This is a genomic window from Shimia sp. SK013 (assembly GCF_001292625.1).
In the GTDB taxonomy this organism is placed as follows: Bacteria; Pseudomonadota; Alphaproteobacteria; order Rhodobacterales; family Rhodobacteraceae; genus Shimia.
The window spans coordinates 1-57,671 of the sequence record NZ_LAJH01000017.1 but is presented as its reverse complement, the minus strand read 5'-3'; the positions used below and the strand labels follow the sequence as shown (position 1 = coordinate 57,671).

Below are 57,671 nucleotides of genomic sequence, written 5' to 3'. Positions count from 1 at the left end.
TCCCGAAGTTGGCAGCGGACTGCGCAATACGATGCGGGACTACTGGCAGGTGATCAAAGGTGTGGTTGATGCAACGGCGATGACCAACGCGATGATCTTTGGCATTTTTGTAGGCGCCACGCTTTTCAGTTATGTTTTCAGACGCTTGGGTGGTGATGATCTGGTTATAGAGTTTGTGAACCACATGGGGTTCGGCCCCTGGGGTTTGCTATTTCTCATTCTTGGCATCGTTTTCATTCTGGGCTTCTTTTTTGACTGGATCGAGATCACGTTGATCGTGTTGCCTGTCTTTGCTCCGATTATTTCGCAGCTCGATTTTGGCGACCATGTTAGCAAAGTCGAGGTCACCTATTGGTTCGCGATTTTGCTGGCAGTGCATCTGCAGACGTCGTTCCTGACTCCGCCATTTGGGTTTGCGTTATTCTATATGAAAGCAGTGGCGCCTAAGGAGGTCAAAATTCAGGAGATCTACCGCGGCATCATCCCGTTCGTATTGCTCCAACTTATCGGTCTGGCCTTGGTCATCACCTTTCCAGACATCGCGTTGTGGCTGCCAAGGGTGTTGTTGAACTGACCGGGTTTCATAACCGCCGCCTTTGTTACGAGGGCGGCGGTTGGTGCGGAAAGTCAGAGACCGAGATGATCCAGTCCCGCACTTGTTTTGCGTGCGGTGTCAGGGGCGTGTTTGCGGACCACACGACGTAGAATGCGTTTCCTGTACGCCAACTCCATTCCGGCTTTCCGGCCAATAGCTTGCGATCAATCAGATCCCGCACCACATGGTCCCAGCCGAAGGCAAACCCCTCGCCGGACATTGCCGCTTGCAAGACCAGCGCATAGTCATTCAAACGCAATCCGGAAACGATGTCGCGATCGCGAATGTTGTGGTGAGCGAACCAATCCGCCCAAGTGGGTCTTTCCCGAACAGGTTCTTCAAGATGAATAAGCCTCTCGTTCATTAGATTCGGGATGGAACGAAGATTGCGGGCGGCGGCCATTACCCTTGGTGATGCAACGGGGAAAATGATTTCTTCAGCGATTTTCGCGACGTGACAGCTGGGCCAATTGCCATTGCCCAAGCGTATGCCAAGGCTGATATTTTCCATGTCCAAATTTGGTTCACGGTCGCCGATTTGCAGGCGCAGGTCGATGGTTGGGTGTCGGTCATGTAGTTTTTGCAGACGTGGAACCATCCAATAATGAGAGAACGCCGAGGAACTGTTGAGGGTCACGTGATCTTCGCGCCCCATCTGGCGAACCGATTGAACAGATTTTTCAATATTGTCCAGAGATCTGGAAGTGTCGGAAAATAAACGATTTCCGGCGGTTGTCAGCGTGACTTTTCGGTGACCGCGTACAAAGAGGGTGACACCTAGAGCCTCTTCCAGCTGCTTGATAGCGGCACTTACCGATGGCTGCTGCATGTTTAGTTCCGCAGCCGCGCGGGTGAAGCTGCCGTGGCGGGCGGCGGCGGTGAAAATCACCAGATTGCGGGGTGAGTTTATCTGATTCCATATACTTGGCATAGCTTCTGTCTACTCAAATCATAGAGATAATCAAGGATCACGGATGCATCCGATCTGACTATGAAGGATCAGGTCCAAACATAAGGTGATCCCATGGCCCGTCGTTCGCGCCGTACATCTGAGAGCCGTATAGTCGCGCCGTATATCAAGCGTGTGCTGCCGTTCTTTGATCCGCTGGATGAGGAACAAATTGTCAAGCTTGAAGCGCAAGTGGACTGGATACTGGAGAACGTTGGCATTGCGTTTCGCGATGATCCCGAAGCGCTAAAAATCTGGAGGACTGCAGGCATCACGCCTGAAGGCGAATTTGGTGATCTGATCAAAGCCGATGCGCAATGGGTGCGGGCCCAATGCGCCAAAGCGCCAAGCGAGTTTGTGCAGCATGCCCGCAATCCGGCGCGATCGGTTACGATCGGTGGCAACAATCAGGTCTTTGCGCCGATCTATGGCGCGCCGTTTGTGCGGGATCTGGAAGGTGGGCGACGCTATGCCAAATTCGAGGATTTCGAGAAGCTTCTAAGGCTCTCTTATATGCATCCCAACTTGCACCACACAGGGTTGGTGATCGCGGAACCAACGGACATTCCGGTCAGCAAACGGCGTCTGGATATGGTGCTGGCGCATATGACGCAATCGGACAAACCTCACCTTGGGGCCATCACCGAAATGGAGCGGGCACAGGACAGCGTTGACATGGCTGAAATCCTGCATGGTTCTGATTTCATGGAAAACAATTGCGTCATCATGGCCAACGTCAACACCAACTCGCCTTTGCTGGTTGATAAGGTGGTGACACAGGCTGTGCGGGTCTATTGCGGGCGTGGGCAGGCCATCGTGGTGGTGCCGTTCATCCTGTCCGGCGCGATGGGGCCTGTGAGCACGGCAGCCAGCATCGCGCAAGCGATGGCGGAGGCCATGATGGTGTGTGCCTTTGCGCAATTGGTACGTCCTGGCGCGCCGTTTGTGTTGGGCAATTTCCTATCGTCCATGTCGCTGAAATCAGGCGCGCCGACCTTTGGCATGCCCGAGCCTGTGGTGTCGAACTATGTGGTTGGCCAGATGGCGCGGCGGCTTGGGTTGCCGCTGCGGTGCGGTGGATCCCTGTCAGCCAGCAAGATCGAGGATGCGCAGGCGGCTTATGAGAGCGCGGATAGCATGCATTCAACCATGCTGGCTGGCGCAAATTTCGTATTGCATTCAGCTGGTTGGCTCGAAGGCGGGCTGTGCACCGGATTTGAGAAGCTGATCATGGATGCGGATCGTTTGGGTGGCTATCAGAAGGTGCTGAGCCAAGGGTTGGATCTGTCGGATGAGGCGATGGCGCGGGACGCTTATGACGAGGTGGGCGCAGGGGGGCATTTCCTAGGGTGCGGACACACTATGCGCAACTATCAGAACGCGTTTTACGAGCCCGCCTTGAGCGACAGCGAGAACGTCGAAAGCTGGGAAGAAGGTGGCTCGCTCGACATGCGGGCACGGGCCTATGCCAAGTGGAATACGATGTTGGCGCAGTATGAGCCCCCTGAAATGGATATCGCCAAAAAGGATGCCCTTGAGGCCTTTGTGGCACGCCGCAAGGAGGAGCTTCCGGATGCCTGGTATTGAGGCGTGTGGCATTGGCAGAATCTATGCGTGTGCGCCACGGTTTAGGGATTTTGGCACTTCGGTATTGCGACTGCATCACGTCGGTATTGCGACGGTGCGAGAGTATGAACAAAGCGTAAAAACGAGAGGGGCGGAGATGCCTGAAGTCATCAAAGAGGGCGTGCAGGGAAAACCACTGCCGAGCCATGCCAAAGTGGTCATCATCGGCGGCGGCGTCGTTGGATGTTCTATACTGTTTCATCTGGCCAAGTTTGGCTGGAAAGATGCGGTTCTGCTGGAGCGGGACGAGTTGACCAGCGGGTCCAGCTGGCATGCGGCGGGGCAGATCCACACCATCAGCAGCGATCCCAACATCAGCCGCCTGCAGAGCTATACCATCGACCTGTATAAAGAGATCGAAGAGTTGTCGGGCCATTCCGTGGGTCTGCATATGACGGGCGGTTTTTATCTGGCGTCCAACAAGACGTGGCACGATTATCTGAAACGCGAGCGATCCAAGGCGCGCTATATGGGGCTGCATCAGGAATGGATCAGCCCCAAGGAATTGGCTGAGCGGCATCCGTTGATTGATCCCAAGCATTACTATGCGGCGTTGTGGGATGATCAGGACGGCGATCTGGATCCTTCCGGCACGACCTATGCCTTTGCAAAAGCGGCGCGCACGTTTGGGGCGCAGTATTTCACCCACACGCCTGCGACCAAGACGGAACAGCGGGCCGATGGGACGTGGGATGTGACCACGCCCAAAGGGGTGATCAATGCCGAGCATGTGGTGAATTGCGGTGGTCTGTGGGCGCGCGAGGTTGGGAAAATGGGCGGGATGAACATTCCTGTGCAGCCGATGGAGCATCATTATTTGATCACCGAGAAGATCGACGAGATCGCCAATTTTGGATCGCGCCTGCCGTGCGGGATTGATTACGAGGCCAATATCTATTTCCGACAGGAACGCGAGGGGATGTTGTTGGGCACCTATGAACCAGTCGGGGTGCCGTGGAAAGTTGACGGTACGCCGTGGACGTTCGGCCATGAGCTGTTGCCGCCAAATCTTGAGCATATTGCGGATCGGTTGGAGCTTGGGTTTGAACGCATTCCGGCGTTGGCCAATGCGGGGATCAAAGACGCGATCAACGGGCCGTTCACCTTTGGGCCTGATGGCAATCCGATGATCGGGCCGGTGCCAGGGATGACGAATTATTGGTGTGCTGTGGGCGTTATGGCGGGGTTCTGTCAGGGCGGGGGCGTGGGCCTTACGATGGCGGAGTGGATGATTGACGGGGAGCCGTCGATTGACGTCTGGGCGATGGATGTGGCGCGGTTTGGCAATTGGGCGAGCCCTGATTGGGGTACGGTGAAATCAACCGAGAACTATGAGCGCCGCTTTGTGATGACCTTCCCGAATGAGACGCTTCCAAAGGGGCGCAAACAGCAAACGACCGCGCTTTATGATCGGTTGCTCGCCAAAGGGGGCCGCATGGGGCAATCGTTCGGGTTGGAGCATGTGTTGTGGTTCGCGGATGGGCCAGAGGATGCCCATGAAGACCCGACGTTTGAGCGCAACCGCAGCCATGACTATGTTGCTGCCGAATGTGCTGCGGTGCGGTCAGGTGTGGGCGGCATCGAGGTCGCGAATTTTGCCAAACATGTGATCCGTGGGACGGGTGCGCGGGCGTGGCTTAACAAGACCATGGCGGGATTTATTCCCAAGCCCGGGCGTATGACGCTGACCCCGATGCTGACGGAAAAGGGGCGGCTTTATGGGGATCTGACGGTGGTGTGTTTGAGTGAGGAGCATTTCATGTTGTTCGGGTCGGGCGCCATGCAGGACGCGCATACGCGGTTCTTTGCGAGGACTTTGCCCGACGATGTGCGCCACACCAACGAGACCGAAAGCTGGCATGGGATTGCTGTGTCGGGGCCGAAATCGCGGGAGCTTCTGAGTCGGATCACGCGGGAGGATGTGTCGGCTGAAGGCATGGCGTTCCGCGATTGTCGCGAGACCTATGTGGGCGGCGTGCCTGTGGTGCTGAACCGGATCAGTTTCTCGGGCGAGTTGGGCTATGAGATTTATTGCCGTCCGCAGTATTTGATCCGCCTGTCAGAGGCGATTGAGGAGGCGGGTGCCGATCTTGGCTATCGTTGGTATGGCAACCGCGCGTTGATGAGTTTGCGGCTTGAGAAAGGTTGGGGCGCGTGGGGTCTGGAGTTCCGGCCGGATTTCAATGCGGTTGAGGCGGGGATGGACGTTTTTATCAACTGGAAAAAGGATTTCGTCGGTAAGGCTGCCACGGAGGCCGCGCGCGACGATGGAGTGGCGCGTAAACTGGTGACTTTGGTGATCGACACAGAGATCGACGTGACGCTGGATGAGGCGGTGATGCTTGGCGACGCGGCGGTGGGATACATCACCTCGGGCGGCTATGCGCATCACGTGGGCAAGTCGATGGCGATGGCCTATGTCGCCAGTGACCACGCCGCGGCGGGATCCGTACTGGAGGTGGAAATCCTTGGCGAGATGAAGCGTGCCGAGGTGCAGGGCGCGCCGGTTTATGATGCAAATGGCGCGAATATGCGGGCGTGACACATCGGCGAGGGGCAAACTTGATCGCGCAATTTGCCTCTCTCTGTTTCGTCGGGGGCTTTGCGTCGCGCGATTTTTTGATGCCTCAAAGTCCCACGGGCGAAAAGGCCACGATCAAGGCATCTGTCAAAGCCTCCTCGATCAGCGCGTCCTCAACGATTGTGGCAGCGACGCTGATTGCGGTATCTTCTGATGATCCGCCCACGACCTCCGCAGCGGTGCTGACGGCAACAGGAGAACTGGCAATTTCAGGCACAAGCTGAGCGGTGGGGGCGGCGGCCTCGGATGCGCCGAGCACCGCGGACTCCGCCGGAACCAGACTTGAGCTGGCTACGTTTCCGCTTCCACTTGCACTGGCGGCGTCTAGACCGCCCGCCTCTTCTGCGGCACCCAAAGCCTGACTGGACGCGGCTTGAGAGAGAACCGGAACCGAGTCGGCTGCGGAACCGGCAACGGCGTCCGCACCACCCATTGCGCCATAATCGGCCGCGGCCTGTGCTGGCAAAAGAGGGTCAGCCGCTTGTGCGCCAGCAACTGCTGCGCCTGCCTCGGGGGCACCGGCACCGGCGGCGGCACCGGCACCAGCTGCTTCTGGCGCTACCTGAGCGGCCGGATAGGCCGCGTCATAGGCCAGTTTGCAGGCAATTCCGGTTCCGATTGCGCCGCCCAAAAGGGAAACGCCTTGCGAGGTGTAGGTCCCCACTGACGGCGGGTCCTTTGCCTCGGTGTCGCTGACCACTCCAGCTGAGGTGGCGCCGATCAGGGAGATGGCAGAGCCCACACAACCGGCCAGTTTAAGTCCGGCATGTCCATCCGGATCGCGGCCCGAGGATGGGTTGTTGAAAACGAAGGCGTAGGAATTGGCAGAGTCGGCTTGGACCGGCGAGCCGCCAAATCGGCTGTCGGCGCGCATAAATCGTGTTGTTGCAGGATCATAATAGCGCGCGTCAAAATAGTAGAGACCTGTTTCGGCGTCCAATTCCTTGCCCGTATATTTGAAAACCGCGGTGTCGGGACCCGCTGCCGTGACCTGCCCAAAGGGTTGGTAGTCGTAGGTCGTGACCTTCGCGCTGTCCTCGTTCGTGGTTAAGACCACGCTATATTGATAATCATTGTGCAAAAACAACGGTGACTCCGCCGTCGAAGGAATTCCGGTGCCGCCGGAAATATCCTGACCTGTCGCCGATTGCGCCAGCGGACCATTTGGCCCGACAAGCAGACGGTTTTTAAGAGTGTTGCCGCCGTTTTGGAACTCTTGGTATGTGCTGGAGGGGTAGAGCGACACGGTTCCGTCCGCCTGATATTTGGCAAGGCGTCGACCACGATAGTCGTAGATGTATTTGCTGTTCGCGGTGGCGCCCTTTTTCTGGGCGGAGATCATTCGGTTGCGGCCGTTATAGGTGAACGTCCAACTTTCATCTGCGCGGTCCACGCCAGTCAGATTGCCCATAGAGTCATAGACGGCTGAATACACCTGACTGCCGTTCTCGGTGCCTGCGGTCACTTTGTTTCCGTCATAGGTGAAGGTCACGCCTGAGCCTTGGGTCAGGTTTCCGGCAGTGTCATAACCGAAGGTGAAATCGGTGCCCGTGGCGCTGTCTGTAACGCCGGTCAAACGCTGGTTGGCATAGGACAACGTGCGTTGTGGGGCGCCAGAGACACTGGCCAGATTGCTGAGATTGTCCCAAGAGTAGGTCTGGGAAAACAGCGTTGCCGGTTTTGGGTCGGTTATGGCGATGCTGTTGATGTCCCCAACCGGAGAATACGCGCGGGTATCGGTGACGTTATTGCCAAAAACGGTCCGCTGTGGTGGCCCGAGCGCCGTAAATTCGCTGAAGGTCGCATAAGTTTCCCCATCAAGCCCCACTGTGACATGGCGGTCCATGTCAAACCCGTTGCTGATGGTGCTTTGATCCGGATTGGTCTGCGAGATCAGTCTGCCTTGGGGGGTGTATGTCTTTTGGGTCACGAAGGGATTTGGTTGGCCGTTCACCGTCAGGGATATCTGTTGTTTGCGCTGGTAGGCGTCGTAGCCAAACCCATAAGTGGACTCCGCTGTTGTGCCAGAAGATACCTGCGCGGTGGTCAGATTGCCCTGACCAAATGTTCCCGCGTCATAGGTGTAGCTGATTTGCGTGCCATCGGGGTAGGCGCGGGACAGAACACGGCCAAGTTGGTCGTGGGTCAATGTCACCGTGCCGTTGGCCTGTGAAATCGTATCCAAATAGCCCGTCAATTTGTCGTGTTGGTAGGAAAAGGCACCGCGATCAGGGTGCGTCTTTTTCGATATTCTACCAAGTGAATCGCGCGCAAAGGTGTAAACCTGTGCCGTGCCGGCAGCCGGCTGGGTGAGGGTGGTCAGCCGTCCGAGGAGATCACTTTCGTAGGTGGTGGTTGCGTTGTTGTCCTCAGGGATCACCAACTGGCTGAGGAATCTTTTGTTGGCGGCGTATCTGTAAGTCTCGGCCTTGGTGTATTTGTAAGACTGGTTTGCCGCCTGAACCTTGGTGACAACCTGACCCGTCGCCGTTTCGCTGTAGTCGTATGTGGTCAAAGTTGTTGCGGTGCCATCCTGACCTGTCGGCGCGGTTGCGCTAAGTATCCGGCTTTGGGAGTCGTAAACGTTGGTGGCGAAAACCGGTGCGTCGGCAGGGTAAAACGGGGCAGCAGAAGTCAGAACTTTGTGTTTGGAGTCAAAGGTCAGGAGCCGGAGGGTCTTCTCCGCTTTTTCTGGGTCCTGGCGTATTGTTTTATAATGTCGACCAAGCCCGTCTGAATAATGCTTGTCCCAAAAAGACGTCGGCGCGGCACCGGTTGGCCAACCGGTGACATGGGTTATCTGCTGCACCGGAACATTGTTTTCCAACTGAAAGCTGGTGGTCGTGAGGTTAACCACGTCTTTTGGCGCCACATCTGGGCCAATTGTGTCGAGCGCGGAGAAGCAGGGCTGATCAAAGACAACGGGTGTCTGAGCGTTCGGCGCAGGGCCCTGTGTCGCCATTTTGCGGCCAAAACCGTCATAGCAGGTGATTTTGGGCTGCTGGTTGGGTTGGATAGTGACCGAGTTCAGGCCAAATCGGGGGTCATATCCGTAATTCCAAGTCAGCGATGTGCCCGCCTCGTTCGGAGGGCTGGTCCGCGTGTCAGGATACGTATGATAAACGGAGTCATAGGTGGTCGAAAAAGTGGCCTTGGAGGGCAGGGATTTGGTGATTTGATTGCCAAATGGATCGTAGGTGTAGGCGTATGACAAGGTGCCTGCGTTGGAGTCATCCCAGTGCGCCTTTGACGTCAGGTTCATGGCTGCGTCATATCCGCGGATTATCAGGCTGATGTCACCTGTTTGAAACGTTGCAATCTGGGTCAGATCGTTGGTGGCGCTGACTTTGTGATGCACCGGATAGCCAAGCCGCCAGGTTGCGGCATCGTTTGCGTACTCATGCAGCTCATATACGGTGTCGGCGCTGGGCGTTGTGGGGGCCGCTTTTGTTACCAAACCAAGCTTGGCGGACACAGCCACATTGCCAAAATCGTCATAGGTGAACGTGTGGCCAAGAGACGAGACATATGCGCCGTTGTCGTATTGATCGGTTCGGGTCGCCACTTTTTGTGGATCGTAAATCACCTGATTTGGATCGACGCCTGCGGATGTTTTGACGGGGTCGTACGTCGTGTAATGCGCCGACACCGTACCGCCCGCAGGAAATGACGGATCCGTATTGGCCGGCGCGGCAAGAGTCACCGATGCCAGTTTTCCGGTTAAGGGCCATGTTTGGTTGTAAGTCATCGTGGTTTCGCGGCCCGCGTTTTTATCCGCGGTGTCGACGGTCTGAAATCCCATCCAGCCGCGACCTTGCAGGTTCATAACGGCGTCCGAATACGTTTTTTCATAGGGATAGCTGAATGTGCTGTCAGTCGCATTTGGATCGTTGGCCACAGAGTAGGATTTCGTCACATAGTAAGACCCGCCCAGATTTGCCCTTGAACGGTAATTTGGCAGGCTTCCCGATTGAATGAGAGGCGGGTAGTTCTGAAAATGGGCCAGCGCAGACTTGGAATTTTGTGAATAAACCGTCGCATCGGACAAAGGCGCATATGCCACGGTTCCAACGGCACCTGTGGATTTGGTGAAACCGGTGATGCGGTCCGGGTTCACCCCTGCGGTCAGACCCACTTTGGTCCACGCATTCCCAAAGGCGATCAGGTCGGCCATGCCGTCGGAATTCATGTCGGCCATAAAACGGGTTGTTTCACTTGGCGTGCCGCCGGCATCCAAAGCCAGTTCAGGCAACGTGGTCTGGTCCCACGTTGCCATTGTGAAACTCCGACCAGTGGAGGTCGCGATGTTGATGCTTGGACCGGTGATCGCGACAACGTCGGCCATACCATCGCCGTTCACGTCCGCCATCATCACAGGAGTGTTGGTCCAGTTTATGGCCGTGCTTGGCGTCCAGCTTGCAAAAGTCTCAAATCCGGCGCCGTTTGACAGGGCGACTTCGATCTGTTGCGCCGCGGCTGTGAGGGTGACGATGTCAGCCAAACCATCGCCGTTCACGTCCGAAATCATCCGAGGTGTGGTGTTGTCCCAAGGTTGAGGAACTGCGAGCGTCTGGTCAAATCCGGTTTTGTCAAAGGAGGTGGATGTCGATAAGGCCGCAGTCATCGAAGCCCCATCAAAGCCGAGAACATCGGAGCGTCCGTCGCCGTCAAGGTCGGCCAGAACCAGCGGGTCTGCGTTGGTGAAGTCTGTACTCCAACTTGCGGCGGTGGCAGGGAATCCAGACCATGCCGCGCCACTGTTGGCGCCGCTTAGTGCCACCCAGACAACGTCGTCCTTATAGCCCACGATGTCGGTGTGGTGATCGCCGTTGACGTCACCAAGATAAATGTCGGTTTGGGCGTTCCAGCCTGTGGAAATCGCAAAGATGTTGTCAAAGGTCTGTGGTGCGGCAAAACCTGATCCGGTGGACAGCGCGACGACGGTTCCAAGCTCGTTGAACCCGACGATATCGCTTAGGCCGTCGCCGTTCACATCCGCCAGCCGACGGCGCATGTCCGGTTGCCAGGATGGCGTGCTTTCGAGGCTGAATTGGTCACTCCAGGCAGCAAGCGCGCCAAACCCCGATGTCGTCCCCTTTGCGACCTGCACGCCGTTTTGAAAGGCGACAAGATCCAGAATGCCATCGCCGTTCACATCCGCCAGAGTATAGGGAAAGTTCGGATTTCTTTCGGTAAACACATTGTTCCAGTCAGCCGCCGCGTCAAATCCTCCTTGTGTGGCAGGGGCAATTCCGCCGTTTTGCCAAGCGAACGCTGTCGACGGCAGAGATTGCCCGATCGCGGTGCGCTGGATCGCAGTCACTCTGGACCGTCCGGTCGTGGGCGAAGTGTCGTAAGACATCTGGTAGGCGCTGACCATTGTGTCCCCGACAAAGGTCTGAACTTCGGTCAGCAAAACAGGTTCCTCGACCACATGACCGGCTTGAAAATGTGTCATCACATCCGGTCGCGCCGTATAGGCGAATTTTACAAAACGGTTGGCCGCGACGCCTTGTCCGGAATTTGCGGTATAGGCGATTTGAGCAGGATACACCCGCCCTGTGTAGGTCCCACCCTGGACCGGGGTCTGGGTATAAGTCACGGTCATGGAGTTGCCGTTCAGGTCAGTCACCTGATTGAGACGCCAGACGCGGACGTCTGGCTGGCCGACAGCCGTGGCCCGGCTGTCAGCTGAGCCGCCGAAGTCCATGACGTGGCCTTCTTTGGTGATCACCGTGAACGATTCCGGCCCCGAACCCGCGACACCGTTTGAGGTCACTTTGCTCCAGGTATCCAGTTCCGTACGATAGGTTGTGCCGGCGGCGCCATACACGCCGCTGGTGTTGATCAGGCGTCGCCCCTGATACGCAAACCGGTCGTTTGTCTGATCGTATTTCACCGGCGTGGACATGCCATCAATGGCAATGATCTGACCGGTCCGTTTGATCAGCGCGAGCCCGGACAGGTTCCAGCCCACCCCCAACAAATCGTTGCCGGATTGGCTGTTGTAAGTCAGGTTCAGGTTTGGATGAAGTTTGTTGATCCCCGGTGGCATTTTGATGGGGATGGAATATGAAAACGCCCCGTTCTGATCGACAGTCGCCTTGCCTGCGAGGCTTCCGGGCACCACGGTTTCTGTGGCGGTTTCCGCGTTTTGGGACATCGAAGGGCCGCCCGCAGCGACGAATAGCATCACCAAGGCCCCAGTGAGCGCGCCAAGGCGCCAAGCGTTTGAGCTGGCCGGTGTTGGAGTTTTACTGGCCGCACACGCTTTGCTTGCACACCCTTTGCTTGAACGGGCAAATTCGGATTGGTCTGGTTGGGCGCCAACAGGGCGGATCACATATACCATGTTTGAATTCCTTTTTCGCAGCATTCAATTGCAGGCAAACGGACCGCTTGGTCGTGTGCCGAGCAGGGAGGCGGACGTAAGCCGCGCGTCAAGATTCAAGTCCCAGACAGCGCCGCGTCGGTCATAACGGTTCGCCAGAATGATGGCTGGCCGCGGTTGGCGGGATCATGGCACGGGTCAAGCGATCCGGCCTGTGGGACCCCGACGCGCCTGTCATTCAGCGGAGCGTCGGGATAGATCGGTCGGATCAGTTGTTGGGCCCGGTAAATGTTGTTGTCACACTCACGGAATCGCCGCTTGGGAAACTCGCGGGAGAGTTTGTCACGGTCCACGACCCGGCGCTTCCGCCTTTGACGTATCCGACGCTGCCAGAGTTGCTTCCCGAATACGGGATGTCGTATGTGAATTTCCAGATGCTTGCATCATCAAGGGTGTATTCAAAGCTACCCACGGCCCCCGTCATAGTGCCGTCGGTTCCAAGGGCCGAAAATTTGGCTGTGGCGCCCTTGGCGATGGTTGTCGGTGCGGTGGCAGCGTGACCAGAGGAGGCAGAAGGGGAGCCTACCAAGGTCATCGTTCCGTTGGTGCTGTTCACAATCGTACAATGGAATTGCATATCGCCGGACATAAGGGGCCTACTTTCTTGAAAATGGAGTGCAATAAAAAGGGGGGTAGTGTCTTAACGCCAAATACTTCTACTTTAGGTTGCGATTTTCTTCCCCTTACGTCAACTGATTTGCGATGGTGTGGCGCGGGATGGCGGGCGTGGGCACGCATGTCGCGGCGCGATTGGGTCGAAGTAAATTATGTGGAAAAAGGGGACATTTGCCGGTGTTTCGGGCTGCACGCAGACCGTGCCGCCAAGGCACTTTGGGTTAAGGGCACTTGACCCGGATCGTGCCGCCCCAAGCGTATATAAGTGCCAAGGCCCGCCGATCTGACGGGCCTTTTTTGTAGCGACTTCCTTATCGGATCCGATGTGTGATTGCCCAGGATCGTGGTGTGATCAAAACCGCGATCTTTTGGGCGGACTGACGCCGCAAATGCACACAGGCGTCAGCGGATCCGCAGGCCGGTGTCGCTGTCAAACAGGTAAAGACGTTTGGTGTCCACGCTGAGACCGACGGTTTCACCCTCGGGGCTGCGGGTGTCGCCGCGTTCTTCGACGATCATCTGCTCCCCGTTTGGGGACGAGAGATAACAATAGCTGACCCCGCCGAGGGCTTCGGTCAACTCGATCTTCAGCTCCTCCGCGCTGTGGTCGAGTTCGATGTGTTCGGGACGGATGCCAACGGTCACCTTGCTCATGCCTTCGCGTAGCGCAACCGGGGAGGCCTGCGGGGTGCTAAAGGCGGGATGAACCAGATTGCCGTCCACCACATCGCACTCAAGGAAGTTCATCGCAGGCGAGCCGATGAAACCGGCGACAAAGCGGTTGTTGGGATCACGGTAAAGATCAAGCGGCGCGCCAACCTGTTCGATCATACCGTCGCGCAGCACGACGATCTTGTCTGCCATTGTCATGGCTTCGACCTGATCGTGGGTCACATAGATCATGGTGGCGCCGATTTCCTGATGCAGGCGGGAAATTTCCACGCGCATTTCGACACGCAGTTCCGCATCAAGGTTGGAGAGCGGCTCGTCAAACAGGAAGACTTCGGGGCCACGGACAATGGCGCGGCCAATGGCAACCCGCTGACGTTGACCACCCGAAAGCGCTTTGGGTTTGCGCGAGAGATAAGGGTCGAGTTTCAGAATCGCGCTGGCCTTGGCGACTTTTTCTTCGATTTCGGGTTTCGGATGGCCATTCATGCGCAGACCGAAACCCATGTTTTCCGCCACGCTCATGTGCGGATAAAGCGCGTAGGTTTGGAACACCATGGCCACGCCGCGTTTGGCTGGGTCAACATGGGTCACGTCGCGCTGACCGATGCCGATTTGGCCTTCTGTGGTCTCTTCCAGACCGGCAATCATCCGCAAAAGCGTTGACTTGCCACAGCCCGAGGGGCCTACAAAAACACAAAACTCGCCGTCTTCGATGTCGAGGTCGATGCCGTGGATCACCTGAGTTTCGCCGTAGCGTTTGATCGCGCCTTTGAGCGTTACACCTGTCATGGGTTCATCACCTTTTGTTGTCGTGTTTCTGGGAACCGCCAAGCCTGCGCTTCGCGACCAATGCGGGTCGCGGTGTCGATCACACGGGGCGCCCAGTCTTCGAGTTGTTCCAATGAGGTCCGGCTTGTGGGGCCGGTGACCGAGAGCGCGCCAAGGGGGCGGCCGTTTTTGGTCAGGATTGGCACCGCCACGCAGACGATGCCGGGTTCGTGTTCTTCGCGGTCAAACCCATATCCGCGCGCGCGGATGTTGGCGAGCTCCGCGCGCAGTTCGGCTTCTGATGCCAAAGTTGTTGGTGTGAAGCGGTGAAAGCTTTGTTGTTGGATCGCACGGTCCAGTTCAGCCTCGCCCAAAAAGGCCATCATGGCTTTGCCAACACCGGTGCAATAGGCGGGGCCGACTTTTCCAGCCTGCGAATACATTTCGACCGGTTGGCGGGCGTTGCGTTTGTCCACATAGAGCACTTGCGAGGCGTCCAGTTGGGCAAGGTGCACGGTTTCGCCGATCTCAGCGGAAAGCGCATCAAGGTGCGGGCGCGCGATGGGGGCGAGTGAGCTTGTGGTCCAGGCTGCGTGCGCAAGACGCACAAGGCGCATCCCCAGCGCATAGGTTTGGCGGTCCGCGTCGTAGGACAGCATGCCCTGATTGGTCAGGGTTTGCAGAAAGCGATATAGCGTCGCTTTGGGATAGGCGCTGTTGTCTTGCAATTCACCAAAGCGCACAGGCCGCTTGTAAGCCGCAACCTGATCCAGCACGTCCAGTGCTTTGCCAACTGTTCCGTCCCCTGACATGGGTGTTTTTCTCCTCCTCGTCTCAGGCTTGCGCCTAAGAATCTGTTGACAAGCTAGCCGACTCCGTGTGTAGATTTCAATATGTAAAACGCGGTTTCAAATAATGAAACCAAAACTTGCATGAATTTTGGAGCACAGGGAGGACACAATGCTTTCCAAAATCAAAACCACCGCTGCCGTGGCCGCGGTCGTATCGTCGTTTGCAGTGCCTGCTTCGGCAGAGCTGTCGGGCGATCTGACAATCTTCTTGGACACATCGAACCCGGCGCCTCGCGCCACGATGGAAGCCATGATTGGTCGCTTTGGGGAGAAGCACCCCGATCTGAACATCGAAACAACGGTGATCGATCGCGAAGCGTATAAAACACAGATCCGCAACTTTCTGACCGCGAACGCGCCAGACGTTGCCACTTGGTACGCGGCCAACCGCATGCGTCCATACGTAGAAGCGGGCCTGTTTGAAGATGTTTCCGACCTCTATGCAGAGCCGGCAATGGCCGAAGGTCTGGCATCCACCAAAGGTGCGCTGACCATTGACGACAAGCAGTGGGGCGTTGCCTATACCTACTACCAGTGGGGTGTTTACTACCGCAAAGACATCTTTGCCGAGCTGGGTCTGTCTGAGCCAACCACTTGGGACGAAGAAAAAGCAAACTGCGCCAAGATCGTCGACTCGGGCCGTGCTTGCTATACCATTGGTACCAAGTACCTTTGGACTGCTGGCGGCTGGTTTGACTACATGAACATGCGCACAAACGGCTTTGATTTCCACATGGATCTGGCCGCAGGTAAAGTTGCTTGGACTGACGAGCGCGTGAAGCAGACTTTCATGAACTGGAAAGAGCTGATCGACATGGGCGGCTTTGTGGCTGATCACCAGACCTACAGCTGGCAGGAAGCGCTGCCGTTCATGGTCAAAGGCGAAGCTGCTGCCTACCTGATGGGTAACTTTGCTGTGGCTCCGCTGCGCGAAGCGGGCCTGACGGATGATCAACTGGACTTCTACCAGTTCCCAATGATCAACCCAGACGTGGCTTTGTCGGAAGATGCTCCGACAGATACATTCCACATCCCTGCAAACGCCAAGAACAAAGAAGCTGCACGTGAATTCCTGCGCTTTGCAACTTCGGCTGAAGAGCAGACCATCATTAACAACGGCAAAAACCTCGGTCAGTTGCCTGTGAATGCTGGCTCTTCTGTTGATGAAGACAAGTTCCTGCAGCAGGGCTTCAAGATGCTTTCCACCAACTCTACCGGCGGCGTTGCCCAGTTCTGGGATCGCGATGCACCTGCAGAGATGGCCAAAGCATCCATGGAAGGTTTCCAGGAGTTCATGGTCAAGCCAGACGAGCTGGACAAAATCCTGGCGAAACTCGAGCGCGCACGCGGTCGCATCTACAAATAAGTGTTTCACCTGCGCGCCTTGGCGCGTGGGTCTCACTTGAAATTGACAAGGCGGGGATTTCCTCCGCCTTGTCCCCCTCAAAAACCGGGCACCCTTTATGACCGTAGCATCCGACATTCCCGAGACCGAAAGCTGGTTCCATCGCAACCAGCAAAAAATAGCGCCGTGGCTTTTTCTGGCGCCGGGTATCTTGTTCTTTTCAGTCTATGTGATTGCGCCGATTTTCCAGTCGTTCAACCTGTCGCTTTATGAGTGGGACGGGCTTGGTAAGGCGGAATACGTCGGCCTGAGCAACTATGAGCAGCTGTATTGGGAATATGTCGACCGCGACGCGTTCTTTATTTCGTTGAAGAACAACGTGATCTGGCTGGTGATGTATTTGCTGGCGATCCCTGCGGGGCTTTTCATCGCGCTGTTCCTCAATCAGACAGTGCGCGGCATTCGTCTGTATAAGTCTCTGTTTTTCTTTCCGTTTGTGATTTCGCAAGTGGTGGTCGGGCTGGTGTTCAGCTGGTTTTATGACCCCAACTTTGGCCTGCTCAACACGATGCTGGGCTGGATCAATCTTGGGCCGATCAACGTGCTGGGCAACGAAAATCTTGTGACCTATGGCATCATCATCGCCGGTCTGTGGCCACAAACGGCGTATTGCATGATCCTGTATTTGACCGGTTTGAACGCCGTGGATCCAGAGCAGATCGAAGCCGGTCGTCTGGATGGCGCCAAGGGCCTGCGGATGCTGTGGCACATCATTCTGCCGCAACTGCGTCCTGCCACATTTATTGCATTTGTCGTCACCATCATTGGCGCGCTGCGCAGCTTTGATTTGGTGTCGATCATGACCGAGGGCGGGCCGTTCGGGTCCAGCCGCGTGCTGGCTTACTACATGTTCGAAGTCGCCTTGTCCGAATACGGGTTCCGCATGGGGTACGGTGCTGCCATCGCTGTGGTGCTGTTCCTGATCATGATGGTCTTCATCGCCTACTTCCTGTGGTCGATGTATCGCGAAGAGAAGGGCCACTGAGATGTTTCCTCAACCGATAGAAAAACAATCTGCTGGCGCACAGTTCGCCTATAAATCGCTGCTGCCCGTTGTGCTTTTGCTTTGGCTTGCGCCTTTGTTGGCTGTGGCGCTGTTCTCGATAAAACCGGGTGCGGACTTTAGTTCTGGCAACTACTGGGGTGTACCTTCGAGCTTTGAGGGCCTGACCAACTATGGGCAGGTGTTCTTCAACTCCGATATGCCGCGCTATTTGCTGAACTCTTTCATGATCACCATCCCGACGGTGATTGGTGCTGTGGCTTTGTCTTCGATGACGGGCTTTGCGCTGGGCGTGTACAAATTCCGTGCCAACATTTGGATCTTCTTTTTGTTTGTCGCCGGTAACTTTGTGCCGTTTCAGATCCTGATGGTGCCGGTGCGGGACCTGACATTGAGCCTTGGGTTGTATGACACCAAAGCGGGTCTGGTGCTGTTCCATGTGGCGTTTCAGACGGGGTTCTGTACGCTGTTCATGCGCAACTTTATCCGTGCTTTGCCGTTTGAGTTGATCGAAGCGGCGCGCGTCGAAGGTGTGAGCGAAATCAAGATCTTCTGGTATGTGGTTCTGCCTTTGATGAAGCCTGCGCTGGCGGCTTTGTCGGTGTTGATCTTCACCTTCATCTGGAACGACTATTTCTGGGCGATTGTTCTGACACAAGGGCCCGACAGCCAGCCAGTGACCGCAGGGATCACCAGCTTTAACGCGCAGTTCCGTGCGGCCTATCACATGATGAGCGCGGGCTCGATCGTGGCGGCGTTGCCACCTGTGGCGATGTTCTTCCTGATGCAGAAACACTTTATTGCAGGTCTCACCCTGGGAGCCGTGAAGTGAACAAAACGATGCAGTCCTGGCGCATTGATGCGCCGGGTCAGACGCTGGTGCTGGCCTCGGACGGGCGGACACCGGTGGCCGTCTATTGGGGGCCATCGCTGCCTGAGGATCAGGATTTGGGCGCGATTTGTGATGCGGCCAAACGCGATGTGACGGGTGGGATGATTGATTCCTTGCCGGAGCTTTCGCTGTGCCCTGAAGAGGGCGACAGCTTTCAGGGGCAGCCGGGGATCAAGGCCTATCGGGACGGTGCGCCGATGTATCCTCGGTTTGCGTTTGTGTCCGGCAACGGCGGCGAGTTTGTCTGTCGTGACGCGGAGTTGGGGCTGACACTGACCTTTCGGTTTGAGGTGCAGGGCGCGGTGATTGCGGCGTCGACGTCTTTAACTTCGGATCGTGAAATCACTCTGCACCATTTGGCGGCGCCCGCGATGCCGGGACCGCAGTTTGCCGACGAGATTTTGGATTTCTCAGGCCGCTGGATTGGCGAGTTTCAAATGGAGCGTGCGCCATGGCGGGTCGGCACCCATATGCGCGAGGCGCGGGGGGGGCGGTCCGGTCATGAGACGCCGCCAATTGCCTATTTCCCCGAGACCGGCGCGACAAGCACGCGTGGTATCGTTTTTGCCATGCATTATGGCTGGTCCGGTGGCCATGTGATGTATGCCGACGAGCAGCCCGATGGGCGGCGTCAAATTCAATTTGGCCACGCCACTGGCACGCGCGCAGCGGGCACCGAATTTGAGACCGGCACACTGTATCTGGCGGCGTCGGAGACGGGTCTGAATGGCTGCGCCGTGGCGTTTCAGCGGCATCTGCGCGATGCGTTGATCACCTGGCCGCATCCTGATCGACCTCGGCCAGTACATTACAATTGCTGGGAAGCGATCTATTTCGACCATGATTTTGCAGAACTGGCGGCGATTGCCGATCGGGCTGCGGCATTGGGGGCCGAGCGGTTTGTGCTGGACGACGGCTGGTTTGGCAAACGTGATGATGACACATCGTCCTTGGGCGATTGGGACATTGATCCGCGCAAATGGCCCGATGGGCTGACGCCGCTGATTGATCACGTTCAGGCGCTGGGCATGGTCTTTGGCCTGTGGTTTGAGCCCGAGATGGTCAATATGGACAGCGATCTGGCACGCGCCCATCCCGATTGGATCTTGGGTCGCGCCGATCAGGTTGAGGGACGTCAGCAACGCGTGTTGGATCTGAGCAATCCTGAGGTGCGCAGCTATCTTTATGACAAGATCGCAGCGGTGCTGTCGACGCATGACATTGATTACATCAAGTGGGATCACAACCGCCTGTTGCCGGTTGCGGATGCGGCGCAAGGCGATGGTATCTATGCGCTTTTGGCGCGGTTGCGGGCGGATTTCCCACAGGTGGAAATCGAGAGCTGCGCCTCGGGCGGCGGTCGGATCGACGCGGGTATCTTGCAGCACACACAGCGGGTTTGGCTGAGCGACAGCAACGATGCGCTGGAGCGGTTGCGCATTCAACATGATGCAGCGCTGATGTTGCCGGCGGCGGTCACTGGCAGCCACGTTGGACCGCGTCATTGTCATACGTCGGGGCGCGTGCATGACATCCGGTTCCGCGCTTGGGTGGCAGCGCAGCGCCACATGGGGTTTGAGATGGACCCGCGCGAGTTGACCGACGACGAAGCCGAGGTTTTGACGCGGGTCACGGCGTGGTGGAAAGCCAACCGCGACTGGCGCATGGGGGCCGATATCCTGCGGCTGGACAGCGCCGATCCAAGCGTGATCGCAGAACAGCAATTGGCGGCGGATGGCACGCAGTTTGTGGTTTTTGCGGGCAAAGCCGCGAGTGGCAAGCAGAACATGCCGCGCCCGCTGCGCCTGACCGCGCTTGAGGCTGAGGCGCGTTACAAGGTGGCGCTTATCAATCGTGATGAGGCCAACCACCTGAGCCGGATTTCTATTCCGCTGAAAGAAGGGCCGATGGTCCTGACAGGTCAGCAGCTGATGCAACAAGGTTTGATCCTGCCGTGGTCCTTTCCGGACCGTTTGTGGGTGGTCGAAGGAACGAAGATATGACGAAGAAGCGCCGGTCACAGGACTGGTATGGCATGATGGACAAGGACGGCTTTATCCGACGCAGCTGGATGAAGAACCAAGGCTATCCGGATCATGCTTTTGACGGCCGACCAGTGATTGGCATTTGCAACACATGGAGCGAACTGACGCCGTGCAACTCGGGTCTGCGTGAGTTGGCCGAAGGTGTGAAACGCGGCGTTTGGGATGCGGGTGGTTTTCCGGTCGAGTTTCCGGTGATGTCGCTGGGCGAAACCCAGATGAAGCCGACCGCGATGCTGTTTCGCAACCTGTTGTCGATGGATGTGGAAGAGAGCATCCGCGCCTATGGCATGGACGGTGTTGTCTTGCTGGGCGGCTGTGACAAGACCACGCCGGGGCAGTTGATGGGCGCAGCGTCGGTGGATTTGCCGACGATCGTCGTAAGCTCTGGCCCGATGTTGTCTGGCAAGTGGAAAGGCCGCGATTTGGGCTCCGGCACGGATGTGCGCAAGTTCGCGATGGACGTGAAAGCGGGCGACATGACGCTTAAGGATTTCATGGCCACCGAGTCCGGCATGAGCCGGTCCAAAGGGGTGTGCATGACCATGGGCACGGCCTCGACAATGTCATCGCTGGTTGAGGCGATGGGAATGTCGTTGCCAATGAATGGCTCGCTGCCTGCGGTGGACGCGCGGCGCATGGCTTTGGCGCATATGACAGGCAAGCGGATTGTCGAGATGGTGGACGAGGACCTGAAGCTGTCTGATGTTTTGAAGCGTGAGAATTTCGAGAACGCGATAATCGCCAATGCGGCGCTGGGCGGGTCGTCAAATTCCGTAATGCACCTCCTGGCTTTGGCGGGGCGCGTCGGCATCGATCTTGACCTCAGCGATTTTGAGATCGGGTCCGAAATTCCGCTGTTGGTTAACTGTATGCCGTCGGGAAAATACCTGATGGAAGACTTCTGTTATGCAGGCGGCGTGCCTGCGGTGTTGAAAGAAGTTAGCCATCTGTTGCGCGCGGCGCCGACAGTTATGGGCAAGGATATTTCGCATTACTATGAGGATGCCGAGACGTACAATCGCGACGTGATCCACGCCTTTGACGCACCGCGCAAGCCGGCCGCTGGCTTGCGGGTTTTGAAGGGCAATCTGGCCCCCAGAGGCGCGATTGTGAAACCCTCGGCTGCGTCCGATCACCTGCTGGAGCACGAAGGCGAAGCCTATGTGTTTGAGAGCATCGAAGAGCTAAAGGCCAATATCGACCGCGATGATCTGCCCGTGGATGAAAACAGCATTCTGGTGCTGAAACACTGTGGTCCCAAGGGTTATCCGGGGATGCCCGAAGTGGGCGATATGCCGGTTCCCGCCAAGCTGGTCAAACAAGGCGTGCGCGATATCGTGCGGGTGTCGGATGCACGTATGAGTGGCACGGCGTTTGGCACGGTGATCCTGCATGTGGCGCCAGAGGCGACGGCGGGCGGGCCTATTGCGCTTGTGCAAACCGGCGACCGGATCAAGGTTTCGGCCAAGGGTGGCGTTCTGGAATTGTTGGTTGCAGAAGAAGAGCTTGCAGCGCGGCGCGCGGGGTGGGAAGAGCCTGCCAAACATTACACGCGCGGCTATGCGAGCATGTATATCGACCATGTCCTGCAAGCAGATCAGGGCGCGGATTTGGATTTTCTTGTCGGCAAAGACACCCGACCTGTAACGAGAGAGAGCCACTGATGACTGGAACGATTTTCCCCGACCTCAAAGGCAAGTCAGTCTACATCACCGGCGGTGCAAGCGGTATTGGCGCGGCGCTGACGGACGGGTTCATGGCGCAAGGTGCCAAAGTGGCGATTATTGGCCGGAGCGCGGCAGATGATTTCGTTGCCGAGATGGAAGCCAAACATGGCGCGACACCTTTGTTTATGCAGGGCGATATCGCCGATGTGCCGCGTTTGCGCGAATCCATTCAGCAGGCCGTAGGTGAGCATGGCGGGTTGGACGTTTTGGTGAACAATGCCGCCAACGACAAACGCCACAGCCTCGATGAGGTGGACGAAGAATTCTTCGACTGGATGCAGGCGGTAAACCTGAAAGCTTACTTCTTTGCCTGCCAAGAAGCGGCGCGACACATGCAAGCCGGTGGCGCGATGATCAATTTCAGCTCGATCAGCTATATGATGGGCAATGCTGGCTATCCGATTTACACGACGGCGAATGCAGGCATCACCGGTATGACACGCTCGCTGGCGCGCGAACTTGGCCCCAAAGGTATTCGGGTGAACGCATTGGCCCCCGGCTGGGTTCTGACGCAGAAGCAATTGGATATGTGGGCAAGCCCTGAGGATCTGGACGATCACATGAACAAGATGTGTCTCAAGGAACATCTGAAGCCAGAGGATATGATCGATCCGACGCTTTATCTGGCGTCCAACGCAAGCCGGATGATGACCGGACAAACAATGGCCGTGGACGGCGGCGTAGTGGTGTCGGGGTAAATCATGACTGTGACGGCGGAATGGATTGCGGTTGATTGGGGCACGTCGAACCTGCGGGCCTATGCGATGTCGGGGGAAACTGTTCTGGCGGAGGCACAATCAGATCACGGTATGGCGCGGCTGGAGAAGTCCGAGTTCGGACCGGCGTTGATGGCGTTGATTGGTGACTGGCTTGGCGCGCGAGTCACGGACGTCGTGGCCTGCGGCATGGTTGGTGCGCGGCAAGGCTGGGTCGAGGCGCCATATGCGACGGTCCCCAGTGCGCCGTTGGCGGGACACGCGGTGCAAGTGCCGGGCACAGATGCGCGGGTGCGGGTTTTTGTGGTGCCGGGCCTTAAGCAGGAGAAACCTGCAGATGTGATGCGTGGCGAAGAGACACAGGTTGCTGGATTTTTGGCACGGACGCCGAAATGGGATGGCGTAATTTGCCTGCCGGGAACGCACACAAAGTGGGTACATGTCAGCGCCGATGAAGTGGTGAGTTTTCGCACCTTTATGACTGGTGAAATGTTTGCGTTGTTGAGTAAATCCAGCGTTTTGCAGCATTCGGTGGGCGGCGGTTGGGATGACGCCGCGTTTGAAGACGGGCTGGACCAGACACTATCGCGACCAGAGAGTTTGGCAGGTGAATTGTTTGGCATTCGTGCGAGTGATCTGTTGAATGCCACGCCTGCGTCCGCCGCGCGTGCGCGGCTTTCGGGGCTGTTGCTTGGCGCGGAATTGGCGGCGTCAAAACCTTACTGGCTTGGCCAAAACATCGCAGTGATTGGCGATGCCGCTCTGTCTGAGGTTTACGCCAAGGCGCTTAAAACGCAGGGTGGTTTCGCCACCATTGCGGAATGTCAGGAAATGACCATTGCGGGGCTGTCTGCCGCGCGCAACCTTTTGGGGTAACACTATGGACCGGGCGATTATTGCCATTTTGCGGGGGGTGACCCCGGACGAAGTTGTGCCGATTGCACATGAAATTATGAAAGCGGGCATCACCAAGATCGAAGTGCCGCTGAACTCGCCAGACGCGGTGGAAAGCATCCGGCGTTTGGTCAAAGACAACGCTGGTCGCGCGTTGATCGGCGCGGGCACGGTGTTGACTGTGGCCCAAGTTGAGGCCGTGCACGACGCGGGCGGCAAGCTGATTGTGTCACCCAATTGCGATCCAGAGGTGATTGCCCACACAAAGGCTTTGGGCATGGAAAGCTGGCCGGGAATTTTCACTCCGACCGAGGCATTTTCAGCGTTGCAGGCAGGCGCGACAGGGCTGAAGCTGTTTCCGGGAAATATGGCCGGGCCGGGGGGCATGAAAGCGCTTCGGGCGGTGTTGCCCAGTGGCACGCAGGTTTACGCCGTGGGCGGCGCTGGCCCGGAGAATTTCGACCAATGGGGCGCCGCGAGTGCTGACGGGTTCGGGATCGGGTCCGCTATCTATAAACTTGGTATGAGCGCGGCTGATGTGCGGGCCAGGGCCGATGAAATTGTGACCGCATATGATAAGGTTTTTCCATGAGTTATGTGTTTGACACCCGCGTCTGTGAATTGGGCGAAGGGCCGTTGTGGCATCCGGAGCGGGAGCAGTTGTTCTGGTTTGATATCTTGGGCAACAAGCTCATGACGCAGGTGAAAGGCGACCATCGGGAATGGGAATTTGACGAACACGTCTCGGCAGCTGGCTGGGTGGATGTGGACACGCTGATCCTTGCCAGTGAAACCGCGCTCTGGAAATTCACAATCAGCAGCGGTGAGCAGGAGTATCTGGTCGCGCTGGAAGCCGACAATCCGGACACGCGGTCCAACGACGGGCGCGCGGACCCCTTTGGCGGGTTCTGGATTGGCACGATGGGCAAAAGTGCCGAGGCCAAGGCAGGCGCGATCTATCGCTATTACAAAGGCGAGTTGCGCAAGCTGGTGGCGGATGTGACGATCACCAACGCAATCTGTTTTTCGCCGGACGGCAAATGGGCACATTATGCGGACACGCTGACCGGCCAAGTGATGCGCTGGGAGATGGACCCTGACGGCTGGCCCGTGGGCGAGGCGTTCGTGCATGTTGATACCAAAGCGGAGGGCTTGAACCCGGATGGCGCGGTGGTTGATGCGGACGGCACGATCTGGATTGCGCAATGGGGCGCGAGCCGCGTGGCGGCTTATGATGGGAGCGGCCAATTTGTGCGCGCGGTTGAATTTGGCGGGCGTCACACGTCATGCCCTGCGTTTGGCGGGGCGGATTTGACGACGCTCTTTTGCACCACTGCGGCCGAAGGGCTGTCGGCAGACGTGCTTGAGACAGAACCGGAAAACGGCATGGTTTTCGTGGAAGACGCGGTCGCCCAAGGGCAAGCTGAGAACAAGGTAATCCTATGAGTAAGGATCTGGGGGTCTGTTATTACCCCGAGCATTGGCCCGAAGACATCTGGGAGAAGGACGCAGCTGACATGATGGCTGCGGGCATTCGTTGGGTGCGGATTGGCGAGTTCGCCTGGAGCCGAATGGAAGCCAAGCCGGGCGTCCTGACTCTCGAGTGGCTGGATCGTGCGATTGATGTGCTTGGTGATGCTGGCTTGAAGGTCATTCTGGGTACGCCAACGGCGACTCCGCCACGGTGGATGATCGACAAGCATCCCGACATGCTCGCAGTGGATGCCGACGGTAACCCGCGCAAGTTCGGGTCGCGCCGGCATTACTGTTTCAGCCATGTCGGATATCGCGACGAAAGTGCGCGGATTACGCGCATTCTCGCGGAACGCTATGGGCCAAACCCGCATGTGGTCGCGTGGCAAACGGACAATGAATACGGCTGTCACGACACGACGGTCAGCTATTCCGAGCCGGCCAAGGTTGCGTTTCAGGCGTGGTGCCGTGCGCGATATGAAACAATTGAGGCGCTCAATGAAGCATGGGGCAATATCTTTTGGTCGATGGAGTATTTCGACTTTGCCGATATTGATCTGCCTAATCTGACAGTGACCGAGCCAAATCCAAGCCATGTCCTTGCTTTTAGGCGGTTTTCCAGTGATCAGGTGACGCTGTTCAACAAGGTTCAAGTTGATGTTTTGCGGGTCAACACCGACGCGCCGCTGATCCACAACTATATGGGCCGCATTCTGGAGTTTGACCATTTCGATGTTGGTGCGGACCTCGATATTGCCAGTTGGGACAGCTATCCGATTGGTTTCCTGTCGGACCGTCTTGAAGCGTCGGATGATCATAAAGCGCGGTATTTGCGCCAAGGTGACCCGGACATGCAGGCGTTTCACCATGACCTTTATCGCGCCGTAGGCAAAGGCCGCTGGTGGGTGATGGAGCAACAGCCCGGGCCGGTGAATTGGGCGCCTTTTAACCCTGCTCCGCTACCGGGAATGGTGGCGTTGTGGTCGCTGGAAGCCTTTGCGCATGGGGCGGAAGTCGTGAGCTATTTCCGCTGGCGGCAAGCACCGATGGCGCAAGAAATGATGCATGCGGGTCTGTTGACCCCAGACCGCCAAGAGGCGCCTGGAATGGCGGAGGCGCGTCAGGCGGCTGAAATCGCTGAGAAAATTGGCGATACGAAGACCACACAGGCGCCCGTGGCAATCGTGTTTGATTATGCCTCTGACTGGGCATGGCACACGCAACCGCAAGGGGCAGGGTTTGACTATTTCCGGCTTGTGTTTGCAACGTACCGGGCGTTGCGGCGCGCTGGATTGTCAGTGGACATTGTGAACAGCGATTGTCGTGATTTCGCGGGCTACAAAGCGGTGTTTGCACCGGGTCTGGCGACGCTGGAGCCTACGCTGGTCGAGGCGATAGACGCGGCTGGGGCCGTGGCGGTTTTGGGGCCGCGCACAGGCGCAATCACGCCTGAATTCCGCATTCCTGACGGCGGGCGTCCCGGTGTGCCGGGGTTGGATGCGCGGGTCGAGTTGATCGAAAGCTTGCCGCCGAATGCGGGCATGGCAGTGGATGGCGGTGGCACCGTGGACCATTGGTGCGAACGACTTTCGGGGTCTGCCAAAGCATTGATGTCGCTGGAAAATGGCGTGCCCGTCTTGATGGCCGAAGGCAACCGGTGGTATCTGGGCGGCTTCCCAGATGAGATATTGTTTGATCGGATTGTCGGCATGGTTGCCGAGGCAACAGGGATTGAGGTCCACAGGATGTCAGGTGGGTTGCGCCGCCGGATGCTGGGGGACCTGGAGTTCCTTATCAACTATGAGGCGCATGAGATCACGTATGACGGCCAGCAGGTCGGGGCGTGTGGCGTTGTCGTGCGCAATGGTGGCGACCTTGTTGCTGAGAGCAATATGAGCTGAGCGGTCTCGAAAATCGGTTGGAAATTACGAAGGCGGTTCCGGTCGGAGCCGCTTTTTTCGTTGGCGGTATTGCGTCGGTATCGCGGATGTATAGCGACGGTGCCGTTTTTGCCGCTGCTGCCTGACACGCAGAAGAAGGTCGCACCACGCGGTCAGCTGTCTTAGGCTGGCGATATGGATGCGATGACACATGCTTTGATATTGGCGCTTTTTGCTGGACTGGCGATGCCGTTGGGCGGCGTTTTCGCGCGGATTGAGCATATACGAGACGCGCGGGTGGAGGCGCGGTTTGTCAAAGGCGTGACAGCGTTTGGCGGCGGTGCGCTGTTGTCGGCGGTGGCGTTGGTTTTGGTGCCAAAGGGGGCCGAAACCCTGCCGGTGCACTGGGCGGTGTCTTTGTTGGTCGGAGGCGGCATTACATTTTATGCGATCGACAAGTGGCTGGCCAAGGCGGGTGGAAATGGCGCGTTGTTATTGGCGATGTTGCTTGATTTTTTGCCCGAAGCCATGGCGCTTGGCGCGTTGCTGGTGACCGAAGCCGCGACGGCAAAGTTGTTGGCGGCGATGATGTTTTTGCAAAACGTGCCCGAGGGATTTGGCGCGTTTCGCGATCTTTGGGCCAAAGGCCACACGCCCGCGTGGTTGGTTTTGCTGATGTTTGTTGGTTTGGCTGGATTGGGGCCGCTGTGCGCGGCGCTTGGCTTTCATTTTTTGGCGAATGACCCCGCAACACTGGGCGGGATCATGATTTTCGCGGCCGGCGGCATTCTGTATCTGATTTTTCAGGACATCGCGCCAGAAGCATACGAAAAGGGCACCTGGTCGCCCGCGCTTGGCGCCGTGGCTGGATTTGCCTTGGGGCTGGCGGGCGACATGGTTATTGGCTGAACCTTAGCCGCAGCATCCCCCGCTAGAGGCTTTGGCGGGCGCGCAAGGAGCTTCGTTGGTGTTGGCCCCGCGGCCGAGCCAAGTGGTGTCGGACAGGTAGAAGTTGGCGAATTTCGCGGCAAATTCTGCCGACACGGCTTTTTGCGGAATGCCTGTGTCCATCATGGCCTGTTGCCACGCTTTGGTTTTCGGAAAGCCCGTAAGCATATCAAAGCCCGAATGCGCCTCGACAATGGCGGCGCGGTGCAGGAGCACCATCCACGCGATGTCGACGTTGCCAAGGGTGTCGCCCGCAAAAAACGGACCATCGCCCAACTGTTTTTCCACACGCGCGAAGGCGGCGGTCAGTTTGCGGGTGCGCTCTTGGTATGTGGCAGGGTCTTTGGAGGACATGGTGCCGCATTGCACGAGGTAATGCTTGGACGCCTGATAGGACCACGCGCGGTTGATGGCGCGGTCTTCGGGCGTCAGGTCGGCCTGCAGGGGGGGCGAGATGTCGTCGATGTATTCGATGATGGCATCGCTTTCAAACAGGGCTGTGCCGCCTTCGGTTACCAGCATCGGCACTTGGCCGGTGGGGGAGAGGTCGAGGAACCATTGTGGTTTGTCCGACAACGAGATGAATTCGATGTCGTAGGGTATCTTTTTAGCCTCAAGCAAGGCGGTGACGCGTTGCACGAAGGGGCAGATGGTGAAGCTGACAATTTTGATCATTGGGAACGTCCTTTGCTGTCTTTCATTAAGTAAGACGGGCGGGACGGGAAAAAGACGAAAGATTTGGAGGATTATTTTAGCAGCGGCTGCAACCAGTTGATTTTCTTTCCATTTCCGAGAGGTTGCCGCGGCTGTCCATGGTGAATTTGCAGCAGCCTTCGAACAGGTCACGCAGGTCTGTGCGGGCTTTGGTGACGCGGGATTTCAACGTGGAATAGGGAATGTCGTGGGCTTGGGCGTAGTCGCGTTGCGACATGCCGTTGAGGTCGATCTCGGTCAGCATCTGCGCGGTGTCGGCAGGGAGCGCGTTGATAAACGGCGTGACGCAACCCTCGAGGTCGTGGCGGACGACCGGATCGTCCTCGACGTACCACAGATCGCCGGGGTCGATGTCTTTGCCACGTGCATTGGCGCGGTAGTGGTCAATGATGGCGCGGTTGGCGGTCTGGAAGAGCCAAGGTTTTAGTTTGGCGTGGTCCTGCAAGTCGGGCAGGCCGGTGAAGGCCTTGATCGAGATGTCCTGCAGCAGGTCGTCCACATCGGCCGGATTGGCGATGCGGGCGTGCAGGAAGGCCTTGAGCCGGTCGCGGTAAGCGGACCAGACGGCGGTGAGATCGGGTGCGGTGCTCATGGGAGTAGGAGTGGGGTTTTTGGGGGCAGGTTTCAATGGGCGGTGGGCGTGGGGCACTGTGCGGTTGGTCGAAAAGACTGGTTATGTCCGCATTTGGTGTTGAACAAGCCGATCCTAGAAGTAGGCATTGGCAAGACCGCGGCGAATGGCGGGTTTGAGCCCAAAGCTACTGATGCTGCGCCGTGCACGAATGTCAGCTTTTCCTCAAATTGCGAATTGGTTTACACGATGATGCTCAATAGGAGTTGGTTGGTCATCGAGGTCGCGTCGGCCCATGGGTAGTCAGGCATGGTATTCATGCAAAGAGCGATACCGATTAATCCAGATATGAGTGTGTCAGTGCTCATTTTAACGTCATGTTCTTCAGGGTGAACCTCTCGGATCAAATCCGAAAACATCAAGAAGTGTGCTAAGGTATCTTCGCCCATAAGGAACGTACTGACATCCGCCCGCGTTACGTCGTTAGACATAAAGACAAGTCGAAAATGATCAGAGTGATCGATCCAGTAAGCGATAAAGGAGTGAGATGCTGACTGCAGCCGCTCACTCGGACCCGCGACCGACTTTAGCTTTTCCGCGATGTCACTAGACATGTCCGTAAGCACGTCTGCCCAAAGGTATCGTAGAATATCCGTCTTGCCGTCAAAATGTGCGTAAATTGTCATCGGAGCGCATCCGACCGCCTTGGCCAAACGGCGCATTGAAACCGCTTCGAAGCCTTCTGCACGATAAATCTCAAGCGCGTGCTTCCCGATCTTTGATCGGAACTCCAAAATCTCAGCCTTACTGCGGGGAGGCCTGCCAGCGGTTCTAGCCATGGTTAGGCCCTCTCAGATTTATTTTGGTACGCGTCCCAAATAATGCTTGCCCTGTCAAGGCTTCATTAATATAGAACGCGTTCCAAATATTATTCGCCCACAGGGTTCGCATTTAGGGAAAGTGAAATGAACAAGATAAAATTACTGAATTCGGTGGTTGTGATCGTTGGGACTGTGATCATCTTACTAGGACTAAATGTAGGCTTAGGCGGGATAAAGACACTGGGATGGCAATCGACGCGTGATTTCGTTTCAATCACAGATGCCGCAGCATTCCATGCCCAAGACAGCCACATACGGTTCATTGGCGGGGTCTGGTTTGGCGTCGGTGCTGTGTTCGTGGCTGGCGGCTTCGCATTGCGCAATCTTCGCTCAACCTTGATTATTCTGTCGGCTATGACTGCAGTCGCGGGTCTGTTTCGACTAAGCGCCATGGACACTGAAGTAATATTTAGCGCTGCGATTGCCCCGTCACTGGCATTTGAACTTGTTGGTTTTCCGCTGCTTGCTTGGTGGCTGGTGGCGTCTGGAAAACGGGACGCATAGGCAATCAAGGATGAGAAATCCTGATAGCGGGCAACTACTCGATTGATTTGGAGGTCAGCTTTAACCTGCCAAGCAGACTTACGCTTTTGACCGCAGCGATTGACCGGTCCTATTTGCCAACCCCATTCGGACAGACCCGAAAGAAAAGGCCGCCCTGTGAGGCGGCCTTGGTTTGGGTCAGGCGAGATCTTTGTAAGAAATCTCGCGGGTGTCGGCGCCTTCGCCGACTTTGCCACGGCGCACCAGCAGGCGGTTGAGCGCGTGGATGTAGGCTTTGGCCGAAGCCACGACCGTGTCGGTGTTGGCGGATTGGCCGGTGGCGATGATGCCGTCTTCCTCAAGGCGCACAGACACAGTGGCCTGCGCGTCGGTGCCTTCGGTCACCGCGGACACCTGATAGAGCTCCAGATGTGCCCCGTTGGGGAAGTTCTCACGGATTGCACGGAACGTGGCATCAACCGGTCCGTCACCTTCGCAGGTGGCGGAGACGTCTTTGCCGTCGATTTCCATCTCAACGGTGGCTTCGGCCGGGCCGCCGGTGCCGCAGACAACTTTCATGCTGACCAACTGTAGATGATCGTCTTCGTCCTCGCCGACGCCCACACGCACAAGCGCGATGATGTCGTCGTCAAACACCTCTTTTTTGCGGTCTGCGAGGTCTTTGAAGCGCACGAAGATGTCTTTGAGTTGGTTGTCGCCCACTTCAAAGCCAAGCTGTTCAAGTTTGTCGCGCAGCGCCGCGCGGCCGGAGTGTTTGCCGAGCGGCAGGGAGGTGCCGGCGAGACCCACGTCCTCGGGGCGCATGATCTCGAAGGTTTCCTTGTTCTTGAGCATGCCGTCCTGGTGGATGCCAGACTCGTGCGCGAAGGCGTTTTTGCCGACGATGGCCTTGTTGAACTGCACCGGAAAGCCCGACACAGTCGCGACGCGGCGCGAGATGTTCATCAGCTTGGTGGTGTCGATGCCGGTGGACCAAGGCATGATGTCGTTACGCACCCTGAGCGCCATAACGACCTCTTCGAGCGCGGTGTTGCCCGCGCGTTCACCCAGACCGTTGATGGTGCATTCGATCTGGCGCGCGCCACCAGCGACGGCGGCCAGAGAGTTGGCCGTGGCCATGCCAAGATCGTTGTGGCAGTGGGTGGCAAAGATGACCTCGTCCGCGCCGGGCACGGTTTCGATCAGTTTCTTGATCAACTCGGCGCTTTCCATCGGGGCGGTGTAGCCGACGGTGTCGGGGATGTTGATGGTGCTGGCACCGGCTTTGATGGCAATTTCGATCACACGGCAGAGGTAATCCCATTCGGTGCGTGTGGCGTCCATTGGCGACCATTGCACGTTGTCACAGAGGTTGCGGGCGTGCGTCACAGTCTCGTGGATCTTGTCGGCCATTTCATCCATCGTGAGGTTAGGAATGGCGCGGTGCAGGGGCGAGGTGCCGATAAAGGTGTGGATGCGGGGCTTGGCCGCGTGTTTCACGGCCTCCCAGCAGCGGTCGATGTCGGTGATATTGGCACGCGCCAGACCACAGATGCGGGAGTTCACAGAGTTTTTGGCGATCTCGGAGACGGCGTTGAAGTCGCCTTCGGATGCAATCGGGAAGCCCGCCTCGATGATGTCGACGCCCATGTCGTCAAGCATGCTGGCGATTTCCAGTTTCTCGTCGTGGGTCATGGTGGCGCCGGGGCTTTGTTCGCCGTCGCGGAGGGTGGTGTCAAAGATAACGACGCGGTCTTGGTCAGTGGTAGTGGTCATTGGTTTCGTCCTATCAGATATGCGGTTTTGGGGCAGGCGCGAGGCCGCTGTCCCCAGTGTTGGCTTCGCCCTTGGGTTCGATCAGAAGCACGCGGGCTTCTTGATCGGCGCGGGGGCGGTGGATTTGGCCTTGGGGCACGATGAGCAGTTCACCGGGGCCGAAGGTGACGGAAGGGGCGTTGTCGTAGTCCATCGTCACAGCGCCGTCGAGCACCAGAAAGAAATCATCGGTGTCGTCGTGTTTGTGAAACAGAAACGCGCCCTGAAATTTGACCACCATCACGTCATTTCCATTGTAGTTGGCGATGACATGCGGGTCCCAGTGACTGGAAAACTGCGATAGTTTTTCAGCGAGGTTTATCTTGTGCATGGTGTGTGTCCTAATCTCGGTTCGCGGGAATGCGGCGCGTAATCATGTCCCCTGAGCACGCGCGCCGAGAAGGCCGCGCTCAGAGGCGGATTAGGAGTAGGTCAATGCCACGAGCAAAGGGCGCCGGAAGGCGCTCGGTCAATGCGATATGTGTGCTTTTGATCATGGACGGGATTTATACATGCCGTTTGGTAAATGAAAAGCAGAATTTCGCGTGATGTATTTGGGGCAGCGTTTGGCGGCTCAAGGCAGGCTTTAAGCTTAAGGGGCGCTGCCCCAGCGCCCGAGGCAAGCTCGGGCTCCCCCGAGGTATTTCAGGAACAAAAAGCCGCGGCTGATCCAGCGGGATGGCTTGCGCGTATTTGATTTGAGTTTTGGGGGATGTGATGCGGGCTTTGGTGGTTGGAGACAGTGGCGGTATTGGCGCGGCGGTTGCGTCGGAATTGCGACGACGGCGCGCGGAGGTGGTTGGGCTGTCGCGGGGGCGGGACGGGTTTGATGTGCTTCGGCCGGAGGCGGCGGAGCAGGGCCTTGCGGCTTTGGAGGGCAAGTTTGATCTGATTTTTGTGGCGACGGGCGCTTTGGTGAGCACGCGGGCGCAACCGGAAAAATCGTTGCGCGATGTGTCGGCGGCAGAATTGGCGGGACAGTTTGCGGTCAATGCGATTGGTCCTGCGTTGGTGTTGCGCCATGCGCCGCGCCTTTTGATGCGCGACAAACGGGGTGTGTTTGCAGCGTTGTCGGCGCGGGTCGGCTCGATTGGCGACAATCGTTCGGGTGGGTGGTATTCCTATCGGGCTTCAAAGGCGGCGCTGAACCAGCTGATTAAGACGGGCGCGATCGAGTTGTCGCGCACGCATCGGCAATCGGTGTGCACGGCTTTGCATCCTGGCACTGTGGAGACAGCGTTTACCAAAGCCTATCAAGGGCGAGACAAGTTAAGCGCCGCAATCAGCGCGGAACGGCTTTTGGATGTGTTGGATGTGTTGGAGCCGCAGGAGAGCGGCGGTTTTTTTGATTATTCAGGGGTGCCGGTGGCGTGGTGAGTTTGGGGGATCAGGATTGGGTCCGGTGTTGATCCAGAGTTGCGGCGGCTTGCGTGATCAAGGCGGCGATGGCTTGGATGCGGGCGAAGTCGGTGCGGCCCGGACGGGAGATTAGCCAAAGGTCGTGAAACTGTGGTTCAGGCAGGGAGGCGACCGCGAGTTTGTCGGCCTGTGCAAAGGCCTGAACGCCGGTGCGCGGCAAGATGGTGTAGCCGAGGCCTTGGGCAACAGGAATCGGGATTTGCCCGATTTGATTGACAAAGCTGCGCAGCCTGAGGCGGTCGGCGCCGGCATACTCGGACGGGAAGTTGGCACCAAAAAGTTCGTCGGCATAGGCGGCGCCGTCGGGGTGGGCAACAAAGCCGAGGGCGTTGAGAGCGGCGAAAGACAGCGTGTCGGGGGCGAAGTCTTTTGGCAGCACAAGGCAGAGCTCTTCGCGGGCGAGGCGGGTGGCCGTAAGGCGGGGATGGCTGGGGTTTTGCGCCACAACACCAAGGTCGGACGTGCCTGACAATACATCAGCGATGACGCTGGTTTGTGGCGCGGCGGTGACACGCAACACCAGTTCAGGTGCGTCATGCATTTTCTGCAACATGAGCGGATAGGCCCACATGGCAAAGCTGCCGGAGCAGCCGAGGCTGACAGTGCCGGAGGAAGGATCATCCGCGGTCAGACTGTCGCGCAGGGCGGCTTCTTGGGCGCGCCGTGTTTGGCCCAATTGCAAGACGGCCTCGCCTGCGGGGGTGAGAGAGAAAGACTTGCCGCTTTGTGTTATAAGGCGCTGGCCGACTTGGGCTTCGAGTTTGCGCAAATGCTGGGAAACACCCGGTTGCGTCATGGCAAGACGGTCTGCGGTGCGGGTGAAGTGGCCGATGTCGCAGAGTGTTGTGAAAGTGTCGAGCCAGGTTGCGTTTAGCATTTTGATTTCAAATCGTTATTACAAACATACAATATGATAATTTTTAATGTGACGCACGTCCAGCTATATCTCAATCATCAGAGAGAAAGGAAAATCCCATGTTGCCCACCCCCCGTACATTTTCCCACATCGGCCTGTCAGTGCCGGATGTGGACCAAGCCGTTAAATTCTATTCCGAAGTTCTTGGCTTTTACGTCATTATGGAGCCCACCGAGATTGTCGAAGACGACAGCGATATTGGTCAGATGTGCACGGATGTGTTTGGCGCAGGCTGGGGCCGGCTGCGGATCGCGCATTTGGCGACGGCGGATCGCGTTGGCATCGAGATCTTTGAATTTGAGGGCAATAATGCGCCTGCCGAGAACCTGAACTATCGTCAGCACGGCACGTTTCACTTTGCCATTCAGGATCCGAACCTTGAGGATCTGTTGGCCAAGATCGTGGCAGCGGGCGGCAAGCAACGGATGCCGGTGCGGGAGTATTTCCCCGACGAAAAGCCATACCGCATGGTCTATGTCGAAGATCCGTTCGGGATTGTCTTTGAGCTTTATAGCCACAGCTATGAGCTGACTTATTCCAAAGGCGCGTATGCTTAGGCGCGCTTTTAGAAAGGCGGTTACTTTGGGGGCCTAAGCGGCCCCCAGTGCTTTGGCAAACCGGGCCTTAGCCGTCGGTGTTCAAAGAGCCGTTTTCCCACTCGCCAGTGGCTTCTTCGCCGCTGGCGTATTTCATGGTGCCTTCGCCTTGGCGTTTTCCGGCTTTGAACGTGCCTTCGTAGATGTCACCATTTGCATAGGTTGCAACGCCGACGCCGTCGATTTCGCCGCCTTTCCACTCGCCAGCGTATTGGAACCCGTCAGTCATGACGATTTCGCCGATGCCGTCGCGCTGGCCGTCTACGAAATTGCCGGTGTAGACGGTGCCGTCGGAATACGTGGCCGTGCCGACACCGTGACGCTGGCCGTTGGCCCATGCGCCGTCATAACGGTAGCCGTCGGCATAAGTCATCACGCCGTTGCCGTGGTTTTTGGCGGCTTTGAATTCGCCCTCATAGACCAATCCGTTGGCATAAATCGCTTTGCCAAATCCTTCGATCACGCCAGCCTTCCAGCCGCCTTCGTAGGTGGAGCCGTCGGTGTAGGTGATCATGCCAAGACCGTCCGCCAAATTGTCACGAAATGCGCCGGAATAGACTGATCCGTCAGGGTAAGTCACCTGACCTTCGCCTTCGATGCGGCCGTTCACCCAGCTGCCGACATAGACATAGCCGTCTTCGCCATTAAACGTGCCTTGGCCGTGGCGCTGGTCGGCTTCGAACGCGCCGACGTAGGTATCACCGTTTTCATATGTGACCTGACCTTGGCCCTGACGTTGACCGCCCGACAACTGGCCGACATAGATGTCGCCGTTGGGTTGGGTCAGTGTGCCGTCGCCTTCGATCTGGCCTGCGGCCCACGTGCCTTGATAGGTCAGCCCGTCCGGCATGGTCAATTCGCCGGTGCCTTCACGTTCGCCAGCGGCGATCTGGCCGTCATAAATGGTGCCATCCGGATAGGTGACGCGGCCAAGGCCTTCTTTGACGCCATCGATCCAGCCACCTTCGTAGCGGTACCCGTTGGGGGAGAGCATGGTGCCGTGGCCGTGGTGTACCGCGTTCAGGAAATCCCCTTCGTAGCGCACGCCGTTGGCGTAAATCGACACGCCCTGTCCGGTGATTTTGCCTTCGGCCCAAGTGCCTTCGTAGGTGCCCCCGTCGGTGAAGGTGATTTTGCCGGCACCGTGGGGTTTTCCTTTGGCAAATTCGCCCTCATAGACCGAGCCGTTAGAGAAGCGGGCGGTGCCGAGGCCGACAATTTCTCCGTCGACCCAAGCGCCGGTATATTCGTAGCCGTTTGGCAGGCGATAGGTGCCAGTGCCGTGCTGAAGACCGCCCTTGAAGGTGCCTTCATAGACGCCGCCTTCGTCGTATTGTTTGGTCAGAACCTGGCTGTCCTGTGCAATGGCGGGTGCGGCGGCCAGCAGGATGGCGAGTGTAAGTGCCTGAGTTCTGCGCATTAATTTCGTCCCATGTTGCCTGTTACTGGCTGTCCCCTGCCGAATTCCGGCTTTGCAGCGAATCTAGAACAACGGGGGGCGCTGGGCAACGGGTTTTGCAGAAGTTGTGCATTGGCGCAGGGAGATCTGTGACTGGTCAGTCTGACGAAGGCGTGGCAGCGTGGCGTCAAACCAATTGGGAGAGCAGATATGCGCGATTATGTGGGCACGGATGAAGCAAAGGCGGCGAGTGGGCTGCGGGTTACGATTGTGCGCGGCACGCCAAGCCCGTGGGGCGAGGCCGTGAAAGGCATGCTGCACATCAAAGGGTTGGACTGGGTGCCGGTGAATTTTGACGGGCAGGATGTGGATCTCGTGGCTTGGACCGGCGAGGCAAGCGCGCCAGTGGCGATATATGAAAACGAGGCGCCGAAATCCGGCGCAGTGGAGATCATGCAGTTGATCGAGCGACTGGCGCCCGAGCCGGTGCTGGTACCTGGCGGGGCGGATGTTGCGCAGATGGCTGAGGATTTGCTGGGCAAAGGCGGTTTGGCGTGGTCGCGGCGGTTGCAGCAGGTGCATGTCGGCCTATCTGACGGTGGCGGCTTTTCGGCGGGGGTGTCGGGATATCTGGCCGCGAAATATGGCTATGAGGCTGAGGTCGCGCAAGGATATGGCGCACGGGTTGTGGAACTTTTGACGCAGTTTGAGGCACAGTTGGCGGCCTCGGACGGGCCGTATCTTTTGGGCGCCAAGATCTGTGCGGCCGACATCCAGCTGGCGTGCACGATGGCGCTGTTTGCGCCGCTGCCGCAGGAGATTTGCGCAATGCACCCCAAGGCGCGCGCGGCGTTTGGGACGATGGACGCGGAAACGCGGGCTGCGGTTGCTCCACGGTTGTTGGCGCATCGGGATCATATGTATGCGCGCCATCTGGAGACGCCGCTAACGCTTTAGCCGTTTGCGCTTTTCCTTGGCGCTGGGTCTGCTACATCTTTGGCCGACGAAATTCAGCAGGAGGCAGGGGCGATGTCCGACACGTTCCGCTTGAGCATGGCGCAGGCCAATCCGGTGATGGGTGATCTGCGCGGCAATGCCGACAAGGTGCGCAGCGTTTGGGCCGAGGCCAAGGCGGCCGGGTCTGATATGGTGGCGTTTCCCGAGATGTTTATCGTGGGTTACAACGCACAGGACCTGATCCTGAAACCCGCGTTGCAGGCCGCCGCGATGGCCGAGATCGAGCGGTTGGCCGTGGATTGTGCCGATGGTCCGGTTGTGACCGTGGGCGGACCTTGGGCCGATGACGGCAAGCTTTACAACGCGTATTTCGTGCTGAAAGGCGGGCGGATTGTGCATCGCCAGCTCAAGCACCACCTGCCCAACTACACTGTTTTTGACGAGGAACGCCTGTTTGATCATGGACCGATGGGCGGGCCATACGATGTGAACGGCGTGCGGGTTGGCAGCCCGATTTGCGAAGATGCGTGGTTTGAGGATGTGCCGGAGACGCTGGAAGAGACCGGCGCGGAAATCCTCGTGGTGCCAAATGGCAGCCCCTATTATCGCGACAAGTTTGACCGCCGCATGAACCACATGGTGGCCCGCGTGATCGAGACGGAATTGCCGCTGGTGTATCTCAATATGGTGGGCGGTCAGGACGATCAGGTGTTTGACGGCGGTTCGTTTGTGCTCAATCCCGGTGGGGAATTGGCGATGCAATTGCCGGTGTTTGACGAGGTTGTGGCCCATGTCGAGTTTGAGCGCACGCCTGCGGGCTGGCGCTGCAAGGCTGGACCCAAGGCCGTGTTGCCTGCGGGCGAAGAGCAGGATTACCGCGTGTGTGTTGAGGCGCTGCGCGACTACATGGGCAAGACCGGGTTCAAGCAGGTGTTGCTTGGACTGTCGGGTGGGATCGACAGCGCGCTGGTGGCGACAATTGCGGTTGACGCATTGGGACCTGAGAACGTGCGCTGTGTGATGTTGCCTTCTGAATATACATCCGAGGAGTCTCTTGAGGACGCCAAAGACATCGCCGAGCGGTTGGGCGTGCGGTATGATTTTGTGCCAATCGCGGAAGGCCGTCAGGCGATCACCAACACGCTGGCGCCGCTGTTTGAGGGCACCGAGCCGGGGCTGACGGAAGAAAACATCCAGAGCCGTCTGCGTGGGCTTTTGTTGATGGCGATGAGCAACAAGTTTGGCGAGATGCTGTTGACCACAGGCAATAAATCCGAGGTCGCAGTGGGCTATGCCACGATCTATGGCGACATGGCCGGAGGCTATAATCCGATCAAGGACATGTACAAAACCCGCGTGTTTGAAACCTCGCGCTGGCGTAATGCGGTGCACCGTGACTGGATGGGCGGGCCTGAGGGCGAAGTTATTCCGGTCAATATCATCGACAAGCCACCGTCTGCGGAGTTGCGTCCGGATCAAAAGGACGAGGACAGCCTGCCGCCCTATGACGTGCTGGATACGATCCTGTTGATGCTGGTGGATCAGGAAAAATCGGTGGCCGATTGCGTGGCCGCAGGTTTTGATCGCGAGACAGTCAAGCGGGTCGAGCATCTGGTCTACATCAGCGAGTATAAACGCTTTCAGTCGGCACCAGGTGCGCGATTGAGCAAAAAAGCTTTTTGGATGGACCGGCGGTATCCGATTGTGAACCGGTTCCGCGACGAAAGCTGACTGGCCCGCCTAGAGTGTGATATCTGAAAGCACGCAGTCGCGCAGATAGCGCTCGAAATCGGCCTTGCGGCAAAGTTCGGTGGCGGGCGTGGTCACGGCGGACGTCGCAGCGGTTGTGCCGTGTTGCAGAGCGGTTGCCAGATCAAGACCACTTGCACGTGCCAAAGTGAAGGCGCCAACAAAGCTGTCGCCAGCGCCGACCTTGCTGTTGATAGGCACATCCAGCGCCGTGGCGTGAAGGCAACCTGCCTCGCTGGCCAGTACAGACCCGTCTGGGCCACGTGCGACGATCACAGTTTTGGACACGCCTTTGGCAACCAGATCGCGGGCAAAGCGGGCGCTGTCAGTGCGTGAACTCAGAGGTGCGCCGAAAATTTCCTCGCTTTCGTCTAGATCCATGCGCAGGACATCAAGACCCGGATTGGGCGCGGCGCAAAGATCACGCAACGGGCGCCCCGAAATGTCGCAAAGAATGCTGGGGCCGGTGTCTTTGAGCGCGGCAATGATGGTGCGGGCAAAATCAGCGGACATTCCGGGCGCGAGGCTACCGGAGAGCACCAGCAGACCGGCGGGGCCTGTCATTGCGTTCAGCCCTGTCAACAGCTTGATGCAGTCGGCCTCGGTCCACGTTGGGCCGGGCATGACAAAGCGGAACTGTTCGCCGGTTTCATCGCAAATGACGGAGACGTTGGTGCGGGTTTCGCCCGGTGCAGGATGGGCAATTTCGGCAATACCTTCGTCGGACAGAAGTGCTTGAAGACGTTGGCCTGCGTTGCCGCCATGCGCAACGAAGGCGCGGGAGTGACCGCCAAGGATGCGAATGGCGCGCGAGACATTGATGCCGCCGCCTCCGGCGCTGTAATTTGGCGCGGCGCAGCGCAGTTTGTGTCCCGGAGAGATTTCTGGCGCGGCAGTCGAAAGATCGACAGCGGGGTTGAGGGTGACCGTGAGAATGTCTTGCATATTGCGGGCTCTAACTCAGGTGCATTGAGGGCAGCCTTTCATGGTTGCGCTAACTTTCCAAGGTGTTTTGGCAGAGGAGTTTTTGTGTGCCGGATGGGCAGAAGCCTGCCGCAAAAGGCGTGCAATCGGCCTTGGGCCTTGGCAATGTAGTGCCCAAGGGGCATGCCGTGCCACGAAAAGATATTTTATGAGGCGCATATGAGCACATTGATTTGGCAGGGTGGGCAAAGCGATACCGCAGACGATGCCAACCGGGCGACGCTGCGGCTGATTGACGACATGATTGCTGACGGGGATCGCGCGGCCGTTGTTGAGGCCACGGCAAGCTGGCCAGTGGGCGATGTGCTTGCGTGTTTGTTGCGGCTGCGTCCGGCGCGGGCGCGGCTTTTGTTTGACTGGGTGCCTGACAACCTTGGCCTAAAGGTGCTGTCGGAGTTGGACAACGACTTGCACGCGGTGCTTTACAGCCCGGAATCGGAGCACACGTTTTCCAATATTATCGGCATGATGGATGTGGATGAGGCGGTCGATACGCTGTTGGAATTGCCGCGCAACTTTGCCGGACGGTTGGTGCAGACGCGGCCGGACGCGGAACGGATCGCTGCGGTTTTGCAGGCGCGGGACGACAGTGCGGCGACGGTGATGCGGCTGGGAGTCTTAATGGCGCCTCTGCATTGGACGGTGGGTCAGCTGACCGAGGACATCAAGAGCCGCACAACCGAGATCGGCAAGATCGACATGATGTTTGTGGTCGACGAGGCCCGCAAACCGATCGGGTTTTTGCGGTTTCGTGAAGTGTTGGCGGGACAGGCTGATCTGCCGCTCGCACAGATCGTGCATAAGGAACTGGACGTGGTGAGCGCCGATTGTGACCGTGAAGAGGTTTTGCAATTGGCCCGACGTCGAGGCGTAAACGCGATTGGCGTTGTGGACGAATTTGGCAAGCTGGTCGGCGGAATTTCCCCTCTCGAACTTGGCGATATTTTCCGTGATGAAGTGGAAGAAGACATGTTGGTCATGGGCTCGGTATCGCCTGCGACCACACAGTTTGACGGGCCGCTCACAATCCTGAAGCGGCGGTTGCCCTGGCTTTTGGGGGGGCTTGGCGGGGCAAGTTTTGCCGCGGTGGTGATCGGATCCTATGAGGAGGCGTTGGCGCAGGCTGCCGTGCTGGCGAGTTTCATTCCGGTGGTCATGGCGACGGCGGGCAACGCGGGCATTCAGGCCTCGACCGTGTCTATTCAGTCGCTGACCTCGGGCACCAACTGGCGCGGGGATTTTGGTGCGCGGCTTTGGCGGGAGTTCTTTGGCGCGATGTTCAATGGGTTGAGCATCGGGGTGATCACAGCGATTGCGGTCCTATTGGCGAGCCTCGTTCTGCCATTGGCGCATCCGCATTTGCTCGCCTTGACCGCTTTGCTGGCGCTGACGCTGGTGACCACAATCGCCGGTACAATCGGGGCGTTGATCCCCTATATTTTGCGAAGTTTTGGGCTTGATCCTGCGGTGGCGACAGGGATTTTCATCACCACGACAAATGACGTCTTTGGCGTGTTGATCTTCTTTGTGGTCGCCAGCGCACTCTATCTGTGAGCGATGTGTGCGCTGGCCATTTCGATAAACCTGATCAGCTCATCATGAACTGATAGCTGGCGGGCGCGTAGTGGAAGCCGTCGCCGTGGGTTTCGACGAATCCAACCGCCGGGAACGGCATGTGGTAACCCACGAACGGCACCGAGTCTGCGGCCATCATACCGAGCATTTTGCGACGGGTCGCGGCGGCTGCGGATTTGTCCATGTCAAACTTCACTTCCCAGTCGGGATGCGCAAGCGACCAGACGTAGTGGTTGGCGAAATCGGCGGCCAGTAGCATCTGCTGTCCGTCACTTTCCAGCATATAGGTCGTGTGCCCTGGGGTGTGGCCGAACGCGGACATTGCAGTCACGCCTGATGCCACCGAAGCACCGTCTTCGATCATGTCAAAGCGGTCCATGTTGGGGCGAATTTTGCCCTCAAAGGCTTTGTTCTTGTCGGTTCCGGCCCAGAAATTCATTTCGGTCGTGCCAGTCACGTGTTTGGCGTTTGCAAAAGTCACGCCATTTTCGCCAGCCATGCCGCCGATGTGGTCACCGTGCATGTGGGTGATGACAACGGTGTCGACCTGATCGGTCGAATAGCCCGCTGCCTCGAGCGCTGAAGAAATGGCACCGGGGTTCAGGCCGGTGTCAAACAGGATCAGTTGCGATCCGGTGTTAACAACGGTTGGCGTGAAGAAGAATTGGGCGGCGGTTGTGGGAATGCGCGCAGCTGCGGAAGCGGTTGCAAACTCCTCGGCGGAGACGTTCATGCCAAAGATGTTTTGCGGGCCTTCGACGGTGCGTGTGCCGACAAGCAGGGTTGTGACCTCGAAATTGCCGAGTTTCATTCGGTTGAAGCGGGTTTGGGCGACGCCTTTCATATCGGCGGCGGCCAGAGTTGATTGGCTTGTGGCGGCGGTAATGGGAAGCGCGGCGGCGCCTGCCAGCAGGGCGCGGCGGGAAATTGCAGGGGTTTTTAACATTGGGTCTCTCCTTCGACTAAAATATCGATATTTGTTCATACCATATTGTTACGTAGATTTTTTGAAATAGGATCGAAAATCGCAAAAATTTGATTTTCCCTCCGCGAAGTGACGCGAGATTAGGCGGCGCAATGGGCGTGCGCAGGCGGTCGGGGAAACCTCCGTTGATTTCCTTTTCCCGATCGGATGCAGTGCAGACACTATTGTTTTAACGAGTTTTTTGAGGACTACATGTTTCATACAGCATCTGCGCATTACGAGCGCATGGGACCGCAGGCGCGGGCAATCACCGACACAGTCGAGTTGTTTTATCGGGCCGAAATTGCCGAGGGATTGTTGCGGGGAAAACCGGGGCCACGCAGTTTTGACGACGAGGCGGCGGCGCAAGCGGCCAAAGAAGCAGGGAAAAAGCCGTTCGATATTTCAGAGATGGCATTGCGTCAGCTGTCGGGTTTGCCCAAACGAGTGCGCCACAAGCTGGCACGACGTTTGATGCGGGAAAATTTGCGCACCAAGGCGCCTTTGGCGGCACACGACCAGGAATTGTTGAAGCGGTTGGTCGACCCAACGAGCAAAACACCGATGAGCAAACGGTTTGATTTGTGGGCTGAGTTGACTGAAGTGATCACGCCACAGAAGAGCAAGATCAAAGACCCGTTGATGTTGGTCGGACATCTGCGTGACATCATTGGGCAATTTGTGCCGGGCCAGATGCCGTTTAACAATGGTCGCCCGCATGAGCCGACACCGCCGCCGCCCACAGATGAGCCCGCGCCGACACCTCCGCCGCCTGCAACGGCTGAGCCCAGTGAATGGGCAGCAGGTGCCTTGTCGCGGGTCGAGGCGATGCACTTTGAGATCGAACGGCTGACGTGTCTGGATGCAACGCGCGGTGAGGCGGGCGAAGACGAGATCGCCTATGCGGTTTTGATGGCATCCGGCGAGGCCGCGGCATTTGAAACGGAAAACTCCGGGGGCGGAGTGATCAATGGCGTGCCGGCCCTTCCTTATGACAGTCCGCGTTATTGGCGCGTCTTTACAGAGGTCCACGATGCGGGTTCGTTTGATGATGGGGACACTCGGCTTTATGCGCCGCGGGACATCCTGTGCACGTTTGATATCGAAGGCATGACGGTGCCGCGCTATCTGGTTGTGTTTTTTGCGATGGCAGAAATCGATCCCCAAGGCGGTTTTGGGCAGTATATCCGCGAGTTGCAAGGGGAGCTAACGGCAGGGCCTGCGACGTTGGGGGTCTCGGGCTACATAGCGCTTTATATGTCGACGTTGGCGATCTTGGGCGTATCCGTCACGGTTGGCGCGGCGTTGGGGGGGCCTATTGGCGCGCTTGTCGGTTTGGTGGTTGGCGCGGCGATCAGTTTTGTGAATTATCTCGTCGCCGGATTTTTGAACCGAGACGATGTGTTTGACTTGCAGGTCCGCGTTTTGGAGCTGACAGAAGACACGTTGTCAGGGTGGCCGTTTTTTGGCACCGACCTGTCGGTGCCACTGACGTTCCAGACACATGGCGATCATGGCCTTTATGAAATCACCCATCGCTGGCGCATGGATCAAGCGCCTGTGTTTCAGTTTCTAGACAGTGATTTGCAACTGATTGATGTTTAGCCAAAAGTGGCCGGCCTGGCTTGGCCATGTCGGCCGCGTAGGAACGCTAAGTTGGCGGAAGACGGGTCACGTCTTTTGTCGCGAGAAAGTGGTCGACCAACGCGGTTTCCGCGGCTGTCAGAACTTGATGTCGTGGATAAATTGGTGCCGCGCGATCATCGATCACCTGCGTATTCCAGTTGTCTGTCGTCGCAAAGAAGGACGCGACGCCGGCTTCGCCAAAGACCGCGAGATAGCCTTGTACGACAACGTCAACATAGCTCAGCAAGATATCGGGCGGTGCGGCGGGCGCAATTCTGCGTTCAGGTGAGACCGAGTAGACGGCGATCTGCGGGGTGTTTGGTTGGGAGTGCGAAACCGACGTACCGGTATCAAACCGATCGTAGGCAAACTCCCTTTGATCCAGAGCGGCCCAGTCGTTGCAGGGAACAGGCGCGATCAGCCCGTCGATTGTGCTGTTCGCGTCAGGTTCTGCACTCAGGAAAGCGAAAGGTCGCAAATCCGTCGCGACCCAAGCGCGTTTCCAGCCAGTGAGCCGCGCGGGATACGCGTCCTCAAAGGCGTGCGTACGGCTGTTCACGAGGCTGCCGTATCCAAAAAAATAATGGGCTGTCATGGCCGCATGTCCGCTGATCCGTTGATCCATGTCAATGCCACTTGTGCGGGAATTGCGCAAAATCTGTAGAATTGAAACTAAACTGGTCAGATCTTTGCGCATCACCAAGCGAACAAATATAGCCATCAGAGTCCTGATGTTCTGTGCCGTGAACCATGGCCGTTTGGTCACAAAGTCCGAGATTGCGCAGCGGTGCAACGCGTCCGAAAATCACCTGGCGCAGGTGATCAATCAATTGGCGCAGATGGGTGTTTTGAACACGCAACGCGGGCGCAACGGCGGGCTGCGGTTGGCGCGCCCAGCCGCCGAGATCGAAATCGGTGACATTTTCCGCACGATGGAGGCGCCAGTGCCCTTGGCAGAGTGCTTTGCGGATGTCGACAATTCCTGCCCTTTGGTTGACGCCTGCCGACTGCGTGTCGCGCTGACGGAAGCGCTTGGTGTGTTCTATGCGCGGCTTGACCAAGTCACTTTGGATACACTGGTTTGTGGCAACGACGCACTGTTCGCGCTGTTGGCACCACAATGCCGGTCGGCATAACCATCGGTGAAGGCGCGATAAAATGCGCTTGTCAGACGGGAAAGCGCAGACTACGTTCTTTAACAAGTGAATCGGGAGAACCGGACGTGTCCGGTGCCGAAGGAGCAACCGCCCCGGAAACTCTCAGGCCGCAGGGACCGATTTACCGCTAAACACACTCTGGAGAGAGGCGTCTTATGGCGTCCGCCGAAGGGATAACGATCTCAGGCCAAAGGACAGAGGGGGCATCACGCGCATTGGGGGGAGTCCCTCGTGCGGACTGAGGATGCCGGATGTGTTCCGTGGGCTGTACCATGGACGTCACCGGGAAACGGAGGGCGCTGGTATGGGTGAGTTAAGCCGCACACCACTATTTGATCTGCACGTCGCGCTGGGCGCGAAGATGGTGCCGTTCGCGGGATATGACATGCCCGTGCAATATGCGCTGGGCGTGATGAAGGAACATTTGCATTGCCGCGCAATGGCCGGCCTGTTTGACGTCAGTCACATGGGGCAGGTGATATTGCGCGGCGAGAGCTATGAAGCCATTGCAAAGGCGTTTGAAACGCTTGTGCCGATGGACGTGTTGGGCCTTGGCGAAGGCCGACAGCGGTATGGGCTGTTTACCAACAATGGCGGCGGCATTGAGGACGACCTGATGTTTGCCAATCGCGGCGATCACCTGTTCGTGGTGGTCAATGCGGCCTGCAAAGACGCAGACATCGCGCGCATGAAGGCGGCTCTGGAGCCTGACGTCTCCGTCGAAGTCATTGCCGATCGCGCGTTGATTGCGTTGCAGGGACCTGCGGCAGAAGCGGCCTTGGCGCGGATCAATCCCGCGGTCGCCGAGATGACGTTTATGGACGTGGCAACGATCGAACTGGCAGGCGCAGACTGCTGGGTCAGCCGGTCGGGTTACACCGGCGAAGATGGCTATGAGATTTCAGTGCCAAACGCACAGGCCGAAGCCTTGGCCAAGGCGCTGCTGGACATGGATGAGGTTGAACCCATCGGTCTTGGCGCGCGCGACAGTCTGCGGCTTGAAGCTGGGCTGTGCCTTTATGGCAATGACATTGATGACGGAACCTCGCCGATTGAGGCAGGTTTGATCTGGGCGATCCAGAAGGTGCGTTGCGCAGACGGCGCACGGGCTGGAGGCTTCCCGGGGGCGGATCGGATTTTTGGCGATCTGGCCGAAGGTGTGGCGCGCAAACGGGTTGGTCTCGTGCCGCAGGGGCGGGCGCCGATGCGGGGCGGAACGCAGATTTTTGCCGCTGGTGAGGGCGGTGACCCAATTGGTGAAGTGACCTCGGGTGGGTTTGGGCCCACATTTGAGGGGCCAGTGGCCATGGGATATGTCGGCGCGGCGCAAGCGGCTGTCGGCACGGAACTTTTTGGTGAGGTGCGGGGCAAACGTATGCCCGTCACGGTGGCAAAGATGCCGCTGGTGCCTGCCAATTTCAAACGTTGAGCAACAGGAGAGCAAGCAATGAAATTCACGGAAGAACACGAATGGCTGCGTGTCGAAGGTGATGTGGTTGTGGTGGGTATCACCGATCACGCCAGCGAGCAGCTGGGTGATGTGGTGTTTATCGAACTGCCGGAAGAAGGCATGGAAGTCACCAAAGACGAAGAAGTCTGCGTGATCGAGTCGGTCAAAGCGGCCAGCGATATTCTGGCGCCGCTTGATGGCGAAATCGTCGAAGTGAACAGCCCGCTTGTGGATGAGCCGGGCAAGGTCAACGACGATCCGATGGTGGAAGCTTGGTTCTTTAAGATCAAACCATCCGAGCTGAGCCAGATGGACGACTACATGGACGAAGCTGCTTACAAAAAGTTCATCGGATAAGCACGCGACCTTCGCTTCGGGATCGAAGCGACGTTCAGGATTTTAACCCGACTGACAGGTCGGGTGGCGCCATACCCTAAATGATGGGCAAGGCGCCTCGCTCTCTCCCAAGGCCGGGCGCTGCCCGTTTGAGGCTTTGGGACACATCTTTTGTGTGCGGTACTGCCGCCAAGCTGCTCTAGGAGGACCACATGACCTTCACGCCAACTGACTATCTGCCGTATGATTTTGCCAACCGCCGCCACATCGGCCCGTCGCCTGAAGAAATGGCCGATATGTTGGATGTCGTGGGCGCCAGCGATCTTGAGGATCTGATGAAGCAGACGCTGCCAGACAGCATCCGCCAAAAAGAGCCGCTGGACTTTGGGCGCCCCTTGTCTGAGCGCGAGTTAATACGCCACATGCACGAGGTCGCGGCGAAGAACAAAGTCCTGACCAGCCTGATCGGGCAGGGGTATTACGGCACAGTGACGCCACCCGCGATCCAGCGCAATATCCTTGAAAACCCGGCGTGGTACACGGCTTACACGCCTTACCAGCCTGAAATTTCGCAGGGCCGGCTTGAAGCACTGCTTAATTATCAGACGATGGTGAGCGACCTGACCGGACTGGAAATCGCCAACGCGTCGCTGTTGGATGAGTCCACAGCTTGCGCCGAAGCGATGACCATGGCGAAACGGGTGTCAAAATCCAAATCCATGGCGTTTTTTGTGGACGAAAACTGTCACCCGCAGAACATTGCGGTGATTCAGACCCGCGCCGCGCCTTTGGATATCGACGTGATCGTTGGCAGTCCTGATGATCTGGAAGCTGACAAGGTATTTGGAGCGCTGTTCCAGTACCCGGGCACCTTTGGCCATGTGCGCGACTTTACGCCCGAAATTGCGGCGTTGCATGAGCACAAGGCGATTGGCGTTGTGGCGGCCGATATTCTGGCGCTGACGCTCTTGAAAGAGCCTGGCGCGATGGGCGCGGATATTGCCGTGGGCAGCACGCAGCGGTTTGGGGTTCCGTTGGGATATGGTGGGCCGCACGCGGCTTATATGGCCTGTCGCGACGCCTATAAACGGGCGATGCCAGGGCGTATTATTGGCGTCAGCATCGACAGCCATGGCAACCGCGCCTACCGCCTGTCGCTTCAGACCCGCGAGCAGCACATCCGCCGCGAAAAAGCCAATTCAAACGTCTGCACGGCGCAGGCTTTGCTGGCTGTGATGGCGTCGATGTATGGTGTTTTCCACGGTCCCAAGGGCCTCAAGGCGATTGCGCAGCGCATTCATCGAAAGACCGTAAGGTTGGCGAAGGGCTTGCAGGACGCAGGCTTTGTTGTTGAGCCGGACGTTTATTTCGACACGATCACAGTGGATGTCGGGCTGTTGCAGCGTGGGGTTTTGCAGGCAGCGGTTCAAGAAGGCATCAACCTGCGGCGTGTTGGCAAAACCAAAGTTGGGATTTCGCTTGACGAAGCCTGTCGTCCGGCCACGATTGAACGGGTCTGGCGGGCGTTTGGTATCGACCGCAAGGACGACGAATTTGAACCGGAGTATCGTATCCCTGATGCTTTGGTGCGCGAAAGCGGCTATCTGGATCACCCGATTTTCCACATGAACCGCGCCGAAACCGAGATGATGCGTTATATGCGCCGTCTGGCGGATCGGGATCTGGCGCTGGATCGCGCGATGATCCCGCTGGGGTCGTGCACAATGAAGCTGAACGCGGCGGTTGAGATGATGCCGGTCAGCTGGCGTGAGTTTTCCCTGATGCATCCGTTCGTGCCGAAAGATCAGGCGCAGGGCTATGAAGAGCTGATTGGCGATCTGAGCGACAAGCTGTGCCAGATTACGGGCTATGATGCGATTTCGATGCAGCCGAATTCGGGCGCGCAGGGCGAGTATGCCGGGCTGTTGACGATTGCCGCCTATCACCGCGCCCGTGGCGAAGGGCATCGCAATATCTGCCTGATCCCGATGAGCGCGCATGGCACCAATCCGGCGTCGGCGCAGATGGTGGGCTGGAAAGTTGTGCCAGTGCAAACGGCCGACAACGGTGACATCGATCTGGAGGATTTCCGCGCGAAGGCCGAGAAATTCAAAGACGATCTTGCCGGCTGCATGATCACCTATCCGTCCACGCATGGCGTGTTCGAAAAGACGGTGCATGAAGTCTGCGACGTCACCCATGAATATGGCGGGCAGGTCTACATTGACGGGGCGAACCTGAATGCGATGGTCGGGCTTGCAAGGCCCGGTGATGTGGGCGGCGACGTAAGCCACCTTAACCTGCACAAAACCTTTTGCATTCCACACGGTGGCGGTGGTCCCGGCATGGGGCCGATCGGCGTGAAGTCACATCTGGTTGCGCATCTTCCGGGCCATCCAGAAACCGGTGGAACCGAGGGTCCGGTGTCGGCAGCGCCGTTTGGGTCTCCGTCGCTTTTGCCGATCAGCTGGGCCTATGTCCTGCTGATGGGGGGAGAGGGCCTTACGCAGGCGACGCGGGTGGCGATTTTGAACGCCAACTACCTCGCCAAGCGTCTCGAAGGGGCATTTGATGTGCTTTATAAGGGCCCGACTGGCCGTGTGGCGCATGAGTGTATCATTGACACACGCCCCTTCGCTGACAGTGCCGGGGTGAGCGTCGATGACATTGCAAAACGCTTGGTGGATTGCGGGTTTCACGCACCGACCATGAGCTGGCCGGTCGCTGGCACGTTGATGATCGAGCCAACCGAGAGCGAAAACAAAGCCGAGCTGGACCGGTTTTGCGACGCGATGCTGGCGATCCGCGAAGAGATCCGCGCGATTGAGGACGGCAAGATGGATGCGGAGAACAACCCGCTGCGCAATGCGCCGCACACGATGGAAGATCTCGTGAAAGACTGGGATCGACCCTATAGCCGCGAGCAGGGCTGTTTCCCGCCGGGCGCATTCCGGGTGGACAAGTACTGGCCGCCGGTGAACCGCGTCGACAATGCTTACGGCGACCGAAATCTGGTGTGCATCTGCCCGCCAATGGAGGACTACGCAGACGCGGCGGAATAATCTGCGCATTCGGGGAGAGGGGGCCAGCCCCCTCGGCTCAGTCTGGCTGAGCCCACCCCCGAGGTATTTAGGGAACAAAAAAGCCGGGTGGCATGCCCGGTTTTTTCTAATCTTCAGGCTGTGGATTGCCAGACGACGCAGTGCAATCCAGAAGCAAACGCTTTAGTGCGCCGGTTGAATAAACGTGCCATTGCGCAGCTCGGCAAACGCTTGCTGTAGCTCGGCCTGAGTGTTCATCACGATCGGACCATGCCACGCCACCGGTTCCTGAATCGGCTGGCCGGAGATCAGCAAGAACCGCACGCCCTCTTCGCCAGCTTGCACAGTAACTTCATCGCCATTGCCAAATCGTACCAACGTCCTGTCGCCACTCAAATCGCGGATATTGAGTTCTTGACCTGCGACTTCTTTTTCCAGCAAGACGCCGGTTGGCTGACTTGCGTCGGCGAAGGCACCAGCCCCCTCAAAGACATAGGCAAAGGCGCGGCGGCGTGTATCGACGGGAAAGGTTTTCTTCACACCCGCGGGCACGGTGATGTCCAGAAACATCGGATCCGCCGCAATGCCATCAACGGGCCCGATACGGTCCCAAAATTTGCCGATGATGACGCGGACTTTGGTGCCGTCGTCTTCCATGATTTCAGGAATTTCGCGGCCTTCTACATCCTGATAGCGCGGGTCGGTCATTTTCAGATCACGCGGCAGGTTGGCCCAAAGCTGAAAACCGTGGTTCATGCCATTGGCGTCGGCTGTGGGCATCTCCTGATGCAGGATACCTCGTCCGGCGGTCATCCATTGCACGTCGCCGGATTTCAGATTGCCGGTGTTGCCCAAGCTGTCCTGATGTTCCACCGCGCCTTCGATGACATAGGTAATTGTTTCGATGCCGCGATGCGGGTGCCACGGAAATCCGGCCTCATACATGCGTGGATCATCATTGCGGAAGTGGTCCATCATCAGGAACGGGTCGAGCTCTTCGGGATCCTGAAATCCAAAAGCGCGGTGCAGACTAACCCCTGCGCCTTCCATTGCTGGAATGGCTTTGCGTGTTTCCAAAACGGGTCGGATCGACATCGTTTTTCCTTTCTGAGATCTGTACGCTTGCCACATAAGCTAGGGGCGGAGACATCTGTGCGCAATTTGCGCTAGATCACGACTTCTGTGCGGTGATGCACGATGCGGGGAGGGCTGGGACCAATGTCGCATTCACTGTTGGTCGGAGAAAAGATCTCGTGGAATCGGCCTAAGGAACCCGCGAAACGTTTGATATCCCGCTGAAAATTGCCTCGAAACGGCTGGCGCCACGCTGCGCCGTTTAAGAAATCGGACGCAGAGCGCTGGCATCTGCATCTTCAATTTGCGGGAGCTGGCCGATCTTTCCCAAAAGCTGATCAAGCTCCGCTTTGCCAAAAAGGATTTTCCGAACCGAGCCAAGTTCCTTGAGACGTCGCGCCAGCCGCTTTCTTTCAATCCCAATGGTTTATGAAAGACTATGGAGGGTATGGTTCCACCGCTCAGTGATCTCTACTCCCAAGATCTTGGCGACTGGCTCGACCGCTGTATGTTTAACGATATGATCGCGCAGCAAGTCGCGGATGGGACCAGGGTCAACCGAGTTGCACCGACGATCCGACCGGTCAAAAAGCTCGCCATAGTAGGCTAAAGGACCAGCCTGCACCGCGACTGTTGGGGTGAGTGTCTGATGGTCACCGATACCTTCGTTACCGTTTCGGGTCCCACGCGATAGATGGAACCCCCGGTCTCTTTAACTTCTTCCCCAGCAAAAAAGGCCTGAGGTGAAAACCTCGGGCCTTTTTCGATTTGAGGGTCTGGCGCTTACCAGCAGCTGACCAGAACGGTCATCCCACTGGCTTGCTTGGTAAGGTCTTCGGGTGCCAATGCGGAGCCGCCGTTGGCCATCTGGGCGGCGATACCTTCTTGTTCCAGAAGCGCACGAATGGCGTCTGCATTGACCGCAAAATTTACCTCATTGGGCAGCTGTTGGGCGCTGTCGGTGGCGCGCGGAAGCAACATGCCCAGCACAGAGCCTGCGGTGTCAAACACCGGGCCACCGGCATCGCCCGGCTGTGGCGCGAGCGCGAGGCGGGCCAGTTCCGGTTCGCCGCGCAATCCGCGCACGTCAGACAGTTGGCCAAAGGTCAGGGTGGGCGCGCCAAGCACACCCTCATAGCTGTAGCCAGACACCGCGACGTCAGATTTCAAACGCGGAGCGCCGGAGCGCAGAGCAGCGACGCCCATCGGCGCCAAGTTCGATTTCGGGCTCAGAATGGCGATTCCCAAGGCTTCGTCGAGGTAGCTCACCTCGGCGTCATAATCGCCTTCGAGGGTGATCTTTTCGCAGGCATTCACGGCCTCGATTGTGGTGACCACATGACCGTTGCTGTCGACAAAGAAACCGGAGCGCGACAGGCGCGGCTTGCGCACCTGAAGCCCGGCGATCAGGTTGATGCTTTGCGCGGTTTCGTCGCCCGCAGCCGGATCCAGAACGCCGTCAACGCGTTTAAAGCCGGCTTTCATTTCGTCCAGAATGCGGGTGCGGCGTTCTTCGTCATCGGCTGGCCAAACAAGGGTGAAGCCTTTGATCTCGCCATCCTCAAGGCTGGCTTGGGTATAAGAGATCACGTCCGCGTTTTCACCAACCAGAGTGAAGGACGATTTCAGACGTTCGCGCGGGCCGTTGAGAGGCACAACTTCGAGCGTCTGCATGATGTCATAGAGGCCAAAGAGGGTGTTTTGATCGCCTGACTGGCTGATCATCAGCACGGCGGCTGGCAGATCGCCTGAGGCCTCAAAGCGCACAAAGGGGTATTCGGTGGCGGCCTTGCGCACAACACCGGTCGGGATCTGCATTTCAATACCGGCGTCGATATTGGTCACCAGTCGCAGGTCCATGCCTTTGAGCACGGCAAGGTATTGCTGGCGGATCATTTCGCGCTGACGGGTGGTCATCACGCCTGTCGGCTCGACGCCATTGTCCGCCTGCCATGCGGCCATGGAGTTGCGGGTGCCACGACCAAACGCGCCGTCGATGGCGGAGTTATAATAGCCACCCCATTGCAGATACTCTTGCAGGCGCTTTTTCTGGTCCCGTGTCAGCGCTGCCTCAGAAGCGCGGGCCTCGCGTACGGTTTCATCCGGTTCTTGCGGAGCCAGTGATGCAACTTCGGCCTCGGCCGGTTGCTCGGAAGCTGCGGGCAGCGTCTCTACCACTTGTGATGTGGCAGGCGCGACGCCGTTAAGCAAGTTGGCACCAACCGGCCAGAATTGGCTGCGGTAGTCGGCGCTGCGGGCAAGATAGGCGTCGATCGGGATTAACCCTTCGGAGCGGTAGACTTGCAGAACCCGCTCGGCATCTTCGCGGCGGTAAGGCCCAAGCGCGACGGCGTACCATCCGCCGCCAAGCGAAAAGCCGTTCACGTCCTGCATTCGCGCGGCATAGCCGCGAATGCGGTCCTGGGCCACGGTCAGGCTTGGTTGGGCTTCGAGTTGCACCCAGACGGTGTCATCAGAAGATTGTGCCAAAGCGGCGGAAATGGAGAAGGTGATTGAAAAAATCAGCGACAGTAGTATGCGCAACATGTTTGGAGGGGCCCCTGAAACTCATGACATTGTTATTGTCCGACCTATTTACCAGTTTCGCGCCGCGTTGCACCTTTATTTTGCGTGAAGGCCCAATTGACCCCAAGGGCGAGTGCGCATAAGCAAGACCCGCGTTTCCAGAGGGACCAAGCATGACACAATTTGACGGCAAACCCCGCAGCTTCCAGGATATCATCCTGCGTCTTCAGGCCTATTGGGCCGACAAAGGCTGCGCGATCATGCAACCTTATGACATGGAAGTGGGCGCTGGCACCTTCCATCCGGCGACGACCTTGCGTTCGCTGGGCAGCAAATCATGGGCTGCGGCCTATGTGCAGCCGTCTCGCCGTCCGACCGATGGGCGCTATGGTGAGAACCCGAACCGCTTGCAGCATTATTACCAATATCAGGTGCTGATCAAACCGAGCCCGCCCAATTTGCAGGAGCTGTATCTTGGCTCGCTTGCCGCAATCGGCATCGACATGGAGATGCATGACATCCGCTTTGTCGAAGATGACTGGGAAAGCCCGACGCTTGGTGCGTGGGGGCTTGGCTGGGAAGTCTGGTGTGATGGCATGGAAGTCAGCCAGTTCACTTATTTCCAACAAGTGGGTGGCCATGACTGCCATCCAGTGTCTGGCGAGCTGACTTATGGTCTGGAACGTCTGGCGATGTATGTGCTGGGCGTGGATCACGTGATGGACATGCCGTTCAACGATCCCCAGACCGAAATCGCGCTGACGTACGGCGATGTGTTCCGCCAGACCGAGCAGGAATACAGCCGCTGGAATTTTGACGTGGCCAATACGGATGTGTTGTTCAAACAGTTCGAAGAGGCCGAGGCGGAATGCGAAAAGATCCTGTCGCTGGATCATGAAGACCCGAAAACCGGCAAGCGCATCATCATGGTGCATCCCGCGTATGATCAGTGCATCAAGGCGTCCCATCTGTTTAACTTGTTGGATGCGCGTGGTGTGATCTCGGTCACAGAGCGCCAGGCCTATATCGGCCGAGTGCGCGCCTTGGCGAAGCAATGCGCTGATGCGTTTGTACAAACCGAAGCTGGGGGATACGCTGCTTGAAGGCACTGCAGTCCAGAGTGTCAGTGTCGTTCCAGTTTGATCTTTGGGGGCGAAGCTTGGTGTCCGGTTGGGACCGCCGAGGTATGCAGCGTTCGTCCGTTGCGCCGGTGCTTCAGGGATTTGGTAGCTACGGGGCCTACGAAGCCGGTACATTGGACACTTCGGAAGATAGTAAACTGCCACCAATTTCGTATGCTTCCATAGATATGTGGTTTTCTGAAGATGTCCGAGACGCGCAATACAAGTTTTGGCGCCTTTTGGAAGATTCAGATCAACTAGAGTGCCACGTGAACTACCCTATGGCGCTGTTTGGTTGGTTTGAGAACATGATGGCGAATGCCGACCGGGATGGACAGGTTCTAATCCTTTCAACGGGATTTAAGCTGGCCGAGATGAGTGGGCGCAACGTTGCGGATGGCATGTGCGCCGGGGCGTTCGAAAGGGTAGATGTGGGCTGTGGAGACAGCTGGATCGGAAAGATACAATGACGGGAAAAATCCTGGGAGTTTTTATCGTGCTGTCAGCTTTGGTGGGAGGCGCGGCTCTCTATTGGCTGCAAATTTACGGGTTCTATGATGCTGTTGAAGTGTCCGGCGCGAATGACGATGTGCAGCTGACGCTGTTGGTGACTGGCGAGCCAGAGCCGATTTTGTATGAGAATTTCCAAGCGATCGACGCAGACAGTTCGCCGATCCGCTATCGCGCATGTTTTACCACCAACATGAGCGCCGGTCTGTTGACCGAGACCTACGAGATGATTGAACACGCCGAGCCGCGCAATGCGCCGAAGTGGTTTGATTGCTTTGACGCCAAAGAGATCGGTGCTGCGCTGGAAAATGGTGAGGCGTTGGCCTTTTTGGGCATAAAAGAAATCATGTATGGCATCGACCAGCATGTTGCGATCCTGCCGGATGGGCGCGGGTTTGTCTGGCACGAAATCAACGAATGTGGTGAGCTGGCGTTTGATGGCAAGCCGTTGCCAGCGCATTGCCCGCCACAGCCAGAGAGATAAGCCCATGTCCGACCCGATTGTCATACCGGAATTCATTACGGCGACGCTCGGGTTTGCGGTGTTTTTGCTGGGCGCCCGTTTGACACGAAAAGTGGGCTTTTTGCGGGATTTCAACATCCCTGAGCCGGTAACGGGCGGATTGATTGCCGCGATCATTTTCACGTTTGTTTCCCTCGCATTAGGTGAGCGGTTTGTGTTCGAACTGGAAGGGCGGGACTATTTCCTGGTGCTGTTCTTTGCCGGTATCGGGCTGAATGCTCGGCTGAGCGATCTGGTGGCAGGGGGGCGATTGTTGGCGCTTTTGCTGGTGCTGACGTTTGTCGCCATAGTGGTGCAAAATGCCATCGGCATTGGCTGCGCATTGCTGTTTGATTTCCCGTTGCACACGGGTGTGCTGTTTGGGTCGGCCGCATTGATTGGCGGACATGGAACGGCCATCGCTTGGGCCCCGAATGTGGCGGAAGTGACGGGGTATGCGGGTGCGCCGGAACTGGGCGTGGCGATTGCAACAATGGGATTGATTGCCGCCGCGTTGGTGGGCGGGCCGATCGCGCGCTATCTGGTGGACAGGCACAAGTTGAAATCCACGGCTGATGAACATGACGACGTGGTAGGGGTGTCCTATGAGGACGAAGCCTCAGATCAAAGTGATATATCGCATGAATCGCTGATGCGGGTCTTGTTGATGCTGCATCTGGCGATTTTACTGGGGTATTTTCTGCATGAGACGCTCGAAGAGTTCGGCCTGTTGTTGCCGCTGTTTGTGCCGTGTCTGATTGTGGGCATCGTGCTTGGCAATTTGCACAGCCGGTTTTTTGCCAAAGATGTGCAGGTGGCGCGCACGCCAACATTGGCGGTGATGTCTGAATTTGCGCTTGGCACATTTCTGGCGATTTCTTTGATGACCCTAGACCTGCTGACGTTGGGCGGGCTGGGGGTTGCTATTCTTGGCACGATTGCCTTGCAAACGGTTGTGACCGTGGCGTTGGTGATCCTGCTGCTGTTTCCGCTTTTGGGGCGGAATTACAATGCGGCGGTGCTGGCATCCGGATTTGCCGGCTTTTCGCTGGGCGCAACGCCAACTGCCATCGCCAATATGACCGCCGTGACCAAACATTATGGCCCCGCACCCCTCGCGTTTGTGGTTTTACCCTTGGTTTCAGCCTTTTTTGTGGATATCGCCAACGCTGTCGTCATCCAGGCGATTATGAACTTCTAAGGATCCGTCATGCCCGACTTGCTGATCGAACTGTTTTCCGAAGAAATCCCCGCGCGCATGCAGGCGCGGGCCG

At 57.6% G+C, this 57,671-nt stretch carries 46 protein-coding genes and 1 riboswitch (1 of these 47 running past the window's edge); of the genes, 29 read left to right on the top strand and 17 right to left on the bottom strand.

Annotated elements, in window-relative coordinates; translation table 11 throughout:
• Window positions 1-574, top strand: partial view of a TRAP transporter large permease gene (locus SHIM_RS15370; protein WP_054003565.1) — the 3' portion only. 890 nt of this gene lie to the left of the window's left edge; only the last 574 of its 1,464 coding nucleotides appear in the window; its start codon lies off the left edge, out of view; the stop codon is at window positions 572-574.
• 25 nt (window positions 575-599) lie between these two features.
• On the opposite strand, the gene SHIM_RS15365 is transcribed toward SHIM_RS15370, so the two are convergent.
• Window positions 600-1,484, bottom strand: a complete 885-nt coding sequence (locus SHIM_RS15365) for a LysR substrate-binding domain-containing protein (RefSeq protein ID WP_342585519.1) — start codon at window positions 1,482-1,484, stop codon at window positions 600-602.
• A 135-nt stretch (window positions 1,485-1,619) separates the two neighbouring features.
• Between SHIM_RS15365 and SHIM_RS15360 the strand changes: the two genes are divergently transcribed.
• A complete protein-coding gene (locus SHIM_RS15360) occupies window positions 1,620-3,131 on the top strand; it encodes a trimethylamine methyltransferase family protein (protein WP_054003563.1) in 1,512 nt (503 codons plus the stop codon).
• A 136-nt stretch (window positions 3,132-3,267) separates the two neighbouring features.
• Window positions 3,268-5,712 (top strand): GcvT family protein, encoded by a 2,445-nt coding sequence (locus SHIM_RS15355; protein WP_054003562.1) that lies wholly within the window; start codon window positions 3,268-3,270, stop codon window positions 5,710-5,712.
• A gap of 85 nt (window positions 5,713-5,797) precedes the next feature.
• On the opposite strand, the gene SHIM_RS15350 is transcribed toward SHIM_RS15355, so the two are convergent.
• The 4 genes from SHIM_RS15350 to SHIM_RS15335 form a co-directional block, all read right to left on the bottom strand.
• Complete coding sequence (locus SHIM_RS15350) at window positions 5,798-12,103, bottom strand: FG-GAP-like repeat-containing protein (protein WP_054003561.1); 6,306 nt, start codon at window positions 12,101-12,103, stop codon at window positions 5,798-5,800.
• Between the two features lie 247 nt (window positions 12,104-12,350).
• On the bottom strand, window positions 12,351-12,731 hold the full coding sequence (locus SHIM_RS15345) for an aegerolysin family protein (protein ID WP_054003560.1): 381 nt from the start codon (window positions 12,729-12,731) through the stop codon (window positions 12,351-12,353).
• A 428-nt stretch (window positions 12,732-13,159) separates the two neighbouring features.
• Complete coding sequence (locus tag SHIM_RS15340) at window positions 13,160-14,218, bottom strand: ABC transporter ATP-binding protein (RefSeq protein WP_054003559.1); 1,059 nt, start codon at window positions 14,216-14,218, stop codon at window positions 13,160-13,162.
• Window positions 14,215-15,009 carry an IclR family transcriptional regulator gene (locus SHIM_RS15335; RefSeq protein ID WP_054003558.1) on the bottom strand — a complete coding sequence of 265 codons (795 nt, stop codon included), beginning with the start codon at window positions 15,007-15,009 and terminating at the stop codon, window positions 14,215-14,217. The genes SHIM_RS15340 and SHIM_RS15335 overlap by 4 nt, the downstream gene beginning before the upstream one ends.
• Before the next feature lie 148 nt (window positions 15,010-15,157).
• On the opposite strand from SHIM_RS15335, the gene SHIM_RS15330 reads away from it, so the two are divergent.
• The 11 genes from SHIM_RS15330 (at window position 15,158) to SHIM_RS15280 (ending at window position 27,992) form a co-directional block, all read left to right on the top strand.
• Window positions 15,158-16,414, top strand: a complete 1,257-nt coding sequence (locus tag SHIM_RS15330; protein WP_054003557.1) for an ABC transporter substrate-binding protein — start codon at window positions 15,158-15,160, stop codon at window positions 16,412-16,414.
• A 97-nt stretch (window positions 16,415-16,511) separates the two neighbouring features.
• Window positions 16,512-17,438: a carbohydrate ABC transporter permease gene (locus SHIM_RS15325; RefSeq protein ID WP_054003556.1), complete on the top strand. Its 927-nt coding sequence runs from the start codon at window positions 16,512-16,514 to the stop codon at window positions 17,436-17,438.
• Window position 17,439: 1 nt separating this feature from the next.
• Entirely contained in the window at window positions 17,440-18,288 is an 849-nt protein-coding gene (locus SHIM_RS15320; RefSeq protein WP_054003555.1) for a carbohydrate ABC transporter permease, read from the top strand.
• Between the two features lie 8 nt (window positions 18,289-18,296).
• A complete protein-coding gene (locus SHIM_RS15315; RefSeq protein WP_054003612.1) occupies window positions 18,297-20,351 on the top strand; it encodes an alpha-galactosidase in 2,055 nt (684 codons plus the stop codon).
• Window positions 20,348-22,057 (top strand): IlvD/Edd family dehydratase, encoded by a 1,710-nt coding sequence (locus SHIM_RS15310; protein ID WP_054003554.1) that lies wholly within the window; start codon window positions 20,348-20,350, stop codon window positions 22,055-22,057. The genes SHIM_RS15315 and SHIM_RS15310 overlap by 4 nt, the downstream gene beginning before the upstream one ends.
• Window positions 22,057-22,818 (top strand): SDR family NAD(P)-dependent oxidoreductase, encoded by a 762-nt coding sequence (locus SHIM_RS15305; protein ID WP_054003553.1) that lies wholly within the window; start codon window positions 22,057-22,059, stop codon window positions 22,816-22,818. Before SHIM_RS15310 ends, SHIM_RS15305 begins: the two co-directional genes overlap by 1 nt.
• 3 nt (window positions 22,819-22,821) lie before the next feature.
• Window positions 22,822-23,712 (top strand): 2-dehydro-3-deoxygalactonokinase, encoded by an 891-nt coding sequence (locus SHIM_RS15300; protein WP_054003552.1) that lies wholly within the window; start codon window positions 22,822-22,824, stop codon window positions 23,710-23,712.
• Window positions 23,713-23,716: 4 nt separating this feature from the next.
• The gene (locus SHIM_RS15295) at window positions 23,717-24,322 is read left to right on the top strand and encodes a 2-dehydro-3-deoxy-6-phosphogalactonate aldolase (protein ID WP_054003551.1); all 606 of its coding nucleotides are present in this window, start codon (window positions 23,717-23,719) and stop codon (window positions 24,320-24,322) included.
• Complete coding sequence (locus tag SHIM_RS15290; protein WP_054003550.1) at window positions 24,319-25,176, top strand: SMP-30/gluconolactonase/LRE family protein; 858 nt, start codon at window positions 24,319-24,321, stop codon at window positions 25,174-25,176. The genes SHIM_RS15295 and SHIM_RS15290 overlap by 4 nt, the downstream gene beginning before the upstream one ends.
• Window positions 25,173-27,104, top strand: a complete 1,932-nt coding sequence (locus SHIM_RS15285; RefSeq protein WP_054003549.1) for a beta-galactosidase — start codon at window positions 25,173-25,175, stop codon at window positions 27,102-27,104. Before SHIM_RS15290 ends, SHIM_RS15285 begins: the two co-directional genes overlap by 4 nt.
• Window positions 27,105-27,278: 174 nt before the next feature.
• The gene (locus tag SHIM_RS15280) at window positions 27,279-27,992 is read left to right on the top strand and encodes a ZIP family metal transporter (protein ID WP_054003548.1); all 714 of its coding nucleotides are present in this window, start codon (window positions 27,279-27,281) and stop codon (window positions 27,990-27,992) included.
• 3 nt (window positions 27,993-27,995) lie between these two features.
• On the opposite strand, the gene SHIM_RS15275 is transcribed toward SHIM_RS15280, so the two are convergent.
• The 3 genes from SHIM_RS15275 to SHIM_RS15265 all read right to left on the bottom strand — a co-directional run bounded on the left by SHIM_RS15275 (window position 27,996) and on the right by SHIM_RS15265 (window position 30,155).
• Window positions 27,996-28,706, bottom strand: coding sequence for a glutathione S-transferase family protein (locus SHIM_RS15275; protein WP_054003547.1), 711 nt, complete (start codon window positions 28,704-28,706; stop codon window positions 27,996-27,998).
• A 76-nt stretch (window positions 28,707-28,782) separates the two neighbouring features.
• Window positions 28,783-29,337 (bottom strand): sigma-70 family RNA polymerase sigma factor, encoded by a 555-nt coding sequence (locus tag SHIM_RS15270; RefSeq protein ID WP_054003546.1) that lies wholly within the window; start codon window positions 29,335-29,337, stop codon window positions 28,783-28,785.
• A 221-nt stretch (window positions 29,338-29,558) separates the two neighbouring features.
• On the bottom strand, window positions 29,559-30,155 hold the full coding sequence (locus tag SHIM_RS15265; RefSeq protein WP_054003545.1) for a TetR/AcrR family transcriptional regulator: 597 nt from the start codon (window positions 30,153-30,155) through the stop codon (window positions 29,559-29,561).
• Window positions 30,156-30,281: 126 nt separating this feature from the next.
• Here SHIM_RS15265 and SHIM_RS15260 point away from each other — a divergent pair, with 126 nt between their 5' ends.
• Window positions 30,282-30,701, top strand: a complete 420-nt coding sequence (locus tag SHIM_RS15260) for a DUF4345 domain-containing protein (protein ID WP_054003544.1) — start codon at window positions 30,282-30,284, stop codon at window positions 30,699-30,701.
• Between the two features lie 177 nt (window positions 30,702-30,878).
• Here SHIM_RS15260 and SHIM_RS15255 read toward each other — a convergent pair whose 3' ends face one another.
• The gene (locus SHIM_RS15255) at window positions 30,879-32,456 is read right to left on the bottom strand and encodes a 2-isopropylmalate synthase (RefSeq protein WP_054003543.1); all 1,578 of its coding nucleotides are present in this window, start codon (window positions 32,454-32,456) and stop codon (window positions 30,879-30,881) included.
• Between the two features lie 13 nt (window positions 32,457-32,469).
• Window positions 32,470-32,826: a cupin domain-containing protein gene (locus SHIM_RS15250; RefSeq protein WP_054003542.1), complete on the bottom strand. Its 357-nt coding sequence runs from the start codon at window positions 32,824-32,826 to the stop codon at window positions 32,470-32,472.
• A gap of 386 nt (window positions 32,827-33,212) precedes the next feature.
• On the opposite strand from SHIM_RS15250, the gene SHIM_RS15245 reads away from it, so the two are divergent.
• A complete protein-coding gene (locus SHIM_RS15245) occupies window positions 33,213-33,872 on the top strand; it encodes an SDR family NAD(P)-dependent oxidoreductase (RefSeq protein WP_342585518.1) in 660 nt (219 codons plus the stop codon).
• Between the two features lie 10 nt (window positions 33,873-33,882).
• On the opposite strand, the gene SHIM_RS15240 is transcribed toward SHIM_RS15245, so the two are convergent.
• Entirely contained in the window at window positions 33,883-34,791 is a 909-nt protein-coding gene (locus SHIM_RS15240) for a LysR family transcriptional regulator (RefSeq protein ID WP_054003540.1), read from the bottom strand.
• A 98-nt stretch (window positions 34,792-34,889) separates the two neighbouring features.
• Here SHIM_RS15240 and SHIM_RS15235 point away from each other — a divergent pair, with 98 nt between their 5' ends.
• On the top strand, window positions 34,890-35,387 hold the full coding sequence (locus tag SHIM_RS15235; protein ID WP_054003539.1) for a lactoylglutathione lyase family protein: 498 nt from the start codon (window positions 34,890-34,892) through the stop codon (window positions 35,385-35,387).
• A 67-nt stretch (window positions 35,388-35,454) separates the two neighbouring features.
• Here SHIM_RS15235 and SHIM_RS15230 read toward each other — a convergent pair whose 3' ends face one another.
• A complete protein-coding gene (locus tag SHIM_RS15230) occupies window positions 35,455-36,846 on the bottom strand; it encodes a 2-isopropylmalate synthase (RefSeq protein WP_054003538.1) in 1,392 nt (463 codons plus the stop codon).
• A gap of 189 nt (window positions 36,847-37,035) precedes the next feature.
• On the opposite strand from SHIM_RS15230, the gene SHIM_RS15225 reads away from it, so the two are divergent.
• Complete coding sequence (locus SHIM_RS15225) at window positions 37,036-37,782, top strand: glutathione S-transferase family protein (protein WP_054003537.1); 747 nt, start codon at window positions 37,036-37,038, stop codon at window positions 37,780-37,782.
• Between the two features lie 72 nt (window positions 37,783-37,854).
• Complete coding sequence (locus SHIM_RS15220) at window positions 37,855-39,513, top strand: NAD+ synthase (protein ID WP_054003611.1); 1,659 nt, start codon at window positions 37,855-37,857, stop codon at window positions 39,511-39,513.
• A 9-nt stretch (window positions 39,514-39,522) separates the two neighbouring features.
• Here SHIM_RS15220 and SHIM_RS15215 read toward each other — a convergent pair whose 3' ends face one another.
• Window positions 39,523-40,476: a 1-phosphofructokinase family hexose kinase gene (locus tag SHIM_RS15215; protein ID WP_054003536.1), complete on the bottom strand. Its 954-nt coding sequence runs from the start codon at window positions 40,474-40,476 to the stop codon at window positions 39,523-39,525.
• Window positions 40,477-40,674: 198 nt separating this feature from the next.
• Here SHIM_RS15215 and SHIM_RS15210 point away from each other — a divergent pair, with 198 nt between their 5' ends.
• Entirely contained in the window at window positions 40,675-42,069 is a 1,395-nt protein-coding gene (locus SHIM_RS15210) for a magnesium transporter (RefSeq protein ID WP_054003535.1), read from the top strand.
• 34 nt (window positions 42,070-42,103) lie between these two features.
• On the opposite strand, the gene SHIM_RS15205 is transcribed toward SHIM_RS15210, so the two are convergent.
• A complete protein-coding gene (locus SHIM_RS15205; RefSeq protein ID WP_054003534.1) occupies window positions 42,104-43,036 on the bottom strand; it encodes an MBL fold metallo-hydrolase in 933 nt (310 codons plus the stop codon).
• A 231-nt stretch (window positions 43,037-43,267) separates the two neighbouring features.
• Between SHIM_RS15205 and SHIM_RS15200 the strand changes: the two genes are divergently transcribed.
• Window positions 43,268-44,659, top strand: a complete 1,392-nt coding sequence (locus SHIM_RS15200; protein WP_054003533.1) for a hypothetical protein — start codon at window positions 43,268-43,270, stop codon at window positions 44,657-44,659.
• Between the two features lie 46 nt (window positions 44,660-44,705).
• On the opposite strand, the gene SHIM_RS15195 is transcribed toward SHIM_RS15200, so the two are convergent.
• Window positions 44,706-45,305 carry a gamma-glutamylcyclotransferase family protein gene (locus tag SHIM_RS15195; RefSeq protein WP_241488885.1) on the bottom strand — a complete coding sequence of 200 codons (600 nt, stop codon included), beginning with the start codon at window positions 45,303-45,305 and terminating at the stop codon, window positions 44,706-44,708.
• Between the two features lie 64 nt (window positions 45,306-45,369).
• Here SHIM_RS15195 and SHIM_RS15190 point away from each other — a divergent pair, with 64 nt between their 5' ends.
• The 4 genes from SHIM_RS15190 to gcvP all read left to right on the top strand — a co-directional run bounded on the left by SHIM_RS15190 (window position 45,370) and on the right by gcvP (window position 50,685).
• Entirely contained in the window at window positions 45,370-45,816 is a 447-nt protein-coding gene (locus SHIM_RS15190) for an RrF2 family transcriptional regulator (protein ID WP_054003609.1), read from the top strand.
• A gap of 62 nt (window positions 45,817-45,878) precedes the next feature.
• Window positions 45,879-45,966, top strand: a riboswitch (glycine riboswitch).
• Window positions 45,967-46,141: 175 nt separating this feature from the next.
• Window positions 46,142-47,266, top strand: coding sequence for a glycine cleavage system aminomethyltransferase GcvT (gene gcvT / locus SHIM_RS15185; RefSeq protein ID WP_054003608.1), 1,125 nt, complete (start codon window positions 46,142-46,144; stop codon window positions 47,264-47,266).
• An 18-nt stretch (window positions 47,267-47,284) separates the two neighbouring features.
• Window positions 47,285-47,644 carry a glycine cleavage system protein GcvH gene (gene gcvH, locus SHIM_RS15180; protein WP_054003532.1) on the top strand — a complete coding sequence of 120 codons (360 nt, stop codon included), beginning with the start codon at window positions 47,285-47,287 and terminating at the stop codon, window positions 47,642-47,644.
• A gap of 191 nt (window positions 47,645-47,835) precedes the next feature.
• Entirely contained in the window at window positions 47,836-50,685 is a 2,850-nt protein-coding gene (gene gcvP, locus SHIM_RS15175; protein WP_054003531.1) for an aminomethyl-transferring glycine dehydrogenase, read from the top strand.
• Between the two features lie 162 nt (window positions 50,686-50,847).
• On the opposite strand, the gene SHIM_RS15170 is transcribed toward gcvP, so the two are convergent.
• Together SHIM_RS15170 and SHIM_RS15165 are read right to left on the bottom strand one after the other, a co-directional pair.
• Window positions 50,848-51,759 (bottom strand): pirin family protein, encoded by a 912-nt coding sequence (locus SHIM_RS15170; protein ID WP_054003530.1) that lies wholly within the window; start codon window positions 51,757-51,759, stop codon window positions 50,848-50,850.
• A gap of 762 nt (window positions 51,760-52,521) precedes the next feature.
• The gene (locus SHIM_RS15165; RefSeq protein WP_054003529.1) at window positions 52,522-54,285 is read right to left on the bottom strand and encodes a trypsin-like peptidase domain-containing protein; all 1,764 of its coding nucleotides are present in this window, start codon (window positions 54,283-54,285) and stop codon (window positions 52,522-52,524) included.
• Between the two features lie 152 nt (window positions 54,286-54,437).
• On the opposite strand from SHIM_RS15165, the gene SHIM_RS15160 reads away from it, so the two are divergent.
• The 4 genes from SHIM_RS15160 to gltS are packed head-to-tail and all read left to right on the top strand — an operon-like array spanning window position 54,438 to window position 57,598.
• Complete coding sequence (locus SHIM_RS15160; protein ID WP_054003528.1) at window positions 54,438-55,367, top strand: glycine--tRNA ligase subunit alpha; 930 nt, start codon at window positions 54,438-54,440, stop codon at window positions 55,365-55,367.
• On the top strand, window positions 55,364-55,855 hold the full coding sequence (locus SHIM_RS20210; protein WP_152926567.1) for a hypothetical protein: 492 nt from the start codon (window positions 55,364-55,366) through the stop codon (window positions 55,853-55,855). Before SHIM_RS15160 ends, SHIM_RS20210 begins: the two co-directional genes overlap by 4 nt.
• Window positions 55,852-56,379 carry a DUF6446 family protein gene (locus tag SHIM_RS15150; protein ID WP_054003526.1) on the top strand — a complete coding sequence of 176 codons (528 nt, stop codon included), beginning with the start codon at window positions 55,852-55,854 and terminating at the stop codon, window positions 56,377-56,379. The genes SHIM_RS20210 and SHIM_RS15150 overlap by 4 nt, the downstream gene beginning before the upstream one ends.
• 4 nt (window positions 56,380-56,383) lie before the next feature.
• A complete protein-coding gene (gene gltS, locus SHIM_RS15145; protein ID WP_054003525.1) occupies window positions 56,384-57,598 on the top strand; it encodes a sodium/glutamate symporter in 1,215 nt (404 codons plus the stop codon).
• Window positions 57,599-57,671 lie beyond the last annotated feature (73 nt).

Coding starts and splice junctions, on each gene's coding strand:
- SHIM_RS15360 (WP_054003563.1), top strand. CDS start 1,620: ATGGCCCGTCGTTCGCGCCGTACATCTGAGAGCCGTATAGTCGCGCCG.
- SHIM_RS15355 (WP_054003562.1), top strand. CDS start 3,268: ATGCCTGAAGTCATCAAAGAGGGCGTGCAGGGAAAACCACTGCCGAGC.
- SHIM_RS15350 (WP_054003561.1), bottom strand. CDS start 12,103: ATGGTATATGTGATCCGCCCTGTTGGCGCCCAACCAGACCAATCCGAA.
- SHIM_RS15345 (WP_054003560.1), bottom strand. CDS start 12,731: ATGTCCGGCGATATGCAATTCCATTGTACGATTGTGAACAGCACCAAC.
- SHIM_RS15340 (WP_054003559.1), bottom strand. CDS start 14,218: ATGACAGGTGTAACGCTCAAAGGCGCGATCAAACGCTACGGCGAAACT.
- SHIM_RS15335 (WP_054003558.1), bottom strand. CDS start 15,009: ATGTCAGGGGACGGAACAGTTGGCAAAGCACTGGACGTGCTGGATCAG.
- SHIM_RS15330 (WP_054003557.1), top strand. CDS start 15,158: ATGCTTTCCAAAATCAAAACCACCGCTGCCGTGGCCGCGGTCGTATCG.
- SHIM_RS15325 (WP_054003556.1), top strand. CDS start 16,512: ATGACCGTAGCATCCGACATTCCCGAGACCGAAAGCTGGTTCCATCGC.
- SHIM_RS15320 (WP_054003555.1), top strand. CDS start 17,440: ATGTTTCCTCAACCGATAGAAAAACAATCTGCTGGCGCACAGTTCGCC.
- SHIM_RS15315 (WP_054003612.1), top strand. CDS start 18,297: ATGCAGTCCTGGCGCATTGATGCGCCGGGTCAGACGCTGGTGCTGGCC.
- SHIM_RS15310 (WP_054003554.1), top strand. CDS start 20,348: ATGACGAAGAAGCGCCGGTCACAGGACTGGTATGGCATGATGGACAAG.
- SHIM_RS15305 (WP_054003553.1), top strand. CDS start 22,057: ATGACTGGAACGATTTTCCCCGACCTCAAAGGCAAGTCAGTCTACATC.
- SHIM_RS15300 (WP_054003552.1), top strand. CDS start 22,822: ATGACTGTGACGGCGGAATGGATTGCGGTTGATTGGGGCACGTCGAAC.
- SHIM_RS15295 (WP_054003551.1), top strand. CDS start 23,717: ATGGACCGGGCGATTATTGCCATTTTGCGGGGGGTGACCCCGGACGAA.
- SHIM_RS15290 (WP_054003550.1), top strand. CDS start 24,319: ATGAGTTATGTGTTTGACACCCGCGTCTGTGAATTGGGCGAAGGGCCG.
- SHIM_RS15285 (WP_054003549.1), top strand. CDS start 25,173: ATGAGTAAGGATCTGGGGGTCTGTTATTACCCCGAGCATTGGCCCGAA.
- SHIM_RS15280 (WP_054003548.1), top strand. CDS start 27,279: ATGGATGCGATGACACATGCTTTGATATTGGCGCTTTTTGCTGGACTG.
- SHIM_RS15275 (WP_054003547.1), bottom strand. CDS start 28,706: ATGATCAAAATTGTCAGCTTCACCATCTGCCCCTTCGTGCAACGCGTC.
- SHIM_RS15270 (WP_054003546.1), bottom strand. CDS start 29,337: ATGAGCACCGCACCCGATCTCACCGCCGTCTGGTCCGCTTACCGCGAC.
- SHIM_RS15265 (WP_054003545.1), bottom strand. CDS start 30,155: ATGGCTAGAACCGCTGGCAGGCCTCCCCGCAGTAAGGCTGAGATTTTG.
- SHIM_RS15260 (WP_054003544.1), top strand. CDS start 30,282: ATGAACAAGATAAAATTACTGAATTCGGTGGTTGTGATCGTTGGGACT.
- SHIM_RS15255 (WP_054003543.1), bottom strand. CDS start 32,456: ATGACCACTACCACTGACCAAGACCGCGTCGTTATCTTTGACACCACC.
- SHIM_RS15250 (WP_054003542.1), bottom strand. CDS start 32,826: ATGCACAAGATAAACCTCGCTGAAAAACTATCGCAGTTTTCCAGTCAC.
- SHIM_RS15245 (WP_342585518.1), top strand. CDS start 33,213: ATGCGGGCTTTGGTGGTTGGAGACAGTGGCGGTATTGGCGCGGCGGTT.
- SHIM_RS15240 (WP_054003540.1), bottom strand. CDS start 34,791: ATGCTAAACGCAACCTGGCTCGACACTTTCACAACACTCTGCGACATC.
- SHIM_RS15235 (WP_054003539.1), top strand. CDS start 34,890: ATGTTGCCCACCCCCCGTACATTTTCCCACATCGGCCTGTCAGTGCCG.
- SHIM_RS15230 (WP_054003538.1), bottom strand. CDS start 36,846: ATGCGCAGAACTCAGGCACTTACACTCGCCATCCTGCTGGCCGCCGCA.
- SHIM_RS15225 (WP_054003537.1), top strand. CDS start 37,036: ATGCGCGATTATGTGGGCACGGATGAAGCAAAGGCGGCGAGTGGGCTG.
- SHIM_RS15220 (WP_054003611.1), top strand. CDS start 37,855: ATGTCCGACACGTTCCGCTTGAGCATGGCGCAGGCCAATCCGGTGATG.
- SHIM_RS15215 (WP_054003536.1), bottom strand. CDS start 40,476: ATGCAAGACATTCTCACGGTCACCCTCAACCCCGCTGTCGATCTTTCG.
- SHIM_RS15210 (WP_054003535.1), top strand. CDS start 40,675: ATGAGCACATTGATTTGGCAGGGTGGGCAAAGCGATACCGCAGACGAT.
- SHIM_RS15205 (WP_054003534.1), bottom strand. CDS start 43,036: ATGTTAAAAACCCCTGCAATTTCCCGCCGCGCCCTGCTGGCAGGCGCC.
- SHIM_RS15200 (WP_054003533.1), top strand. CDS start 43,268: ATGTTTCATACAGCATCTGCGCATTACGAGCGCATGGGACCGCAGGCG.
- SHIM_RS15195 (WP_241488885.1), bottom strand. CDS start 45,305: ATGGATCAACGGATCAGCGGACATGCGGCCATGACAGCCCATTATTTT.
- gcvT (WP_054003608.1), top strand. CDS start 46,142: ATGGGTGAGTTAAGCCGCACACCACTATTTGATCTGCACGTCGCGCTG.
- gcvH (WP_054003532.1), top strand. CDS start 47,285: ATGAAATTCACGGAAGAACACGAATGGCTGCGTGTCGAAGGTGATGTG.
- gcvP (WP_054003531.1), top strand. CDS start 47,836: ATGACCTTCACGCCAACTGACTATCTGCCGTATGATTTTGCCAACCGC.
- SHIM_RS15170 (WP_054003530.1), bottom strand. CDS start 51,759: ATGTCGATCCGACCCGTTTTGGAAACACGCAAAGCCATTCCAGCAATG.
- SHIM_RS15165 (WP_054003529.1), bottom strand. CDS start 54,285: ATGTTGCGCATACTACTGTCGCTGATTTTTTCAATCACCTTCTCCATT.
- SHIM_RS15160 (WP_054003528.1), top strand. CDS start 54,438: ATGACACAATTTGACGGCAAACCCCGCAGCTTCCAGGATATCATCCTG.
- SHIM_RS15150 (WP_054003526.1), top strand. CDS start 55,852: ATGACGGGAAAAATCCTGGGAGTTTTTATCGTGCTGTCAGCTTTGGTG.
- gltS (WP_054003525.1), top strand. CDS start 56,384: ATGTCCGACCCGATTGTCATACCGGAATTCATTACGGCGACGCTCGGG.